General features: G+C 63.5%; 50 protein-coding genes and 1 riboswitch (1 of these 51 running past the window's edge). Of the genes, 31 read left to right on the forward strand and 19 right to left on the reverse strand.

The window, feature by feature from the left end:
- The 3 genes from Q0K62_RS01315 to Q0K62_RS01325 all read right to left on the reverse strand — a co-directional run.
- Nucleotides 1–249: hypothetical protein (locus Q0K62_RS01315; RefSeq protein WP_297316182.1), on the reverse strand; the 249-nt coding region annotated here is incomplete at its 3' end.
- On the reverse strand, nt 239–757 hold the full coding sequence (locus tag Q0K62_RS01320) for a DNA-deoxyinosine glycosylase (RefSeq protein ID WP_297316183.1): 519 nt from the start codon (nt 755–757) through the stop codon (nt 239–241). The genes Q0K62_RS01320 and Q0K62_RS01315, both read right to left, overlap by 11 nt.
- 141 nt (nt 758–898) lie before the next feature.
- Entirely contained in the window at nt 899–1879 is a 981-nt protein-coding gene (locus tag Q0K62_RS01325; protein WP_297316184.1) for a YwiC-like family protein, read from the reverse strand.
- A 169-nt stretch (nt 1880–2048) separates the two neighbouring features.
- On the opposite strand from Q0K62_RS01325, the gene Q0K62_RS01330 reads away from it, so the two are divergent.
- The 10 genes from Q0K62_RS01330 (at nt 2049) to gmk (ending at nt 14380) form a co-directional block, all read left to right on the forward strand.
- The gene (locus Q0K62_RS01330; protein ID WP_297316185.1) at nt 2049–2402 is read left to right on the forward strand and encodes a DUF488 family protein; all 354 of its coding nucleotides are present in this window, start codon (nt 2049–2051) and stop codon (nt 2400–2402) included.
- A 325-nt stretch (nt 2403–2727) separates the two neighbouring features.
- Nucleotides 2728–3099 carry a 30S ribosomal protein S12 gene (rpsL, locus tag Q0K62_RS01335; protein ID WP_033490416.1) on the forward strand — a complete coding sequence of 124 codons (372 nt, stop codon included), beginning with the start codon at nt 2728–2730 and terminating at the stop codon, nt 3097–3099.
- 3 nt (nt 3100–3102) lie between these two features.
- Entirely contained in the window at nt 3103–3573 is a 471-nt protein-coding gene (gene rpsG / locus Q0K62_RS01340) for a 30S ribosomal protein S7 (RefSeq protein WP_297316186.1), read from the forward strand.
- Between the two features lie 26 nt (nt 3574–3599).
- Complete coding sequence (fusA, locus tag Q0K62_RS01345) at nt 3600–5726, forward strand: elongation factor G (protein WP_297316187.1); 2127 nt, start codon at nt 3600–3602, stop codon at nt 5724–5726.
- Between the two features lie 194 nt (nt 5727–5920).
- Nucleotides 5921–7120, forward strand: coding sequence for an elongation factor Tu (gene tuf, locus Q0K62_RS01350; protein ID WP_297316188.1), 1200 nt, complete (start codon nt 5921–5923; stop codon nt 7118–7120).
- A 281-nt stretch (nt 7121–7401) separates the two neighbouring features.
- Entirely contained in the window at nt 7402–7965 is a 564-nt protein-coding gene (gene efp / locus Q0K62_RS01355) for an elongation factor P (RefSeq protein WP_297316189.1), read from the forward strand.
- A gap of 15 nt (nt 7966–7980) precedes the next feature.
- Complete coding sequence (nusB, locus tag Q0K62_RS01360; protein WP_297316190.1) at nt 7981–8670, forward strand: transcription antitermination factor NusB; 690 nt, start codon at nt 7981–7983, stop codon at nt 8668–8670.
- A gap of 274 nt (nt 8671–8944) precedes the next feature.
- Nucleotides 8945–10174, forward strand: a complete 1230-nt coding sequence (gene carA / locus Q0K62_RS01365; protein ID WP_297316191.1) for a glutamine-hydrolyzing carbamoyl-phosphate synthase small subunit — start codon at nt 8945–8947, stop codon at nt 10172–10174.
- Nucleotides 10167–13547 carry a carbamoyl-phosphate synthase large subunit gene (gene carB, locus Q0K62_RS01370; protein ID WP_297316192.1) on the forward strand — a complete coding sequence of 1127 codons (3381 nt, stop codon included), beginning with the start codon at nt 10167–10169 and terminating at the stop codon, nt 13545–13547. The genes carA and carB overlap by 8 nt, the downstream gene beginning before the upstream one ends.
- A gap of 191 nt (nt 13548–13738) precedes the next feature.
- On the forward strand, nt 13739–14380 hold the full coding sequence (gene gmk, locus Q0K62_RS01375) for a guanylate kinase (protein ID WP_297316193.1): 642 nt from the start codon (nt 13739–13741) through the stop codon (nt 14378–14380).
- A 220-nt stretch (nt 14381–14600) separates the two neighbouring features.
- Here gmk and ilvD read toward each other — a convergent pair whose 3' ends face one another.
- On the reverse strand, nt 14601–16460 hold the full coding sequence (ilvD, locus tag Q0K62_RS01380) for a dihydroxy-acid dehydratase (protein ID WP_297316194.1): 1860 nt from the start codon (nt 16458–16460) through the stop codon (nt 14601–14603).
- A 166-nt stretch (nt 16461–16626) separates the two neighbouring features.
- Between ilvD and rpoZ the strand changes: the two genes are divergently transcribed.
- From rpoZ to Q0K62_RS01430, 10 genes are all read left to right on the forward strand, one after another.
- Nucleotides 16627–16911 (forward strand): DNA-directed RNA polymerase subunit omega, encoded by a 285-nt coding sequence (gene rpoZ, locus Q0K62_RS01385; protein WP_297316195.1) that lies wholly within the window; start codon nt 16627–16629, stop codon nt 16909–16911.
- Nucleotides 16912–17010: 99 nt separating this feature from the next.
- Nucleotides 17011–18231, forward strand: coding sequence for a methionine adenosyltransferase (gene metK, locus Q0K62_RS01390; protein ID WP_297316196.1), 1221 nt, complete (start codon nt 17011–17013; stop codon nt 18229–18231).
- 269 nt (nt 18232–18500) lie between these two features.
- Nucleotides 18501–20804: a primosomal protein N' gene (locus Q0K62_RS01395; protein WP_297316197.1), complete on the forward strand. Its 2304-nt coding sequence runs from the start codon at nt 18501–18503 to the stop codon at nt 20802–20804.
- Between the two features lie 73 nt (nt 20805–20877).
- Nucleotides 20878–21582 (forward strand): HAD family phosphatase, encoded by a 705-nt coding sequence (locus Q0K62_RS01400; protein ID WP_297316198.1) that lies wholly within the window; start codon nt 20878–20880, stop codon nt 21580–21582.
- A 73-nt stretch (nt 21583–21655) separates the two neighbouring features.
- A complete protein-coding gene (gene fmt / locus Q0K62_RS01405; protein WP_297316243.1) occupies nt 21656–22627 on the forward strand; it encodes a methionyl-tRNA formyltransferase in 972 nt (323 codons plus the stop codon).
- Nucleotides 22628–22876: 249 nt separating this feature from the next.
- On the forward strand, nt 22877–24394 hold the full coding sequence (gene arc, locus Q0K62_RS01410) for a proteasome ATPase (protein ID WP_297316244.1): 1518 nt from the start codon (nt 22877–22879) through the stop codon (nt 24392–24394).
- Complete coding sequence (gene dop, locus Q0K62_RS01415) at nt 24391–25986, forward strand: depupylase/deamidase Dop (protein ID WP_297316199.1); 1596 nt, start codon at nt 24391–24393, stop codon at nt 25984–25986. Before arc ends, dop begins: the two co-directional genes overlap by 4 nt.
- A 76-nt stretch (nt 25987–26062) precedes the next feature.
- Nucleotides 26063–26899, forward strand: a complete 837-nt coding sequence (locus Q0K62_RS01420) for an inositol monophosphatase family protein (protein ID WP_297316200.1) — start codon at nt 26063–26065, stop codon at nt 26897–26899.
- Between the two features lie 80 nt (nt 26900–26979).
- Nucleotides 26980–27183 (forward strand): ubiquitin-like protein Pup, encoded by a 204-nt coding sequence (locus Q0K62_RS01425; protein ID WP_297316201.1) that lies wholly within the window; start codon nt 26980–26982, stop codon nt 27181–27183.
- A 3-nt stretch (nt 27184–27186) separates the two neighbouring features.
- Nucleotides 27187–28608, forward strand: a complete 1422-nt coding sequence (locus Q0K62_RS01430) for a proteasome accessory factor PafA2 family protein (RefSeq protein WP_297316202.1) — start codon at nt 27187–27189, stop codon at nt 28606–28608.
- 107 nt (nt 28609–28715) lie between these two features.
- On the opposite strand, the gene Q0K62_RS01435 is transcribed toward Q0K62_RS01430, so the two are convergent.
- From Q0K62_RS01435 to Q0K62_RS01490, 12 genes are all read right to left on the reverse strand, one after another.
- On the reverse strand, nt 28716–29003 hold the full coding sequence (locus Q0K62_RS01435) for an HU family DNA-binding protein (protein WP_297316203.1): 288 nt from the start codon (nt 29001–29003) through the stop codon (nt 28716–28718).
- A gap of 225 nt (nt 29004–29228) precedes the next feature.
- Nucleotides 29229–31697 (reverse strand): lysylphosphatidylglycerol synthase transmembrane domain-containing protein, encoded by a 2469-nt coding sequence (locus Q0K62_RS01440; protein ID WP_297316204.1) that lies wholly within the window; start codon nt 31695–31697, stop codon nt 29229–29231.
- Between the two features lie 2 nt (nt 31698–31699).
- A complete protein-coding gene (gene purB, locus Q0K62_RS01445) occupies nt 31700–33145 on the reverse strand; it encodes an adenylosuccinate lyase (RefSeq protein ID WP_297316205.1) in 1446 nt (481 codons plus the stop codon).
- A gap of 79 nt (nt 33146–33224) precedes the next feature.
- Nucleotides 33225–34646 carry a hypothetical protein gene (locus Q0K62_RS01450; protein ID WP_297316206.1) on the reverse strand — a complete coding sequence of 474 codons (1422 nt, stop codon included), beginning with the start codon at nt 34644–34646 and terminating at the stop codon, nt 33225–33227.
- The gene (locus Q0K62_RS01455) at nt 34643–34969 is read right to left on the reverse strand and encodes a hypothetical protein (protein ID WP_297316207.1); all 327 of its coding nucleotides are present in this window, start codon (nt 34967–34969) and stop codon (nt 34643–34645) included. The genes Q0K62_RS01450 and Q0K62_RS01455 overlap by 4 nt, the downstream gene beginning before the upstream one ends.
- A gap of 100 nt (nt 34970–35069) precedes the next feature.
- Nucleotides 35070–35654 carry a DUF6466 family protein gene (locus Q0K62_RS01460; protein ID WP_297316208.1) on the reverse strand — a complete coding sequence of 195 codons (585 nt, stop codon included), beginning with the start codon at nt 35652–35654 and terminating at the stop codon, nt 35070–35072.
- Nucleotides 35651–36691 (reverse strand): vWA domain-containing protein, encoded by a 1041-nt coding sequence (locus Q0K62_RS01465; RefSeq protein ID WP_297316245.1) that lies wholly within the window; start codon nt 36689–36691, stop codon nt 35651–35653. Before Q0K62_RS01465 ends, Q0K62_RS01460 begins: the two co-directional genes overlap by 4 nt.
- A gap of 5 nt (nt 36692–36696) precedes the next feature.
- On the reverse strand, nt 36697–37791 hold the full coding sequence (locus Q0K62_RS01470; RefSeq protein ID WP_297316209.1) for a VWA domain-containing protein: 1095 nt from the start codon (nt 37789–37791) through the stop codon (nt 36697–36699).
- Complete coding sequence (locus Q0K62_RS01475; RefSeq protein ID WP_297316210.1) at nt 37791–38321, reverse strand: hypothetical protein; 531 nt, start codon at nt 38319–38321, stop codon at nt 37791–37793. The genes Q0K62_RS01470 and Q0K62_RS01475 overlap by 1 nt, the downstream gene beginning before the upstream one ends.
- On the reverse strand, nt 38318–39295 hold the full coding sequence (locus tag Q0K62_RS01480; RefSeq protein ID WP_297316211.1) for a DUF58 domain-containing protein: 978 nt from the start codon (nt 39293–39295) through the stop codon (nt 38318–38320). Before Q0K62_RS01480 ends, Q0K62_RS01475 begins: the two co-directional genes overlap by 4 nt.
- The gene (locus Q0K62_RS01485) at nt 39292–40347 is read right to left on the reverse strand and encodes a MoxR family ATPase (protein WP_297316212.1); all 1056 of its coding nucleotides are present in this window, start codon (nt 40345–40347) and stop codon (nt 39292–39294) included. Before Q0K62_RS01485 ends, Q0K62_RS01480 begins: the two co-directional genes overlap by 4 nt.
- A gap of 79 nt (nt 40348–40426) precedes the next feature.
- Nucleotides 40427–41215 carry a uracil-DNA glycosylase gene (locus Q0K62_RS01490; protein WP_297316213.1) on the reverse strand — a complete coding sequence of 263 codons (789 nt, stop codon included), beginning with the start codon at nt 41213–41215 and terminating at the stop codon, nt 40427–40429.
- Between the two features lie 122 nt (nt 41216–41337).
- Here Q0K62_RS01490 and Q0K62_RS01495 point away from each other — a divergent pair, with 122 nt between their 5' ends.
- The 3 genes from Q0K62_RS01495 to groL all read left to right on the forward strand — a co-directional run bounded on the left by Q0K62_RS01495 (nt 41338) and on the right by groL (nt 44313).
- The gene (locus tag Q0K62_RS01495; protein ID WP_297316214.1) at nt 41338–41964 is read left to right on the forward strand and encodes a LytR C-terminal domain-containing protein; all 627 of its coding nucleotides are present in this window, start codon (nt 41338–41340) and stop codon (nt 41962–41964) included.
- 165 nt (nt 41965–42129) lie between these two features.
- A complete protein-coding gene (locus Q0K62_RS01500) occupies nt 42130–42333 on the forward strand; it encodes a cold-shock protein (protein ID WP_297316215.1) in 204 nt (67 codons plus the stop codon).
- A gap of 363 nt (nt 42334–42696) precedes the next feature.
- Nucleotides 42697–44313 (forward strand): chaperonin GroEL, encoded by a 1617-nt coding sequence (groL, locus tag Q0K62_RS01505; RefSeq protein WP_297316216.1) that lies wholly within the window; start codon nt 42697–42699, stop codon nt 44311–44313.
- A 205-nt stretch (nt 44314–44518) separates the two neighbouring features.
- On the opposite strand, the gene Q0K62_RS01510 is transcribed toward groL, so the two are convergent.
- On the reverse strand, nt 44519–44812 hold the full coding sequence (locus Q0K62_RS01510) for a WXG100 family type VII secretion target (protein ID WP_297316217.1): 294 nt from the start codon (nt 44810–44812) through the stop codon (nt 44519–44521).
- Nucleotides 44813–44883: 71 nt separating this feature from the next.
- Between Q0K62_RS01510 and Q0K62_RS01515 the strand changes: the two genes are divergently transcribed.
- From Q0K62_RS01515 to Q0K62_RS01540, 6 genes are all read left to right on the forward strand, one after another.
- Nucleotides 44884–45735 (forward strand): TPM domain-containing protein, encoded by an 852-nt coding sequence (locus Q0K62_RS01515; protein ID WP_297316218.1) that lies wholly within the window; start codon nt 44884–44886, stop codon nt 45733–45735.
- A gap of 162 nt (nt 45736–45897) precedes the next feature.
- On the forward strand, nt 45898–46653 hold the full coding sequence (locus Q0K62_RS01520; RefSeq protein WP_297316219.1) for a response regulator transcription factor: 756 nt from the start codon (nt 45898–45900) through the stop codon (nt 46651–46653).
- Nucleotides 46654–46672: 19 nt separating this feature from the next.
- Nucleotides 46673–48718 carry a HAMP domain-containing sensor histidine kinase gene (locus Q0K62_RS01525; RefSeq protein WP_297316220.1) on the forward strand — a complete coding sequence of 682 codons (2046 nt, stop codon included), beginning with the start codon at nt 46673–46675 and terminating at the stop codon, nt 48716–48718.
- A 97-nt stretch (nt 48719–48815) separates the two neighbouring features.
- Nucleotides 48816–49205 (forward strand): cold-shock protein, encoded by a 390-nt coding sequence (locus tag Q0K62_RS01530; protein ID WP_297316221.1) that lies wholly within the window; start codon nt 48816–48818, stop codon nt 49203–49205.
- Between the two features lie 71 nt (nt 49206–49276).
- Nucleotides 49277–50326, forward strand: a complete 1050-nt coding sequence (locus Q0K62_RS01535) for a DUF3027 domain-containing protein (protein ID WP_297316222.1) — start codon at nt 49277–49279, stop codon at nt 50324–50326.
- A 136-nt stretch (nt 50327–50462) separates the two neighbouring features.
- Nucleotides 50463–53111, forward strand: coding sequence for an ATP-dependent Clp protease ATP-binding subunit (locus Q0K62_RS01540; protein WP_297316223.1), 2649 nt, complete (start codon nt 50463–50465; stop codon nt 53109–53111).
- A 189-nt stretch (nt 53112–53300) separates the two neighbouring features.
- Here Q0K62_RS01540 and Q0K62_RS01545 read toward each other — a convergent pair whose 3' ends face one another.
- Together Q0K62_RS01545 and Q0K62_RS01550 are read right to left on the reverse strand one after the other, a co-directional pair.
- Nucleotides 53301–55754: an energy-coupling factor transporter ATPase gene (locus tag Q0K62_RS01545; protein WP_297316224.1), complete on the reverse strand. Its 2454-nt coding sequence runs from the start codon at nt 55752–55754 to the stop codon at nt 53301–53303.
- Nucleotides 55755–55817: 63 nt separating this feature from the next.
- Nucleotides 55818–56423 carry an ECF transporter S component gene (locus Q0K62_RS01550; protein WP_297316225.1) on the reverse strand — a complete coding sequence of 202 codons (606 nt, stop codon included), beginning with the start codon at nt 56421–56423 and terminating at the stop codon, nt 55818–55820.
- 10 nt (nt 56424–56433) lie between these two features.
- A riboswitch (FMN riboswitch) is annotated at nt 56434–56568 on the reverse strand.
- A gap of 294 nt (nt 56569–56862) precedes the next feature.
- Between Q0K62_RS01550 and Q0K62_RS01555 the strand changes: the two genes are divergently transcribed.
- Nucleotides 56863–57549 (forward strand): sigma-70 family RNA polymerase sigma factor, encoded by a 687-nt coding sequence (locus tag Q0K62_RS01555; protein WP_297316226.1) that lies wholly within the window; start codon nt 56863–56865, stop codon nt 57547–57549.
- A protein-coding gene (locus tag Q0K62_RS01560) for a hypothetical protein (protein ID WP_297316227.1) crosses the window boundary here: on the forward strand, nt 57536–57671 show its beginning. Its footprint extends 752 nt past the window's final position; 136 of the gene's 888 nt are visible here — the first part of the coding sequence; the start codon lies at nt 57536–57538; its stop codon lies off the right edge, out of view. The genes Q0K62_RS01555 and Q0K62_RS01560 overlap by 14 nt, the downstream gene beginning before the upstream one ends.

The following is a 57671-nucleotide window of genomic DNA, read 5'->3' on the forward strand; positions in this document are numbered from 1 at the left end:
GTGGCTAACGCGGCTCGAACGCGCGACCTCCTGAACCACAATCAGGTGCTCTACCGACTGAGCTATAGCCACCATGGAACGAATACGCCGAACGTATCCGTACAACAAACGACCACTATACACGACGTCTTGTTTTGGCACGCCGGGAGTTTGTTTTATGTTCCATAACTCGGCGAGTCGCTGGTCACGAGATGAAATGGTTGATCGGGAGCACTGACCATCCAGGCTGTTTCCTCCATCAGATGTCATCGCTTAACGCTGCCTTTATAGGTGCATAGGCAGCGATGAGATCGTCCAGGCTCTTGGCGGCATTGGCCGGGCTGGTCGAGGGGAGATTCACCATGGGCAGATGGAGTCCGGCTGCATCGAGAATGGGCTGACAATAGTGGGAGTAGAGCTGGCCGGCCTTTCGACCTGTGGTGAATACGGTGCGGATGGGTGCGTTGGTCAGGATGCTGCTGATGTCGGTGGGGACGACGTTGGTGATGCTGGCATCGCTGGCTCCATGGATGTCGCACTCCTGGATGACGTCCCAGAGGGCTATGCGGTGGTCGAGCGCAAATTGCCGGCGGATCATGGGATCCGGCTCTGGCACCGGAGTGTCGAAGAGGGCGGCCAAGACCGGCCAGAACCGGTTGCGGGGGAACATGTAGTAGAAGCCGGCCCGGCGTGATTCCGTGCTGGGCATGGACCCGAGGATCAGTACTCGTGACTGAAAATTCCAGACAGGTCCGAAACCATGAGCGACATGCTGCATCGTCCCTCCCTGGCGAGGAGCGAGGTGTGCCGGTGACCGTCCGCTTGTAGCGCGCCGTGAAGAAGCCATACGGTAGTTTTACCCCCGAAGAAGGAACACCGGTATACGGACCTCACTGGTCATCGAATGACCGGCCCGCACCTATGGAAGTGCGGCGATGGACGTTGCGGTTCCGATGGTCACCAGGAAGACCAGAAGGCTGGCCACGCTCTCCACCATGCCGACCTGGTTGATGGGGATGCGGCGCTTTCGGGCAATCACCGGCAGGGCGGCGGCACGAATCACCAGGACCAAGGCCACGAGCAGGGGCCAGAATCCGACCTTGGGCAGGATAAGGACGGCCCCGATCATCAGGATCAGATTCCAGGCGACGGAAGCAATCGCACACCACAGGTGCTGGCGCTCGCGGACCAGTGATTTCACATACAGGACCGATCCGAATTCCGTATAGGCGAAGATAAGCGCCGCCGCCAGTCCGGTCAGGGGAAGGGCCCGTGCGGGGAGGAAACCCTGGCTGAAACAGTTGACGGCCGGGTCCGGCCGGCACCCGAAGTACCCGGCAGGGGAGGAGGCCGCCTGGGATTGGGGGCCGGTACCGAGGGAATAGGCAATCAGGCACAGCATACTGGCAGCGACGATGGAGACCACGTTGTTCCACCAGGAACGTTCCACGCGTTTCCAGGCGGCCAGGAAGGTCAGGGCCGCCAGAACCACGTACAACGGCACCCAACGCAAGAGGCCGGGGGTGGTGAGTATCAGGGCGAGTCCGAAAACGGCGGTCAGGGCAGCGTAGGTGGCGACCGGCGGCAGGAAGCGCCTGGCCATGTGGGAGACCAGCCACCGGGCGGTGGTGAATTCGGTGCAATAGCAGAGTACCCAGGCAAGGATCAAGAGCAGGTTGCGCCATGAAAGGCCTCCGATGAAGGCACCGGCCAGGGGAGGCATGAGTGCCATGGCCCAGGCTCCCGGCTGGTTGGGCACCCACTGATGCATCATCCTTGAACGGGCGCTGACGGGCTTGGACCTGGACCTGGACCGGGAAGGCCTGACATCGGCAGCCTTCTCGGCAGGTTCCTGACGGTCACCGTCGGCAGCGACTTCGGTGTCTGGTCTCTGACTCATGGTTTCAACCCTATGCCTTTGCCGGCCAACGAACAAGGGAAAACCGGGCGAAATGCTTCCATGTGCGCACTCTTCTGCCTAGGCTGGAACCGTATGGAATCGGCAGGGACCAAATCAGCAGGATACAGCCCGGATGGCGTCGATCAGCCCGGCTCGGAGGGAGTGGATCATGGGAGTTGTCACCATCAAGCGGGCCTATGACGAGGCCGGCGAGGAAGATGGGGTCCGGATTCTGGTGGATCGCCTCTGGCCGCGAGGGGTCAGCAAGGCAGCCGCCTCCCTGGATGGTTGGCTCAAGGATGTGGCGCCGAGCCCTACCCTACGGAAGTGGTGGAATCATGATCCGGAGCGTTTCGGGGAATTCGCAGACCGGTACCGGACCGAGCTGGATGGGAACCCTGCCGTGGCCGATCTGTTGAGCATCGTCAGGGAGCACGACCTCACCACCCTGGTCTATGCGGCCAAAGACCCGCAGATCAACCATGCCCTGGTCCTGCGTGATTACCTTCGTGCCGCCTTGTAAGAAGCATCACTGAGAGTAACAACCAGGAAGTCTGAGACGTTCATGCCGCCCCTATAGCCCTTGGCATAGGCGTGGCGGCTGTCCGGCATGATGGTATACTGAAACTCGTGTGTGCCGGTAGCATGCCTTATGTCACAGGTGTGTGGACCGGGATATCCCCGAGTTCGACGAATGCGGGCAGTAATGCCCGGCAGGAGGGCAAGGGGCCATCGGGCCGGTGGACAATGGCTGATTTCTCTCGGTTGTTCGGGTGATTGCGGCTGCGGTGCGGCGGCCCCACGGAGTGAACGAACAAGAAGCAACCTACTGAATCGGAGAGAATCAGTTGCCAACAATTGAACAGCTCGTCCGCAAAGGACGGAAGGCCAAGCCTCGCAAGTCGAAGACCTTGGCGTTGAAGGGCAGCCCGCTGCGTCGTGGCGTCTGCACCCGTGTGTACACCACAACCCCCAAGAAGCCGAATTCGGCACTGCGTAAGGTGGCCCGTGTCCGCCTGAGCTCCGGCGTTGAGGTCAGCGCCTACATTCCTGGCGAGGGTCACAACCTCCAGGAGCACTCCATCGTGCTGGTGCGCGGCGGACGTGTCAAGGATCTGCCCGGCGTGCGCTACCACATCGTGCGCGGCGCGCTGGATACCCAGGGAGTCAAGGATCGCAAGCAGGGACGTTCCCTGTACGGAGCAAAGAAGGCCAAGTAAACCATGTCACGTAAAGGACCAGCCAAAAAGCATCAGCTCCTGCCCGATCCCATCTACGGTTCGACCGTGGTGGCCCAGCTGATCAACAAGATCCTGCTCGACGGCAAGAAGTCCATCGCCGAGGACATCGTCTACACGGCCCTGGAACAGGTCAAGGAAAAGACCGACCAGGAGCCTGTGGCCGTGCTCAAGCGCGCCCTGGACAACATCCGTCCCAGCCTGGAGGTCCGCAGCCGTCGTGTCGGCGGCGCCACCTACCAGGTCCCCGTCGAGGTCAAGCCCAACCGCGCGAACACGCTCTCCCTGCGCTGGCTGACCGACTACAGCCGTGCCCGCCGTGAGAAGACCATGGCCGAGCGTCTGGCCAATGAGATCCTCGACGCCTCCAACGGCCTGGGTGCAGCGGTCAAGCGTCGCGAGGATACCCACAAGATGGCCGAGGCCAACAAGGCCTTCGCCCACTATCGCTGGTAATCAGAAGAGAGCGAGAACAAGGAATTATGGCACAAGACGTGCTCACGGACCTGACCAAGGTCCGCAACATCGGCATCATGGCCCACATCGATGCCGGCAAGACCACGACGACCGAGCGTATCCTCTACTACACCGGTGTCAACTACAAGATCGGTGAGACCCACGACGGCGCCTCCACCATGGACTGGATGGACCAGGAGAAGGAACGTGGCATCACGATCACCTCCGCCGCCATCACGGCCTTCTGGAACCGTCAGTCCCATGATCCCGAGGACACCTACCAGATCAACATCATCGACACCCCCGGCCACGTGGACTTCACGGCCGAGGTGGAGCGTTCCCTGCGCGTGCTCGATGGCGCCGTCGCCGTCTTCGATGGCAAGGAGGGCGTCGAGCCCCAGTCCGAGACGGTCTGGCGTCAGGCCGACAAGTACGGCGTGCCCCGCATCTGCTTCATCAACAAGATGGACAAGCTGGGTGCCGACTTCTACTATTCGGTCGACACCATCAAGGACAAGCTGGGGGTCAAGCCCCTGGTCATGCAGCTCCCCATCGGAGCCGAGAACGACTTCCACGGCGTGGTCGACCTGGTTCGCATGGTCGCCTACTACTGGAAGGACGAGGCCGACCTGGGCGCCAAGTACGAAACCATTGACATCCCCGACGATCTCAAGGACCGGGCAGAGCAGTACCACACCGAGCTCATCGAGGCCGTGGCCGAGAGCGACGAGTCTCTGCTGGAGAAGTATCTGGGAGGGGAGGAGATCTCCCAGGAGGAGATTCGCAAGGCCGTTCGTAAGATGACGATCGATCAGACCGCCTTCCCGGTCTTCTGCGGTTCGGCCTTCAAGGACAAAGGCGTGCAGCCCATGCTGGATGCCGTGGTAGACTACTTGCCCAGCCCCGAGGACATCCCCGCAATCAAGGGGTACAAGGTCGGTGATGAGTCCGTCGAGATAGATCGCAAGCCCACAGTGGATGAACCCTTCTCGGCTCTGGCCTTCAAGGTCGCCACCCATCCCTTCTACGGCAAACTGATCTACGTCAGGGTATACTCCGGCAAGGTGGCCCAGGGTGACACCATCCTGGACTCCACCAAGGGCAAGAAGGAGCGCGTCGGCAAGCTCTTCCAGATGCACTCCAACAAGGAGAATCCGGTTGATGAGGCCATCGCCGGCAACATCTACGCCTTCGTCGGTCTCAAGAGCGTCACCACCGGTGACACCCTGTGCGACGAGAAGGAGCCGGTGGTGTTGGAATCCATGACCTTCCCCGATCCCGTGATCGAGGTTGCCGTTGAGCCCAAGACCAAGGCCGACCAGGAGAAGATGGGCATCGCCCTGCAGAAGCTTTCCGAGGAGGATCCCACCTTCCAGGTCAAGACCGACGAGGAGTCGGGCCAGACCCTGATCTCCGGCATGGGCGAGCTCCAGCTGGACATCCTGGTGGACCGCATGCGTCGTGAGTTCCATGTGGAGTGCAACGTGGGCAAGCCCCAGGTCGCCTACCGTGAGACCATCCGCAAGCCCGTCATGAACCAGGAATACACGCATAAGAAGCAGACCGGTGGTTCCGGTCAGTTCGCCAAGGTGCTCATGAACTTCGAGCCCCTGGACACGACCGAAGGCGAGACCTATCTCTTCGAAAACAAGGTCACAGGCGGCCACATCACGAAGGAGTTCATCCCCTCGGTCGATGCCGGTGTACAGGAGGCCATGGAGTCCGGCATCCTGGCGGGCTTCCCCGTCGTGGGTGTCAAGGCGACCCTGACCGATGGCCAGATCCACGAGGTCGACTCTTCGGAGATGGCCTTCAAGATCGCCGGCTCCATGTGCTTCAAGGAGGCCGCACCCAAGGCCAAGCCCGTCATCCTCGAGCCCATCATGGCCGTCGAGGTCCGTACTCCCGAGGAGTACATGGGCGATGTCATGGGCGACATCAACTCCCGTCGTGGCTCCATCCAGTCCATGACCGACGCCACCGGTGTCAAGGTCATCGACGCCAAGGTGCCCCTGTCGGAGATGTTCGGATACATCGGCGACCTGAGGTCCAGGACCCAGGGCCGCGCCATGTTCACCATGCAGATGGACTCCTACGCCGAGGTCCCCAAGGCCGTCAGCGACGAGATTATCAAGGCCCAGCGCGGCGAGTGAACACGCACCGGCCCGCCGACACGGCGGGCCGCCTCGCCGGCCGCTTTCTGTCACCAGTCGGCGCTACACTCTTGTAGCGCTGACTGGGCGGAGGGCATAACTGGCAAAGAACCCAATTACCCAGTAATATGTAGCGAGTGCTCTGTGCGTGGTTCGTGCAGGCAAACTACGAACGTCCAGGAGGACAAAACACAATGGCAAAGGAAAAGTACGAGCGGACCAAGCCGCACGTTAACATCGGCACCATCGGCCACGTCGATCACGGTAAGACCACACTGACCGCGGCCATCTCCAAGGTGCTGCACGAGGAGTACCCGGATGTGAACCCCGAGTACGATTTCGCTTCGATCGACGCTGCTCCTGAGGAGAAGGAGCGCGGCATCACCATCAACATCGCGCACATCGAGTATCAGACCGCGAAGCGTCACTATGCCCACGTCGACTGCCCCGGCCACGCCGACTTCGTCAAGAACATGATCACGGGTGCGGCCCAGATGGATGGAGCCATCCTGGTGGTAGCCGCCACCGACGGACCCATGGCCCAGACCCGTGAGCACGTTCTGCTGGCCCGCCAGGTCGGCGTGCCGAAGATCCTGGTCGCCCTGAACAAGTGCGACATGGTCGATGACGAGGAGCTCATCGAGCTGGTCGAGGAGGAGGTCCGTGACCTGCTCGACGAGAACGGGTTCGATCGTGATTGCCCAGTCATTCGCACCTCGGCCTATGGTGCTCTCCATGATGACGCACCCGATCACGACAAGTGGGTTCAGACCATCAAGGATCTGATGGATGCCGTTGATGACTACATCCCCACCCCTGTCCACGACCTGGACAAGCCTTTCCTGATGCCCATCGAGGATGTCTTCACCATCTCGGGCCGTGGCACCGTGGTGACCGGCCGTGTCGAGCGTGGCAAGCTGCCCGTGAACTCCAACGTGGAGATTGTCGGCATCCGCGACACCCAGACCACCACCGTCACCTCCATCGAGACCTTCCACAAGCAGATGGATGAGGCCGAGGCTGGCGACAACACCGGTCTGCTTCTGCGTGGCATCGGCCGTGAGGACGTCGAGCGTGGCCAGGTTGTGGCTGCCCCCGGCACCGTGACCCCCCACCACAAGTTTGAGGGAGAGGTCTACGTGCTGACCAAGGACGAGGGTGGCCGTCACTCGCCGTTCTTCTCCAACTACCGTCCGCAGTTCTACTTCCGCACCACCGACGTCACCGGTGTCATCACCCTGCCTGACGGTGTCGAGATGGTCCAGCCCGGCGATCACGCAACCTTCTCCGTCGAGCTGATCCAGCCCGTCGCCATGGAGGAGGGCCTGACCTTCGCTGTTCGTGAAGGCGGCCACACCGTCGGTTCAGGTCGTGTGACCAAGATCATCGAGTAGTAGCTGTACCTGGGCGGGATTGATTTCCCGCCCGATGGGAAAGGGTCCGGTGCGTTTAGGCGTTCCGGACCCTTCGCCTTGTAACGACAGAGGCGCATGGACCTCGGCCGGGAGGGGCGACTCCCCGGGCTCCCGTGTTCATGCACCGTGGCATAATGGGCGAGGATTCATTGCGAGCAGGTCATTCCCGTAGGGCAGGCCGGATGGGCCTTGGTAAACGGGTCGAGAGGTCGGCCTGTGTGGATCACGGCCCAATCATTCATGAGATAGGTGGTATCAAGGTGGCACAGACTTCAAACGACATCAAGAACGGATCGGTCATCAACCTGGACGGTAAACTCTGGACCGTCATCAAGTTCCAGCATGTCAAGCCCGGCAAGGGTCCGGCCTTCGTGCGTACGACCATCAAGGACGTTCTTTCGGGCAAGATCGTTGACCGTACCTTCAACGCCGGCATGAAGATGGAGTTCGAGACCGTCGACAACAGGACCATGCAGTACTCCTACCGTGACGGTGACTCCTTCGTCTTCATGGATATGAACACCTATGACCAGGTCAACATCCCGGCCAGCCTGATCGGCGACCAGGAGAACTACCTCCTGGAGGGCACCGACTGCATCATCAGCTTCCATGACGGGAACCCCCTGTCGGTGGAGCTGCCCGCCTCGGTGGTCCTGACCGTGACCGAGACCGAGCCCGGTGTCCAGGGCAACCGCTCCAATGCAGGTACCAAGCCCGCCACAGTCGAGACCGGGGCAGAGATTCAGGTACCCCTCTTCGTGGGTCAGGGCGAGAAGGTCAAGGTGGATACCCGCGATGGGTCCTACCTGGGCCGCGAGAACTGAGGCCGGCGCGATCAGATGGCACGTTCCACAGCCCGTAAGCGGGCGCTGAACACCCTGTATGAGGCGGATGAGAAGGGGCAGGACATCCTGTCCCTTCTGGATGAGCGCATAGCCCATCCCGGGGCCCAGACGCCCCTGCCCGACTATGCCATACAGATTGTTCGCGGCGTGGCCGGACACCAGAGGAGCATCGACGGCATCCTTGATGCCCATTCGACCAGGTGGCCCCTGAGCCGCATGCATGTCATCGACAGGAACCTCTTGCGCATTGCCGCCTGGGAGATGCTCTACAACCCTGATGTGCCCGACAAGGTGGCCATCGACGAGGCGCTCTCCCTGGCGAAGACCCTGTCGGATTCCGATGCACCCTCCTTCATCCACGGCCTGCTCAGTGCGGTCCGGAAGGAGAAGGACCAGGGATCCGAGCATGACGAGGCCGAGACCGCACGCCTGCAGGAGGCGTCCAGGATCGCCAGCCTGGCGCTGACCGAGGCTGACAGGGCTGAGGGGGAAACCTCCCCGGATGAAGACGGTGACCGTCCGGAGGTCGAGCACCTGGCTGACAGCAGCGAGGCAGGGAAGGCCGAAGAGGCGACCGGTGATGGTGCACAGACGGATGACACCGATACGGATGGGGTCTTTCTGGCCGATTTGACCCTTTCGGTACCCGACGAGCTTTCCAATAAGGATGATTCGCTCGAATAGGTCCAACATTAATCGTTGAGGTTCTTCGAACGAGTGTGCGGTGTCCCCGCAGATACTTCAGGGACGCCGCATTTTCGTTTCCTCTCATTGCATATTCGGGAAGCTCGCGATTGTGCTGGATTTCGACAATCGGTGTCTCCGCTTGGCGGCAGGGTCATTGGCGAGACACGCGCCCCTTCCCCTATCCGGTACGGACCACGAGGCTGCGGGTCTGAGGAAATCCACGGGTGTGACTAAGGTAATCACGAACAATCACGGCAATCAAGGGGGTTCGATGAACCTGAAGAACGCCAAGACCATTGATTCCGACAGCTATTTCTCCGACCGCGCCATGCTCGTCCTCGAGGATGGGGAAGTGTATACGGGGATGGCCTTCGGCGCGGCGGGCACCACCATAGGTGAGATTGTGTTTGCGACCGGGATGACCGGGTATCAGGAAACCCTGACAGATCCCAGTTATGACCGGCAGATCGTCGTACAGACCTTCCCGCACATCGGCAATACCGGTGTCAACGACCAGGACGGGGAGTCCGCCAGGATCTGGGTGGCCGGATATGTGGTCCGGGAACCAAGTCCCAATGTCAGCAGCTGGCGGGCCCGGGGCAGTCTCCAGGATCAGCTGGTCGATCAGGGCATCGTCGGGATCAGTCACATAGACACCCGCCGGCTCGTACGGCACCTGCGTTCGGCAGGTGTCATGCGGGCCGGTATTTTTTCCGGCCCCTCCGCGGCACTCGATGGGGAAGGCAGACCCAGGATCATGCAGGATTTCCTGGACCAGGTCCGCTCGGCACCTCGTATGAGTGGTTCCCACCTGACCGGAGAGGTCAGTACGGACGGGTCCTATACGGTCGAACCGGCCGGGGACTTCCTTGGTAAGGAACCCCTTTGCACCGTGGCGGCCCTTGACCTGGGCATCAAGTCCATGACCCCGCACCGGCTGGCCGAGCGTGGATGCCGGGTCCATGTGCTCCCGGTGGATACCACCATCGAGAAGATCCATGCCCTGAACCCGGATGGGGTCTTCTTCTCCAACGGTCCGGGCGACCCCTCGACCGCCGACGACGAGGTGGCCCTACTCAGGCAGGTCCTGGCCGCCGGACTGCCCTTCTTCGGCATCTGCCTGGGCAATCAGCTCCTGGGCCGGGCCCTGGGATTCGATACCTACAAGCTCAAGTTCGGTCACCGGGGCATCAACCAGCCGGTCATGGACCTGAACACAGGCAAGGTCGAAATCACGGCCCACAATCACGGGTTCGCCGTGGATGCCCCCAAGGGGAAGCCGGTGCAGGCGCCCTATGCGGGTGGTCGATACGGTCGCGTCCGCGTCTCGCATGTCGATCTGAACGATGAGGTGGTGGAGGGGCTGGAATGCCTGGACATCCCCGCCTTCTCGGTCCAGTACCATCCGGAGGCCGCAGCCGGTCCGCACGATGCCTCCTACCTGTTCGATCGGTTCATCGATTTGATGAGGAACGCCAAGGGAGGGAAGGCACATGCCTAAACGGCAGGACATCCATTCGGTCATGGTCATCGGCTCGGGACCCATCGTCATCGGGCAGGCGGCCGAGTTCGATTACTCCGGGACCCAGGCCTGCAGGGTCCTCAGGGAGGAGGGGATCAGGGTGATCCTGGTAAACTCCAATCCGGCCACGATCATGACGGACCCCGAGATGGCCGATGCCACCTACATCGAGCCCATCTCCGTCCCCTTCCTGGAACGCATCATCGCCAAGGAGCGCCCCGATGCCCTCCTCCCCACCCTGGGCGGACAGACGGCTTTGAATGCGGCCGTGGCCCTGGGCAAGGCCGGTGTGCTGGACAAGTACCAGGTGGAGTTGATCGGTGCCTCCCTGGAGGCCATCGACCGTGGCGAGGACCGGGAACTCTTCAAGAAGGTCGTGGCCCAGGCGGGCGCCGAATCGGCCCGTTCCCGCGTGGCCCACTCCCTGGATGAGGCCGATGCCGTGGCCCGGGAGCTGGGTTACCCCCTGGTGGTGCGTCCCTCCTTCACCATGGGCGGCCTGGGGTCGGGCATCGCCCACGACCAGGAGGAGCTCCACCGGATAGCCGGGGCCGGCATCCACTATTCACCCACCAACGAGGTCCTCCTGGAGGAGGGGATCGAGGGCTGGAAGGAGTATGAGCTGGAGCTCATGCGCGACCGCAGGGACAACGTGGTCGTGGTCTGCCCGATCGAGAATGTGGATCCGGTCGGGGTCCACACGGGCGACTCCATCACCGTGGCCCCGGTCTTCACCCTGACCGACCGGGAGTACCAGCAGATGCGTGACATCGGCATCGCCATCATCCGTGGGGTCGGTGTGGATACGGGCGGTTGCAACATCCAGTTCGCCATAAACCCGGACAATGGGAGGATCATCGTCATCGAGATGAACCCCCGTGTTTCGAGGTCCTCCGCCCTGGCCTCCAAGGCCACCGGGTTCCCCATCGCCAAGATCGCCACCGAGCTGGCCCTGGGCTACACTCTGGACGAGATCGAGAACGACATCACCAGGTCCACCCCTGCCTCCTTCGAGCCCACCATCGACTATGTGGTGACCAAGATTCCCCGGTTCGCCTTCGAGAAGTTCCCCGGGGCGGACACCACCCTGACCACCTCCATGAAGTCGGTGGGGGAGGCCATGGCCCTGGCGGGCAACTTCCAGGAGTCCCTGGGCAAGGCCATGCGGTCCATTGACAAACGGCACATGACCTTCGACTGGGATGGGCCCCGGCCCGACCAGGCCGAGGTGGACCACCTCCTGGAGCTCATGCACACCCCCACCGAGCACCGTTACCTCCAGATCCAGCGGGCCCTCTGGGGTGGTGCCAGCCTTGAGCGGATTTTCGAGGCCACCAGGATCGACCGCTGGTTCCTGGAGCAGCTCAGCCTGATCAATCAGCTGGCCATGGAGGTGAGAGAGAGCGAGGTACTGGATGACGATCTCCTGCGCCGTGCCAAGAAGGCCGGACTGAGCGACCTGCAGATCGCCCACCTGCGCGGCATGGGCGACCAGGGTGAGGCCGTCGTGCGGGAGCTGCGCTGGGCCTTCGGCATCCGCCCGGTCTACAAGACCGTTGACACCTGCGCGGCCGAGTTCGACGCGGCCACGCCCTACTACTATTCCTGCTATGCCGACGAGTCGGAGCTGAGGCCCAGGGAGCGCGAGGCGGTCATCATCCTGGGCTCCGGCCCCAACAGGATCGGGCAGGGGGTCGAGTTCGACTACACCTGCGTCCATGCGGTCCAGGAGCTGGGTAAGGACTATGACACCATCATGGTCAACTGCAACCCGGAGACCGTCTCCACCGACTATGACATGTCGGACAGGCTGTATTTCGAGCCTTTGACCTTCGAGGACGTCCTGGAGATCTACCAGGCCGAGAAGAGGATGGGACCGGTCAAGGGCGTCATCGTCCAGCTGGGCGGTCAGACCCCGCTCTCCTTGGCTGCCAGGCTCAAGGAAGCCGGGGTCCCCATCCTGGGCACCAGTCCGGAGTCGATCGACCTGGCGGAGAACCGGGAGCTCTTCGGGGAGGTCCTGAAGAAGGAGGGGCTGAACGCCCCCCGGTACGGTACGGCCCTCTCCCTGGAGGAGGCCCAGGAGGCAGCCCGCGGCATCGGTTACCCGGTCCTGGTCAGGCCCTCCTACGTCCTGGGTGGCCGCGGCATGGAGATCGTCTACGACGATGCCCAGCTGGAGAAGTACGTCGACCGTGCCCTGAACGAGGCCAAGGCCGACACGGTCGTCTCCGGGCGCCTGCCGTCGCCCCTCCTGATCGACAAGTTCCTCCAGGATGCCATCGAGATCGACGTCGATGCCCTCTACGACGGCAAGGACCTCTACATCGGCGGCATCATGGAGCATGTCGAGGAGGCCGGGGTCCATTCCGGTGATGCGGCCTGCACCCTGCCCCCATCCACCCTGTCGGATAATCAGATCGAGCGTCTGCGCAAGGCCACCCGGGCCATCGCCGAGGGGTGCGGGGTCCGCGGCCTGATCAACGTCCAATATGCCTTCATGGCCAACACCCTCTATGTGATTGAGGCCAACCCCCGTGCCTCCCGGACCGTTCCCTTCGCCTCCAAGGCCACAGGCACGGCCCTGGCCAAGGCCGCTGCCAGGATCATGGTGGGGGAGACCATCGCCCAGCAGCGGGCCAACGGTCTCCTTCTTCCCGTCCAGGACGGGGGAATCGTCAGGGTTGGACAGCCCGTGGCCGTCAAGGAATCGGTCCTGCCTTTCAAACGGTTCAGAACCCCGGTTGGCCGGACCGTCGATATCCTCCTGGGGCCGGAGATGCGCTCCACGGGCGAGGTCATGGGCTTCGACAAGGACTTCCCGCACGCCTTCGCCAAGAGTCAGCTGGCCGCCTACGAGGGTGGGCTGCCCACTTCGGGCGTGGTCTTCCTCTCGGTCAATGACACGGACAAGCGTCAGCTCCCCATGTTGGCCCTACGCCTTCAGGAGCAGGGCTTCAGGATCTGCGCCACCGAAGGTACGGCTTCCGTCCTGCGCCGGTACGGCATCGATGTGGCGGTGGTCGACAAGATAACCGGTGGAGTCTCCGATCAGGTGGCCGGACGGGATGTCGAAGACGGCATCAGGCGGATGGATCGGAATCCCGTCCAGCTGATCGAGGAGGGGAGAATCGATATGATCCTCAATACCCCCAGCTCCCGGGACTCCCGCTCCGATGGATACCTGATCCGTGTGGCTGCCATCGCGGCGGACATACCCCAGTTCACGACCATCACCGAGTTCTCGGCCGCCCTGATGGCCATTGACGCGGTCAAGACCGACGACTACGAGGTGCTGAGCATCCAGGAGCATGCCCAACGGCTGCTGGAGCTTGAAGGGCAAAACCGGTAGACCGGATCGGGCCCTTCCGCAGGGGCCTGGACCGGCAACTGGTCCCTGCTCAAGTTCCAGGAAGTGAACAAGAGGTTGTGTGGACCGGGAGGGCCGGGAAGGAGGAACGGGCATAGCCCGGCTCCGTTCCCGGCCCCCGCTATTCTGGCTGTGTAGGTGCCCGTTCGGGCCGAATGCGGAAAGGATGATCCATGTCAGCCAGTAGTGATGCCGTCACGGAGTCGGGAGAAGCGATTCGACACCAGGGGGAGGGGCGTAGGAGACTGATCGTCATGACCGGTCCCACGGCCGTCGGCAAGGGGACGGTGGAGGCCGCCCTGCGCAAGGCGCATCCCCAGATCTGGGTTTCCGTATCGGCCACGACGCGTGCTCCCCGCCCCGGCGAAAGCAACGGCATCACCTACTGGTTCATGGACGAGGAGGAGTTCGCCCGGAAGGATGCGGCTGGGGAGTTCCTCGAAAGTGCCCTGGTGCACGGAATGTCGCACTATGCCACCCCGCTCAAGCCGGTATTGGAGCATATGGAGGCCGGGGTGCCCACCATTCTTGAAATCGACCTCCAGGGGGCGCAGCGGGTTCGTCAGAGAGCCGGTGAACTGGGGTTGGATGTGGTGTACGTCTTCCTGGCTCCCCCCACCTTCGATGATTTGATCACCCGGCTGAACAAGCGGGGAACCGAGAACGAGGAGCAGCGCAGGAAGCGTCTGGAGACAGCCAAGGTGGAACTGGCCTCGGAGAGCCAGTTCGACGTGGTCATCGTCAATGACTCGGTTGAAAAGGCCGCGGATGCGCTTTGGCAGGTGATTCGCCGGGAGTATGACCTACCGGCCTGAGGGGAATCGATTCGTCGCCGAACTTCGGAGAACTGGTCTCCGCGAGACTTGAGTTCCGAAAACCAGACTTCCGGAACACGAATCTCGGGAAGCCGTGCAGGTCTATGGCCATTCAGGAAGAAGGATGCGAACGGGTTTCTGAAGAGGAATAGGAAGTGCCGCCTGGGTCTGGTCGAAGACCGAAGGCGGCACTCGTGGTATTGAGCCAGACCGGAAGGAATCAGTTCAGGCCGGAGAGCTTGTTGATCAGGTCGGGATCCCTGGTGGCGCCCTTGTCGGCTGAGCGGGCGAAGGCGGCGTATGCCTTGAGGGCCAGGGAGACCTTGCGATCGCGGTGGGCCACGTATCCGTCGCCGGCCTCCAGCTCGTCGCGACGCCGGGCCAGTTCCTCGTCGCTCAGTTCCACATCCACCCTCCGGTTGGGAATGTCGATGCGGATCATGTCGCCGGTGCGGATGAAGGCGATGGGCCCCTTGTTGGCCGCTTCAGGGGCGATGTGTCCGATGGAGAGACCGGAGGAACCGCCGGAATAGCGGCCGTCGGTCAGGAGGGCCACATCCTTGCCGATCCCCTTGCCCTTGACGAATGAGGTCGGGTAGAGCATCTCCTGCATGCCGGGGCCGCCCTTGGGACCCTCGTACCTGATGACCAGTGCCTGCCCTTTCTTCAGGGTCCCGTTCAGAATGACCTCGACGGCCTGCTCCTGGGACTCGACCACCAGGGCCGGCCCGCGGAAGTTCCAGATCTCCTTGGGAACCCCGGCCGTCTTGACCACGCACCCGTCGGGTGCGAGGTTGCCGCGGAGGATGGCCAGGCCGCCCTCGGTCACGGCCGGATGGTCCAGGTCGTGGATGGCCCCGTTGACCCTGTCCGTGTCCAGATCGTCCCATTCGCTGGACTGGTTGAAGGGTTCGGGGGAGGTGATGTGGCCGGGGGCCGCATGATAGAGCTCCTTGGCCTCATCCAGGCAGGTTGGGCGCATGATGTCCCAGTCGTTGAGCTTCGATTCCAGGTCGGGATAGTCGATGGAGTGAGTGTCCTTGTGGAGGACCCCGCCACGATCCAGTTCACCCAGGATGCCGCAGATGCCGCCGGCACGGTGGACGTCGGAGATTTCCCAGTCGCCGGAGGGGGAGGCCTTGCAGATGCAGGGAACCGTGTGGGAGATGTGCTCGATGTCGTCCAGGGTGAAGTCCACGTCGGCGGACTGGGCCGCAGCCAGGATGTGGAGGACCGTGTTGGTGGAACCACCCATGGCCACATCCATGGTCATGGCGTTTTCGAAGGCGTCCTTGGTGGCTATGGACCGGGGAAGGACCGACTCGTCGTCGTCCTGGTAGTAACGGTTGGCGATCTCGACCACCATCCTGCCCGCCTTTTCGAAGAGCATCCGGCGAGAGGTATGGGAGGCCAGGGTGGTGCCGTTGCCGGGGAGGGCCAGGCCCATGGCCTCGGTCAGGCAGTTCATGGAGTTGGCCGTGAACATCCCGGCACAGGAGCCGCAGGTGGGGCAGACGGTCTTCTCCAGGGCCAGGAGTCCGGCATCGTCGACGGAATCATCGGCAGAGGCGTACATGACGTCGATCAGGTCGGTGTTCTCCTCGACGGTTCCGTCAGGCATGACCGTACGACCTGACTCCATGGGGCCGCCCGAGACGAAGACGGTGGGGATGTTCAGCCTCAGGGCGGCCATGAGCATGCCCGGGGTGATCTTGTCGCAGTTGGAGATGCAGATCAGGGCATCGGCGCAGTGGGCGTTGACCGAGTACTCGACCGCGTCCGCGATGATGTCGCGGGAGGGCAGTGAGTAGAGCATGCCGGTGTGGCCCATGGCGATGCCGTCATCGACGGCGATGGTGTTGAACTCGCGCGGGATGCCGCCGGCCTCCTGGACGGCCTGGGAGACCAGACGGCCCACCTTGTTCAGATGGACGTGACCAGGTACGAACTCGGAGAATGAATTGGCGATGGCCACAATGGGTTTGCCGAAATCCTCACCCTTGACGCCTGCGGCACGATAGAGAGCACGGGCGCCCGCGAACTCACGTTCCTTCATTAGTTTGGCTGATCTCATCTGCATATTTTTATTCAAGTGACCGGGCCGGGCCCATGACGGGGCATGGTCGCATTGTGGAATACCGCATTCTTCGTCCCGGTGAGAACAGACGTTCCTAAAATCCATCCTGGGCGGTAGACTCGAGTCTGATTGAACGATTGTTCATCCACGTGAATTGGAGCATGAACCTATGGCATTTGGCACTGAGCCCCACCCGCAGGGATTTGCGGATCCTCCCATCGACGATCTGATGCAGCACGCCGATTCGAAGTATGCCCTGTCCATCTTTGCGGCCAAACGTGCTCGCCAGATCAATTCCTACTTCACCCAGCTCAACGAGGGCCTCCTGCAGAACGTCGGCCCCCTGGTCGAGTACCAGAACCAGGAGAAGCCCCTCTCCATCGCCTTCCGTGAGATCAACGAAGGCCTTCTGGAGGAGACCCTGGGCGAGGACGACCTGAGCGAAGGCAACTAATCCGTCTCGTATACGTCCGTATACACCAAGCAATGTCTGGGGAATCGACGCCTCCCACGGCTGAACCAGTCGGTCATGTAGAAACAAGAGGTGGTTGTAATGGCAGAACGACGGCTGATTTCGGCTGAGTCCGTGACGGAGGGGCATCCCGACAAGGTCTGTGACCAGATCTCGGATGCCATCCTCGACGATCTGATCGCCCAGGATCCGCACTCCCATGTGGCTGTGGAGACCTCGGCCGCCACCGGTCTCTTCCTGGTCTTTGGTGAGGTCTCCTCCCAGGGGTACACGGACATCCAGAGCCAGGTCCGTTCCGTCCTGCGCCGGATCGGGTACACATCTTCCGACATAGGTCTGGATGCCGATTCGTGCGGGGTCACGGTCTCCTTGAGCGAGCAGAGTCAGGAGATCAACCAGGGCGTGGATCGCCTGACCGAGACCCGGGAGAGCGCCGCCACCCGCGAGGAGCGGTACGAATCCCAGGGGGCCGGCGACCAGGGCGTCATGTTCGGGTACGCCTGCGACGAGACCGACACCCTGATGCCTCTGCCCATCCACCTGGCCCATAAGCTGGCCTACCGCCTGGCCCGGGTCCGTAAGGAGGGTATCGTCCCCCACCTGCGTCCTGACGGGAAGACCCAGGTCACCATCGAATATGACGAGGATGACCGGCCTGTCCGTGTGGATACGGTTCTGATCTCGACCCAGCACGATCCCGAGGCCGACCATGATTGGCTTCAGGAGCAGCTGGTGGAGCATGTCATCACCCCCGTCCTCGATGAGGTCTGCGGGGATTCGATCGAACATCAGGGCTACCGTGTCCTGGTCAACCCGACGGGTTCCTTCATCCTGGGCGGCCCTGCAGCCGATGCCGGCCTGACCGGACGCAAGATCATCGTCGACACCTATGGTGGGGCTGCCCATCACGGTGGTGGCGCCTTCTCCGGCAAGGATCCCAGCAAGGTGGACCGTTCCGCGGCCTACGCAGCCCGCTGGGTGGCCAAGAACATCGTCGCCGCCGGTCTGGCGCACCGGGTTGAGGTGCAGGTGGCCTACGCCATCGGTGTGGCCGATCCGGTCAGCGTCAACGTGGAGACCTACGGGACCGAGGAGGGTGTGACCCGCGACCAGATCCAGGAGGCCGTCCGCAAGGTCTTCGATCTGAGGCCCGCCGCCATCATCGACGAGCTGGACCTCCTGCGCCCCATCTACTCCAAGACCGCTGCTTACGGACACTTCGGCCGCAACGATCCCGACTTCACCTGGGAGGGCGTCGACAAGGTGGGCGAGCTCAAGGCCGCCGTCGGCATGGCCAAGTAAGGCAAAGGGGCCGCGCGGATAGGGCGGGCCATAGAGGTTTTCATGGGCCACGGCACACTCCTGGAAGGATTCGGGGGTGGTCGTGGTCCCTTCATGTCGGTACGGATGGGTGCGGTGGACCGGTCGGGGGTGGTTGTTCTGTTCGAGCAGGGTCAGTGCGGGAGCGACCGTGTCCAAGCTCTTGCGGATATGCTGGAGGAGATCTGCGCGCCGAATCATGAACCCGACATGGCAAGGGGTGCCCATCATCACGTCAGGAGGTTGAGCCGATGAATCCGGAGGAGGCTCAGCAGCTGGCCCTGGATGGTCTGGCCCCGAGGAAACCGCGCCGGACACGTGCCACCAAGCAGCATGTACCGGCCGATCGGGATCCGGTGGCCCAGGTGGTCCTGAACGTCCAGGCCACCCACCTGGGCGGTACTTTTGACTACCTGGTCGACCGGGATCAGGACCAGGGTGCCCAGCCCGGATCCCTGGTCAGGGTGCGCTTCGGCCGTCAACTGATCAACGGGGTGATCTGGGGAAGGCAAGGGACCAGCCAGGTCCCGGCCTCATCCCTCCGGTATCTGGAACGGGTCATCATTCCCCATGCCCTGGTCTCGGCCTCCCTGCGTGAGGACATCACCGGGATAGCCCGGGCTTACGGGGGGACCGAGGCCAACATCCTCCGTCTGGCCGTACCGCCCCGGGTTGCCCGGATCGACAAGGAGCAGCAACTGGTCCCCGGACAGCCCCGCCTGGCCTCCGACATGGACGGGGTGGCCCGGCTGGACCGCGTCACGGCCGGGGTCAGGGAGGACCTGAATCGGGATTACGACCGGCTGGGGGAATTCGCCCAGGCCCTGCAATCGCAGACCTTTGCCTCCTTCCTGGCGGATATCGGTCCCGGTCCGGGGCGTGCCGAACTCCTGGCGGCCTGGTCCCTGGTCGAGGCCCTTCTGGCCGGAAGGTCGGCCGTCATGGTCCTGCCTGATATGCGGGCGGTCGAGCACCTTTCCTCCACCCTTCAGGCCTTGGGGCTGGCGCCCTTTGGACCACGGACCGGTGGCATCGGCGATTCGGGCGGGCCGGGCTGGGCGGGCGATTACGCCATTCTGGATTCCTCGATGGCCCCGGCCGAGCGATACCGGTCCTACCTGGCCCTGGCCTCAGGGCAGGTGCGGTGCGTCATCGGACTCCGTGCGGCCATGTATGCCCCGGTCGAGGGCCCGGCCCTCTTCGCCCTGATGGATGATGCCGCCTACCAGAGTGCGGATGGGATGATGCCCTATGCCAACGCCCGGGGGGTTCTGAGGTTGCGGGCCAAGACCCATGGCGGTGTCTTCCTGGTCTTGGCCCGGTCCAGGAGCGTCCGATCCCAGTGGGAGAGCGGGCCCTTGGCCAAAGAGGTCGATTCCGGCGTCACCGGTCCGATTCGTCCCCTGCATTCCTCGGACACCCCGGGCAGGGCGCGCCTGCCCTGGGTCAGATGGCTGAACCGTGAGGAACTGACCCGTCTGGCCGACCCCACCATCGGCGCCAGGGTTCCCCATACGGCTGTTTCCGCTCTTCGCAAGGCCCTGGACGCAGGACCCGTCCTCCTCTCCATACCCCAGGATGGCTTCAGCCAGGCCTTGAGTTGCGCCCGTTGCCACCGCCAGGCACGGTGCCCCAGGTGTACCGGACCCCTCCAGTCCACCCGCGAAGCCGTGCCCCGCTGTGCCTGGTGCGGTGTTGCCGCCACCAACTGGACCTGCCCGGTCTGCGGCGGGGAGCGGCTGCGGGTGGTCAGGGTCGGGGCGGCAGGCACCGCCCAGGAGCTGAGGATGCTCTTCAGGAATGTCCCCATCCTTATTTCATCACCCAGCCAACCCCGGGGTCCGGTTTCCGAGGTGGACCAGAAGTCCCGTCTGGTCATCGCCACACCGGGAGCCGAGCCGATCGTGGTTCCGCGGCGCGGGGCCGACGACCAGGGTGCTGTCGACGGCGTGCATTCCGATTCCCTGGATCACAGGCCCGGATATGCGGCCATCGCCATCCTGGATGCCTGGACCAGCCTGTACGCCCAGGGGGTGGATGCCCGTATCGACACCCTCTCCGACTGGATGCGAACCGCCTCCCTCTGCCGACCTCGGGATCAGGGCGGCCAGGTATTCCTCCTGGGCGAGACGGATCCGCAGTTGGCCCAGGCCCTGATTACCTGGAGGAGTCCCCTCCTGGCCGGGGCCGAGCTGGACGATCGACGGGTGACCGGCATGCCGCCCGCCTACTCCCTGGCCACCATCTGGGGAGGGCGGAGGGCCGTGACATGGATTCTCGACAGGATCGGAGCCGCCACCGGTGACCTGGCCCTGCTCAAGACCGAGGAGGGGGAGGTCCCCGCCACCCTGGGTCCGGTGCCCATACCGCCCCCTAGGACCCTCGTGGCCCGTCAGTTGGAAGGAACCCAGGATCGGGTCAGGGCCCTGGTCAGGGTCACCACGGAGCAGCGTGACCTCCTGGCGGACCTGCTCAGGCGGGGCCTGTCCGAATACCTGGCCAAGCGGGGACGGGAGGAACTGAAGTTCCAGATGGACCCCAAGGACCTGACCTAGGCGGCCCTCGGGGGTCTATGAGGCATGCTTGCATGGAGGGGACGATGCAACGCGAGGAAAGGTGTCGAGAACGATGATTGGATGGCCCGGAGAGGTCGAGGTCCCCACTGATGTCATACTGGCCGATGACCAGGCCCGGTCGTCTCAGGGACGGCCCATCAGGCAGGTCATCTTCGACTTCGGCAACGTCCTGATCTACTGGAAACCGGAAATGGCCATGGTTTCCCGGTACGGTCCCGAATCCATCAGGGAGATGCTGGACAACGACAAGTCGGGGTTCTTCGATGCCAATAACATGATGGATGGTGGCGCTTCCTGCCGGGAGGCCCAGGCCTGGGTCCACGAGCGGCACGGTGCCCCCTGGGATCGCATGTTCACCTATTATTGCGAGAATTTCGTGGACTCCCTGACCGGTCCTGTGCCGGGGGCGCGGGTCCTGGTCAAGGACCTGAAGGCCCTGGGGGTCGGGGTCTGGGGCCTGTCGAACTGGGGCACCGAGCTCTTCCCCTACGCCTGGAAGCAGTACCCCATCCTGCATGACCTGGACGACCTGGTGGTCTCCGGCCCCGTCCATATGCGCAAGCCCCACCAGGACATCTACCAGTACGCCCTGCAGAAGTTCGGCATCAGGGCCGAGGATGCCCTCTTCATCGATGACAAGGGGATGAACGTGGTGGCTGCCAACCAGGCGGGCATCAGGAGCGTCTGCCTGAAGGATCCCTATAAACTCAGGACCCTCCTGATCGAATCTGGTTTGGACATACCCCAGGTCAAATGAAGGATGCCGATGATTGGCCTGGGCGGCTTGCCTTCCCGGCCGACGGCGGAATGCGGAGGAGTGAATCCATATGGTGATGAAGATCTTGTTTGCGGGTACACCGGATGTGGCCCTGCCCTCCCTGAGGCTCCTGGCAGGTGACCAGGAGCACTTCCATGTTGTGGCTGTCCTGACCAGGCCGGATGCCCCCAAGGGGAGGGGTCGAAGGCTGGAGCCCAGTCCGGTCAAGGCGGCGGCCCTGGACCTGGGTATTCCCGTCATCGAGGCCGACCCCAAGGGGGTTGACTTCGTCGACCGACTTAGGCGGACCGGGGCCGAATACGCCGCCGTCGTGGCCTATGGGCAGATTCTGAAGAAGCCCGTCCTGGACGCCATGCCGGGGGGCTGGTATAACCTCCACTTCTCCCTCCTGCCCCAGTGGAGGGGGGCTGCTCCTGTGCAACGGGCCATCTGGTCGGGGGAGACGATTACCGGGGCCACGGTCTTCCGCCTGACCCCAGGTATGGATGAGGGGCCCATCCTGGCCCAGTCCACCGTGGAGATCGGACCACATGAGACCTCAGGTCAGCTCCTGAACCGCCTGGCCGAGGATGGATCCCACCTCCTGGCGGCCTCCCTGGAGGCACTGGCGGAGGGGAGGGTCCTCCCTGTCGACCAGCCCCACGGTGCCTATGAGGTGGCCAGAAAGGTCACCAGCCAGGATGCCCACATCAGGTTCGACCTGCCCGTCTTCGCCCCTGACCGGCAGATCCGGGCCTGCACACCCAACCCAGGGGCCTGGTGCCAGGTGCATGAGGACGGGAAAGGCGGGAGCCGGGTCACTCAGGTCAAGGTCCTGGAGGCCGCGCCTGCCCGCCCCGACCAGTCCGGATTGCCGGAGGGGCTGAGACCGGGTTGTCTGTATATGACCAAGAAACACATCTGGGTGGGGACCTCTTCGGCCCCCCTGGAGCTCCTCCAGGTCAAGGCCGCCGGGAAGAAGGCCATGCGGGCCATCGACTGGGCCAGGGGTGCGCGGTTGGAAAACGGGGCCTACTGCGACTGATGGACCCAGGTCCTGCCGGGGAATCCCGGCCACCAGCATGCGGGCCCCCGACCACCGGCGGGGCCTGGACGCGGTTAGCATCGGGGAAGAGGAAGGTCGGTTCCTGTAGGTTCCGACCAGGTCGAGGAGGATATGGTGAGTGGACAAGATCACGGGGTTCCCGATGGGGGTCTGCACCCGGATGGCTCGCCCCTGACCGGACCCGCGGATGCCCAGGAAGAAGGCTTTCCCCAGGACCAGGCGGCCGCCATGGATGCCCTCAGGGAGCGTAACCATGCCCTGGTCCAGGCTCTGAACCGGGCCGGTAAGGAACTGACCAAGGCCAAGACCCAGTTGGCCCAGATGGCCTCACCACCCATGAACCTTGCCCTGGCCCTGGGGGTGGATTCGGTTTCCTTCGATGAGATGGGTGTCCAGCATGCCAACCTGGAGGTCCTCTATGGGTCCCGCAGGATGGTTCTGGCCCTGGCGCCCGGGGTGAGGGCCGACAGGGTCAGGCCGGGGCAGACCCTGCTGCTGGACGAGAACATGGTGGTCGTCCAGGTGCGCGACCAGGCAGGAAGCGGACCACTCCGCCAGGTCAGCCGGATCATGGATTCCGGTGCCCTGGTCGTCCAGGACACCTCGGGTGCCTCCAGCCTGGTCGAACGATCCGGTGCCCTGATGGACACGGACCTGAGCGTGGGCAACCAGGTCATGGTCGATCCCTCCGGGCAGATGGCCCTGGCCCTGGTTCCCGAGGAGGACCGGAACGACCTGGTCCTGGAGGAGGTGCCGGATGTCACCTTTGCCGACATCGGCGGCCTGGACCGGCAGATCGACCGGATTCGTGACGCCATCCAGCTTCCCTTCCTCCACAAGGACCTCTTCCGCCGTTTCGCCCTCAACCCACCCAAGGGCCTCCTCCTCTACGGTCCCCCCGGCAACGGGAAGACCATGATCGCCAAGGCCGTGGCCAACAGCCTGGCCAGGGGGTCGGGCACCCGGGGCGTCTTCCTTTCGGTCAAGGGGCCGGAGCTGCTCAACAAGTTCGTCGGGGAGTCGGAACGGCTCATGCGGCGGATCTTCGAGCGGGCACGCCAGCGCGCCGGCCAGGGTGGGCCGGTCATCGTCTTCATCGACGAGATGGACTCCCTCCTGCGCACCAGGGGGTCGGGCATCTCATCGGACGTGGAAACCACGATCGTCCCCCAGTTCCTGGCCGAACTGGATGGGGTCGAAGCCCTGGATAATGTCATGGTCATCGGAGCCTCCAACAGGATCGACATGATCGACCCCGCCGTGTTGCGGCCGGGCCGGTTGGATGTGAAAGTCCGTATCGACCGGCCTGGTCGGGAGGCGGCCGCCTCCATACTCTCCCGGTACGTGACCTCTGACCTTCCCCTGGCGGCCGGAACGAGCGGGGGTGACCTGGTCCAGGTCCTGGTCAGGGATGTCTACCGCCAGGACCCGGGCCGGAAGGTCTGCGATCTGCTTGACCAGGATGGCCGGTGGAACCCGCTGTACATGAGCCAGCTGATCTCGGGCGCCATGTTGCGCAACATCGTGGACAGGGCCAAGACCATGGCCGTCAAGGACTCCATCCGTCAGGACAGGGAGGTCGGTCTGGATGCCGACCGGTGCCTGAAGGCCGTCCAGGAGGAATACCTGGACATGCTCGACTCCGTGGGCGACCAGAATCCCGAGCAATGGGCCCGTACCGCCGGGCTGACCGCAGGGCGGGTGAGTGACATCCGTCTGGTCGACAGAGCCGGGGCCGAGTCATGAGGGTGGAGCGCGTGGTCGGCACCGAAACCGAGTACGCCATTGCGACCGGGGACGGGTCACGGGCCAACCCGGTGGCTCTCTCCCTGGAGCTGGTCCGGGCGGCTGCCGACCCAGCGCGCTCGCGCATCCACTGGGATTATGGCCGGGAGGACCCGGTCAACGATGCCCGCTCCGGACGTCTGCCCAGGGCCATGGCCAGACCGAGCATGCTGACGGATTCGCCCCAGGCCGCCCTGATCAACGTCCTGGCCCCCAACGGGGGCCGTATCTACGTCGATCACGCCCACCCAGAGTATTCCTCTCCCGAAACCACGGACCCCTTCCAGGCGCTGACCTATGACCGGGCCGGCGACCTCCTCATGGCCCAGGCGGCAGCACGTGCCGGTCAGGGGGGCGAGGGCCACGGCCTGCGACTCTACAAGAACAACGTGGACGGGAAGGGGGCCTGCTGGGGGACCCATGAGAACTACCTGATGGACCGTTCCGTGCCCTTTGCCCGGGTGGCGGCCCTGATGACCATCCACTTCGTGACCCGCCAGATCTTCACCGGTTCCGGCAGGGTGGGCCTGGGATCCGAGGGGAGGGGGTCCGGCTACCAGATAGGGCAGCGGGCCGACTACCTCCAATCCAGAATTGGTCTGCAGACCACCTTCGACCGGCCCATCATCAACACCAGGGACGAATCCCACAGCACCGCCTCCACCCGGCGGTTCCATGTCATCGCCGGGGATGCCAACCGGATGGACCTGCCCCAGGTCCTCAAGGTGGGGACGACCAGTATGCTCCTGGCCCTCCTGGAGGATGCCGAGACCGCCGGGTTCGACCTTGATGCCCTCCTGGGGCGTCTGGCCATGGACGATCCGGTGGCGGCCGTGCGGGTCGTCTCCCGGGATCTGAGCCTCAAGGAGCCTCTGGCCCTGGAATCGGGCAGGCGGGAATCCGCCCTGGAGATTCAGTATGACCTCCTCGAAGGGGTCTGCCAGGCGGGTGCGGCCCTCTATGGAAGGGACGGGGAGGGGCAACCCGCCTGGCCCGGTGAGGCCACCGGGAGGGTCATGGAACTCTGGAGAGGGGCCCTGGAGGATCTGGACCAGGTCCGCGGGGCCGATGCGGATGGGCGGATGGGCATGACCGCCCAGGCCGGTCGTTTGGAGTGGCTCTTGAAGTGGCAGCTCCTGGAGGGCCTGCGCCGTCGTCGTTCCATTCGGGATTGGGCCGACCCCCGCCTGGCTGCCCTGGACATCGAATGGGCCCGCCTTGACCCGGGGCATGACCTGCCTTCCCGCCTTGCAACCCGCATCCAGTCAGCGGTATCTCCGGAAGCGGTCGAGGCCGCCACCGACCAGGCGCCCGCCGGCACCAGGGCCTGGTTCAGATCCCGCCTCCTGCACGACTGCCCCGAAGTCATCCGGTCCATGTCCTGGAGCCGGGTGGTCCTGGCCGACCCGGATGGGGATGAAGGGCAGGCCCTGGACATGGACTTGACCGACCCGACAGGCCACACCGAAGCCGATTGCCGGGGACTATTGGAACATTCTGGGAATATTGGCCGGTGGCTCCTCAAGGGGGAGGGACGCGACCTATACTGCTGATATCGGATGAGCGGGGTCAAGCCAATGGATGGATTCGTCCTGGTACTTCTGCCGGGCCGATGTGAAAGAGAGAAATATGGAATTGCGTGAATTGGCCATGCAGGTCGCCACCATAGCGGTCGAGGCCGGTCGTCATGCCCTCCAGGACCAGATCAACCCCCACGATCCTCGAAGCACCTCGGCCATCGACCGGGGCACCCAGTTCTCCTCCGGTATCGACACCCGTCTGATTCGCTACTGCCGGACCAAGATCGCCAACCTGGAGCCCTTCGACGGGTTCTGGGAGGAGGAGGCCGGCAACCGCAGGCCAGGCGGTCGGTACTGGTGCTTGGGCCACATTGATGGGCCGGTCAACTATGTCAGGAACATGGCCGAGTGGACCGTCACCATCTCCCTCTTCGCGGTTGACGGGACCGGGCACGCGTCGCCGGTCATGGGCATTGTCCACGCCCCGGTCCTGGGGCTGACCTACCTCGCCGCCAAGGGCGAGGGGGCCATCCGCATCAGGCGGACCATCGTGGGCGACAAACGGGAGAAGATCATCCCCTCCACCATGGATACCCTCAAGGGGTCGGTCATCAGCTTCGGAATGTCATACTTCCCCAATGAATCCGAGCAGGTCCTTCAGATCGTCTCCCGTATGGCCGGTAAACCTGCCGATATCAAGCGTGTGGGGCCCGTTTCCCTGGACCTCTGCCGGGTGGCTGACGGCAGCTACGACGCCTACTTCGAGCCTGCCCTTCATTCCTGGGACATCCCCGCCGTCTCCGCGGCCGCAGTGGTGGTCCGCGAAGCCAAGGGGACCCTCTGGCGGTGGGACGGCGGCCACGTCCGCTGGGAGGGCAGCAACGACGTCGTGGCGACCAATGGCCTGATGGACAAGGAACTGGGTTCCTATCTGGTATCCGACTAGTCCCGGGCGGTCGAAAGCGGTATAAGGGATGGTGGGCGTACCCGGAAATAACCAGGTCGCCACGATAGGAGGTCAGGATCATGCCACAGGAGTTCAGCCGGCTTTCGTCTTCAGCCCGGTCGGGGCAGGAGCAGACGGAGGAGGATACAGGGACCGCCGGTGCTTCGGCCCGGGCCCGGACCCAGGACACTTCCCTGGATTCCGTCCTGGACGACATCGAATCCACCTTGGAGGACAACGCCGAAGAGTACGTCAAGGGGTTCGTGCAAAAGGGCGGTGAGTAACTGATGGACCGGGCTCCAGGCATCGATCACCGTCGTATCTTCGGCATCGAGACCGAATACGGGGTCAGCCTGACCGGTGGCGACGGGGACTGCAGCGCCGGGCAGGTGGCCATGGCCATGTTCCGGAGCCTGGTGGAACGGAACCGGTCCACCAATATCTACCTTTCCAACGGGGCCCGGCTGTATCTGGACGTCGGTTCCCATCCCGAATACGCCACGGCAGAGGCCCTGACTCCCATGGATGCCCTGATCCAGGACCTGGCGGGGGAGCGGATCATGGCGAATCTGGCCCGTCAGGCCGGATCCATCCTGGCGGACCGGTTGGGGCCGGGCGCCCGGGTGCACGTATTCAAGAACAACGTCGATGCCCGGGGGCACTCCTTCGGGTGCCACGAGAACTACCTCCTGCGCCGTCAGGTCCCCCTGGAGATGGTCCGCGGGCAGCTGGTGCCCTTCCTGGTGACCCGGCAGCTCTTCACCGGGGCCGGACGGTTGGGCGAGGATGGTTTCCAGCTCAGTCAGCGGGCGGATTTCCTGGATGAGGCCGTTTCCTCGGCCACGACCCGTGCCCGCCCCATGGTCAATACCCGCGACGAGCCCCATGCCGACCCCGACCGGTATCGGCGCCTGCACGTCATCCTCGGGGATTCCAACCGTTCCCAGACGGTCACCTGGCTCAAGCTGGCCACCACCCATCTGGTCCTGGGCCTGATCGAGGAGGAAGTCCTGGCCGGGAGGTCCATCCCCTTCGGTGACTGTGCCCTGGCCGATCCGGGTGCAGCCATGAGGTCGGTCAGCAGGGACAGGAACGGCAGGGTTCCCCTGGACCTGGAGGGTGGCGGGACCGTATCAGCCCTGGATCTGCAGAACCGGTACTGGGAGGCCTGCAGGGCCTATATCGATGATTCCGGCGATCAGACCGGGGTGGGCATTCCCATGGTCGGAAAGGTCCTGGTCCTGTGGCGTGCGGCCCTGGATGCCCTGGATGCCGGTCGCTGGGAGGATCTGGCCGACTGGGTCGATTGGGCCGCCAAACTCAGGCTCCTCAAGGGGGAGGAGGCGCGCGGGGCCGATCCCCTCAAGGCCAGGCGTCTGGACCTGGACTACCACGACATCGCCTCCGGCCGGTCCTATGGGGCCCTGGTCCGGCATGGGATGATGCGCACCCTGGTGGACGACCATCGCATAGGGGAGGCCCTGCGGACGCCCCCACAGACCACCAGGGCGCGGCTGCGGGGAAACTTCGTGGCCAGGGCGGAGACGACGCCCCTCCAGTGGTCCTGCGACTGGACCCGCCTGGTCCTCCAGGGCAACCACCGGCATGAGGTGAGGCTGATGGACCCCTTTGCCCATGAGTCTGACGAGGCTTATCTGGCCATGATGGGAGAGCTGGCCCAGGACCGGGCGGTGTTCGATCCCGTCTGAATGCCGCTGCCGGTCACTGGCCGCCCACTGGGAGGTCCGGGCGGGGATACGCAAACAGGCCCGGCCCATAAGGGCCGGGCCTGTTGAAAACCGGTGAGGTCGTCAGCTCACTTCTTGTTGGAAACAGCCTTCTTCAACAGGGAACCAGCGGAGATACGGACGCCGTAGCTCGCGGGAATCTTGATGGTCTCGCCCGTGCGGGGGTTGCGGCCGGTACGAGCGGCACGCTTGACGCGCTCGGCAGAGAAGAGACCGGTGAGTTTCAGGCCCTCTCCGGACTTCATGGCCTCAACGAAGACATCCTGGAAGGCGTTGACGGCCGCTTCGGCCTGGGCCTTGGTCAGATTCGACTTCTGAGCAATCTTCGAGACAAGATCAGATTTGTTGTATGCCATAGAGCATCCTTCTTTCGGGGGCTCCCCTGCTTCCTTTGTTGTGGAAAGCCCAACGGTCAATGACTGATATTAGCGCAGATGGGGGTCAAGCACCGCATTTTTCGGGGGTTTCCCGGTATTTCCGCTTCATTTTCTTTCCAAGTTTCACGTTTCGGACCATTTCAGACCTCCAAATGACCATTCGGGACTCGGATTCGGCCCAGGATAAGGCTAAAACCCCAATGCTCAGATCAGATTGCGTCGGCTGAGCCAGCGCATGGCCAGGGCACCAAGTGGGATGCGTAGCCAGTAGTTGGCCACACGGAAGACCAGGGTGGCCGATATGGCGACACCGGAGGGAACCCCGGCCAGTCGGAAGGCCGAGAAGAGCACCGCCTCTATGGCACCCAATCCGCCGGGGGTGGGCACGGCCGATCCCAGGGTGTTGGCCAGGAGGAAGACGAAGGTGGTCTCGAAGATGTTCGTCCTGCACCCGAAGGCCATCAGGGCGGCCCAGAAGCTCAGGCCCAGGGCGGCGGACTGGAGTACGGCCCCCGAGGCGGCCATCAGGAGCTGACGGGGTTGGGTCAGGATGTCGACCAAATGGCGCGCGTAGGAGGCCACGATGGGCATGAGGCGGTCCACGACCAGCCGCCTGGTGTAGGGGATGGCCATGGCCAGGGCGGCGACGATGGCCACCACCCCGATCACGATGACCAGGGTGTTGGTGGGAATCATCCCCGAGAGGGTGTTGCGGCCCGTGAAGAGGCCGATGACCACCAGGAGCACGAAAGTGGTGGCGAACTGGACCGCCACCACGGCGCTCATGATGGCTGTGGCCATGGTGTTGTCGTACCCGCTCCTGCGCAGGAACTGGAGATTGACAAAGGCCGGCCCCACGCCGGCTGGCATGGAGACCGAGGTGAAGGACGAGGCCACTTGGGAAAGGAAGATGCCGCGCAGGTTGCGTTTCCTCTTGTCGATGAAGACACCCAGGGTGACGGCGCATCCCACCCAGGAGAAGGACCCCAGTATGAAGGAAAGGCCGACCACCCAGGGGTTGGCGTTGCGGACGGCCTGGATGACCTGTTGGAGGTTGAACTGGGTGAGGATGACGATGGCCGCCACAACCAGGAGGGCAAGGGCCAGGAAGCTGCGCAGGCTGAACCTGGACAGGCTGACCTGGTCCATGGACCCGACGGACTCCGGTGGCGCCATGGCCCGTAGCCGTGCACGCAGGTCCGACATGACCTGCCTGTCCCATCCGGGCAGGGCCTGGGTCTGTGCGGGGATGGCCACCATCTGCACAAAGGGGGTCAGGGCGACCATGGTCGTCTCGCCCCAGGATTCCAAGCCGATCCGGACTGCCTCCTCGACGCTCAGGGCGGCGGTCATCAGGCTGAGGAGCTGGACCCGGTCCAGGGCCGTATTGGCCGAGGAGCTGGCGCTGTCGCCGTTTTCCCAGCCGGCGATGACCGCATGGCCCTCCCTGTCCATGGCCAAGGTGCTCGGAGTGATGCGCCGATGGGTGTAGCCGCGACCGTTGGCCTTGTCCAGGAAGTCCATGAGCTGACGGGCCTGGTCCGCATCCAGGTGGTCCAGGTCGATGGGGGTCAGGTGGATGTCGTCATGGAAGACCAGGATGGAGGACTCGGCGTTCTCGGCCAGGCCGTAGGGGTGGAGGGCGGGAAGCCCCAGGTCACGCAGCTCGAACAGGACGGCCATGTGATGCTGCATGGAGTCCCTGACGGACCTGTCCCGACGCATGGAGACACCGGAGAGCTTGATCCACTGCCAGATCTGCATCAGGTATCCGGCCGTGTGGAGCTGGCCGTCCATGACTGAAATCGTGTAGGCAGTGCCTGCCTTGTCCCTGGCCCTGTAGATTCTCGAGGCCTCGATCAGGTCGTCATCCAGGCAGGGGATGGGTTGTCCATCCGCGTCCATGGTGGCATCCACGCGGGTAAGCTCGGCCAGGTCGATGCCGATGGAGGCCACGGCCTGGACCACCCCATCCCCCCAGGCGCCCTTGCTCTGGGTGCCTGCGATGTAGCGGATGACCATGCCGGTCATCCGGCCCAGGAGGAGGGATACCAGGACCCCGCTGGCCGAATTGGACGAGATGATGACCATGATGACGGCCACCACATACAGGGCGTTCCACCCCCACTTGACCGTGCTGCGCAGGCGACGGGGTCCTGCCGCGCTCAGGAAGGCGGCCAGGCCGGCGTAGATGTCGGGCAGGAGGACGGGTGAGCCAAAGGCGTTCTGGGAGCTGAAGGAGGCGATCAGGGTGGGGTTGTGGGTGGAGATGATCAGATTGGAGATGACCAGGATCAGCCCGTACCCCATGAACATGGCCAGGGGGGCGGTGATGGATTGGACCCATTCACGGTTGATCAGAAGATTGATCAGAACCGCCAGAACCACGGTCACGGTAACGGCCTGCTGGAGGAAGTTGGTGGGCACATCCATGAGCCAATCCATGGCGTTGCCCGCCTGCCGCATATCCGACTCGACGCCGGCCGCCGTCCCTTTCAGGTAGACGGCCGCCAGGGCTATCAGCAGGGCCATGATCAGCGAAGCCAGGGCCCGAAGCAGATCCTCGGCATCATGGACCCGCTGGGGTGGGGTATCCACGATGGTGGGTTTGTCGGTCACCGGGGATTGGCCCTCCCCGGACTTCTCCTGCTTTTGGTTGGGAACCTCGGTCATGGTCAGTCGCGATCGAAGTCCACCAATGTATCGGCGGCCCCGGTGTAGGAGGACGGAGTCAGGGACTTGAGCCTCCGGGCCGTTTCCGGATCCAGGTCCAGGGTGTCGATGAAGCGCTCGACATCCCCCCTGCCGATCCGGTGGCCTCGCATCAGCTCTTTGACCCGCTCATAGGGGTCCTCCATCCCGGCCCGGCCGGCAAGGCCAGCGGCCCGCATGGCGGTCTGGATGGGTTCACCCAGGACCTCCCAGTTGTTGTCCAGCTCCTCCTGCATGACCTGGGTGTTGGGGTGGATGGCCGCCAGGCCCCCCTTGAGGTTATCCAGGGCCAAAAGGCTGTATCCCAAGGCGGAACCGATGTTGCGCTGGGTGGTGGAATCGGTCAGATCGCGCTGCCACCTGGTCTCGGTCAGGGTGGCTGCCAGGGTGTCCAGGAGGGCGCAGGAGATCTCCAGGTTGGCCTCGGCGTTCTCGAAACGGATCGGATTGACCTTGTGGGGCATGGTGCTGGAGCCGGTGGCCCCTTTGACCGGTTCCTGGGCGAAGACGCCCCGGGAGATGTACATCCAGACATCAACGGCAAGGTTGTGCAGAATCCGTCCGGTGTGGCTGATGGTCGAGTAGAGCTCGGCCTGCCAGTCATGGGATTCGATCTGGGTCGTCAGGGGATTCCAGACCAGTCCCATGCGTCCGGTGACGAATTCCCTGGAGAGACGGACCCAATCCACGTCAGGGGCGGCGGCCAGGTGGGCGCCGAAGGTTCCGGTGGCCCCGTTGATCTTGCCCAGGTACTCCTGATGGCGGACCCGGTCCAGCTGTCGGCTGAGCCGGTGGACATAGACGGCCATCTCCTTGCCCAGGGTGGTGGGGGTGGCCGGCTGTCCATGGGTCAGGGCCAGCATGGGTAGGCCACGATGGGTGGTGGCCATCTCGGCCAGACGGTCCACAATGGCCTGGGCCGCAGGGAGCCAGACCTGCTCGACCGCGCCACGGATGCACCGGGCGTAGGAGAGGTTGTTGATGTCTTCGCTGGTGCAGGCGAAATGGACCAGCGCCTTCAACCGGGGCAGTTGCGTACCGGCGCCCAGGCTTCCCTCGGCCTTCTCCAGTCGGCGGTCCAGGTAATATTCCACCGCCTTGACGTCGTGGTGGGTCCGTGCTTCGATTTCCGCCAGTTCCTCGATACCCTGGTCGTCGAAATCCTCGGGGATGGCGCGCAGGTAGGCCTGCTCATCGGCGGTCAGGGGTTCGATGCCCGGAAGGATGGGCTGGTTGCCCTGGTCGGGGTACCCATTGGCGAGGAGAATCATCCATTCGACCTCGACCCGCATGCGCTCGCGGTTCAGGGCCGGCTCGCTGAGGTGGTCCACCAAGGGTGAGGTCTGCATGCGGTAACGCCCATCCAGAGGATTGAGGGCAATGGCAGGTGTGACTCGGCTCAGGTTCATGCCCCCCAGTCTAGGCGAAACCGCCAACCGGACGACATTCGCTCCCGGGCCCGTGTTCTCCGGCCTGACCTGTCATCCGTCAATCCCGTAACCTGCCCTGATAGTAGGTGGTCTCCACCAGGTCGCCACGGGTTGACCGGGCGAAGTGCTCATCCTGCTCGATGATTTTTGGTGACCCTTTGGCCAGGGCATTCTGCCAGGCCGCCCTCTGATAGTTCATGCCGTGGGTCGACTCCACGGTCCCCTTGGTGAATGGGACCGGTTGCCTGGAGTAGGGGGCGTTCGCCTGGGCCGGTGTGGTGCCTGCATCCCGGCCCCGGACCGTCAGCCGATGGTCCCGCTCGGTGTTGTCCCTGGCATCCAGGCTGGAGACCAGCTCCTCCTGCATCTCGACACTGGTGGTCCAGGTCTGCGGGGCTATGGGGTGGTTGCCGATGGGGGAGCCGGCCGTCACCACATGTTCGAATCGGTACCGGTCCGCCATGTCGCTGGCCAGGGTGGCTGCCACGATTCCGCCCTGGGAGTGCCCGACCAGACTGACCCGGTCTACAGGTGCCACCCCGGCCATGCCCATCGCCTCGGTCACCAGGCGGGTGGAGGCGGCCTGCGTGCGGGTGCCTGGCCTGTCGCTCATGAGCTGGAGATTCTGCCCCCAGCCGATGGCCGAGTCGGGGTGGGAACTAGTTCCAGGTATGTAGACCACCCAACGGATATCTCCATCAGCATCCCTGTACTTCTGCACGGCGATGGTGTCATAGGAGAAGCCCTGGTCACGGGAGCCCAGGCGTTGCAGGTTGCCCAGGGCCTGGTCAATGCAGTGGGCGCTTTCCAACCCGTCACCGCCCGGCCTGACCGGGGTCACTTCCAACCTGCGTTGAGAAGTGGGCATGGCCCGGCTCAGCCACTCCGAGAAATGACCTATGGGGGATCTGGAAAAGGGGACGAGTCGCTCAGACAGGGCCAGGATCGTGTCCTGATGGAGGGGTGAGGTCGTTTCCAGGAATTCCGCCAGACTGACCATGTGGCCTTTGACCAGGGAGTCCCCCAGATACGTGCAGAGGGTCATGACCGCCAGGGTCCTTATGTTTTCCAGGGGGTTGAATCTGACCGGACCGACAAGAACGGTCGCCAGTATGCCGGACATGCGCGATTCCGCCTCGGAATATAGGGAATAGGCCCCGGTCAGGGCTTCCGCCTGATCCGATAGGAGGGTGGTCAGGTCCTGGCAGTCATCGCATTGGGAATCGCAGGTTCTGATGGCGAAGTCGAAGGGGAAGACCGCGTGCCCGCCATCCTGGACCCGGCTTCCGTTCAGGGAGGGACAGGTCAGGGTCAGGCTCCTGCTCCTCGCCAATCCTAAATTGGTCAGGCTCCATCCCTCCTGGAGGGATGCGATGCTGATGGCGAACTGGTTGAGCTGGTCGGCCATCCGGGTCAGCTGTTCGAGTTGAACCCGGGTGTATCCATTGGATCCGACCTGCGAGGACACCTGCCGCATCATGGCCGGGTCTCTTCATCCAGGAGCTGTCTGGCCTGCATCAGTGAAGATGCCTGGTCATCGGCCAGGTCGGAGGCCCGGATCAGATTCTCCCTGAAGGCCCGGGCGGACTGGCCCTCCCAGTCGATGGCCCCGGCCTGGTCGATCAGGGCATGGGCATCATTGAGAACCTGTTCGGTCTGGTCGATCAGTGCGGTCATCATCCGGGAGCAACGGGCCACGCTCCGATGACAGTCGCAGGTGGATGCCTGGTCAAGGTCCGCCCCGGTCGTCCCTCCCGCGGGCTGACCGAAGAGGGTGGGTGGGATGAAGGGGGAATTGATCATATGCCCATCTCACCAGGGCCGAAAGGAGAGGAGCACCATCCGGGGTGGATGTGGTCAAATGTGCGTCGGAGGTCAGGCCTGCCTTGACGGTCTGCTTTACCTACCAGGGTTTGTCCGTCTTCTGGTCTTCCTTTGCATGGTCGGTCTGGGTGCCCCCCGATGGATCGTGGGTCTGCTGGCTCTGCTTCAGGATTTCATCCACCTTCTCCTGTTGGTCCTTGGTCAGCCCCTGCTGTCCCTGCTTGCCTGTGCCGGATTGCCCCGGGGAGCCTGCGAACCGCCCCGCGCCCCCCTTGGAGGCCTCCTGGCTGCGGAGCTGTCTGGTCGCCCGCCGGGTCAGCCTGTCGCTGACGGCCCGGCTCTGCTGTATGGTCTGCCTGGTCCCCGGCAGGAGAATCGGGCCCATGGATTCCGCCTGGTGAAAGAGCTGGTCGGTCTGCTCCTGGATGGCCTTGATCTTGGCCGGGTCGGCATCGGACCGGTTGGCCTCGGCGATGCTGGTGTTCAGGGAGTGGGTGGCTTGGTTGTAGGTGCTGATGGCGTTGATGTTGGTCAGGCCCCAGGCCGCGATCAGGGCCATGATCAGCCCCAGGAAGGCCAGGATTATTCTCGCTCCCAGCATCCTCTTCCCGCTCACGGTCTCCGTTCCGGTCGTCTCTGACGAATTGTGCGCTGCCGAGTTCATAGGAGCCTCCTTGAGGTCCTGATCCAGTCGGCCAGCTCCCAGATCAGGAGAATCACCTCCACCAGGGCCAGGGGCCAGATCAGCGGGGTGACGTGTCGGCGGATCTTGGTCACCGTGGTCACCCGATATTGCTTCGAGGCCTTGGCCGTGGTTCCCGAATCAAGGGTGCGGCCCTTGTCAAGATGTTCGAACGAACCGCTCATCTCGTCGGCCAGGGCCTTCAGGTTCTTCTGATCCATGGTGGAGATGCCGGGCTGACCGGTCTGGGGGTCCTTGACCCATTGATCATCACCCTCGGGGTGGGTGCCCTCAGTGCCCTCCAGGGTGTCCTGGCTGACGGGGATCCGGCCGCCCGTCGCGGATCCGGTTCCCAGCACGAAGGCGTCATCCAGGTAGGCGCGCAGGGTCGAGAAGGACCGCCGCGGATGGCTGCTCGTCTGTTCGCCATCGGTGATCAGGTAGAGGAGGATCCGGTCGTCGGGATGCTGCTGCCTGGTCTCCTTCATGGAGATGACCAGCTGATCCAGGGGGGCGTCCAGGTTGGACCCGGCCGACTGGGAGGTGGGTTCGGTCCGCAGACCCCGGCTCCAGTTTCCGATGGCCCGGTCATCCGGTGTCAGGGGGAGGTCCAGGGTGCCCGACATTCCGAAACGGAGGGCCGCAAAGGAGGCATCGGGGTAGGCCTTGGTCAGGTCGTCCACGGCCAGACGGGCGGCCTCCAGGCGCGAGATGTCGCTGTGGTCCCCGTAGGCGGCGTCCTTGACGGCCATGGAGCCGGTTACGTCGACGGCGATATAGACATCGGTGGCGTTGATGGCCCGGTTGGTGGTCTGGCTGACCACGCTGGGGGTCAGGACCATGAGGGCCAGCACCAGGACCATGACCGTCCGTCGAACCGTGGCCAGGGTCCCCGCATCCGTGTGCCCCTTGGCGCGGTGGTGCGTAATGGGGATGGCCGCGGCCAGGAGCAGGAGGAGGGCAGTCAGTATTCCCCCGCCCGTCCATCCCAGGGAGGGGTCCAGGGTCAGACCGTTCAGTATGTTCACCGCTTCAGCCTCCAGACCAGAATCAGGTATCCACCCAGGGCCAGGCTCATGGCCAGGACCCACCAGCCGGGGGAGTCCACCAGGCTGGACTGTCTGACGGTACCCGGGTCGCCCCCGTGTCGTCGCTCGATCTGCCGGACCAGGGAGGCGATGGAGTCACCGTTCTGCTGGACCAGGAAGATGCCCTGATGCGATTCGATCAGGCGACGCATCTCCTGGGTGCTCTCGTCCGAGAGGCTCTCCTTGGGGCCCGAGTAGAGACCATCCACGGCAATCCCGGTCCTGGCGGTCAGTTTGAGCGCCTCCTCCAGGGTGTAGGTGGGTTTGCCCGAGGTTACGTTGTCGGTGGCCAGAACCACCGAGGCGGCGCGGTCCTCGGCCTCCTCGCCCCTTCCCGACTCCTTGGTGGTGAAGCCGGGCAGGAGGGCGGCACAGCCGACCAGACCATCACCGATCAGGGAGGTGACATCCTTCCGGTTCTGGGTGCCCTCCAGCCAATCGCTGATGTCCTGGTACTGTTTATCGCTCATCTTGTCGATCTGGTCCTGGGACTGGACCCCCTTGAGGATCCGGTTGGCCCTGCGCAGTTCCTTGGTGACCATGTCGTAGTCGTCGGTCAGGGGGAAGACGGTCCGTGATGTGGAGTTGAAGATGCTCAGGGCGATTCGTTCCCCCTTGAACCTTCCGACCAGGTCCAGGTAGGAGACCAGGACCTCCCGGTCGTAGGGGAGGGTGGATCCGGAGACGTCCAGGCAGAGGACGATATCCCGGCTGTGCCCGGTTTCCTCGGTCGTATCTACGGTTGAGGGGCGCCCCGCCAGACAGATGCCGGCCAGGAGGGTCAGGACCAGAAGGAGACAGGCCAACCGGCCCAGGTTGCGCCACTGGTGGAAGAGACGGATGCCGGCCTCGGTGTTGAGGTCCTCATCCAGGCTCCAGACCTCGATGCGGGATCGCTCGTCTTGACCGGACTGCCTGGCCCGGTTCCGTCTGGCCTCCATCCAGAGGACCGCCAGGACCACCCCTATCGCAAGAACCAGGCCCAGGGCCATGATCCAGGGCCAACGCCAGGTCACCCGACCGATGTTCATCAGCGCCACCTTTCGATCAGGGACCGCACCCAGTTGGCGGCCTCATCCACGCCGACGGTGTCGCTGGCGGTAAGGCTCGCCGGAGAGGCGAATTCAGGGGGGTAGAGGGCATCGATGGTCTGACGGAGGAGGTCCAGGCCCTGTGAGGTGCTGTTGGTCCTGGGCTGGGTCTTGATTTCGGTCAGGGTCTTCGTGCTCATGTCCTGGTTCCAGGACTGGGAGGCGAATCGTCGGGCTATTCCCGCCAGGTCCTTCATGGCCTGGTCCCGGGTCAGTCTGCCGTCCCCATGGTCGGCCACCACCTGGTCGATTTGTCGCAGCCAGTCTTTTTTGGGGCTGACCGATGTATGGTTCCCCCTCTGGTCCTGGCCCCTTCTGTGGAACCTGGGTAGGAAGATGGCCAGGGCGATGGTCAGGACGGTCAGGAAAATGCAGGTCAGGGTAAGGCTGAGAAGCCACCTGGGTTCCTCCATGAAGGGAAGCGGCTGCATCTGCTGGGCGAGTATCGGTTGGTTCTGCATGCTTGTCACCGACCCGACCTCCCGGATATGGGAGCGGTGGTCGGACCCGCCGCGGAACGCCTGGCCGAATATCCGGCGGAAACCGTGGGGAGGGTGATCGACAGGAGGTGGATGAACTGTTCGAACATGGCCTGACTGGATTCGGCACGGACCAGGGTGGAACCGCTCCGCGCCAGTTCATGCCGCAGGGCCGCCGCCACATACCCACGGTGGACCGCCACTTCCTGGCCGGTCCGTTCGGTCCGGAGGAAGGCCGGAACCTTGCGTCCCGACTGTGCCTCAAGGATGGGGCCCAGGTCTTCCTCCGGACGGAGAGGGTTGAGTAGGCGAACCGAGGCCAGGCTCAGTGGGTGGGTCTGGGTCAGTCGACGAATCGTGGCCAGATGGTCCTCGTGCAGGGCGGTCTCGTCCGTGGCCAGGACCAGGAGGGCGTGTCGATCCCGGATCTTGAGGGCAAAATCCAGGAGGGCCCCGATGTTTCTGGAATCACTCCGGCGGTTCATGACGGCACGATCCAAGGTCTGTTCGAACCGGGCGAATCCTCCGCGGCAGGGTATGCGGGTGATGGTGGAACTGTCGGCCAAAACCAGACAGACCTCGTCGGAACGTCTCAGGGAGAGGGCTGCGAACATGCAGAGGGCATTGGCCGCCACCTGGATGGCCTCTTCCCCGCTGGGGCAGTTTCCGGTCATCTCGCGTCCCACGTCGAGGAGGAGCCAGACCTTGCTGGTCAGCTGTCGATCCTTGTCGACCACCATGGGCCTACCGGTCTTGGCGCTGGATTTCCAGTCGATCAGCCGGGTCTCGTCGCCGGGTTCGTAGGTTCGGATTCCGGCGATGTCGTAGCCGTTTCCCCGCATTACCGAGGGGTGTTCTCCCTCGAGGATACCCATGGCCTTGCGCACGGTCGGCAGGCTCATGCTGGACCCCAGCGCTTCGATTCGCCTCCGGACCGGGTCCCGGTGCCCAAGGTCATGGATCATGGTACGGGTACCGTTTCCAGGATCGTATCGACGATGTCGTCGCTGCTGACCCCGTCGGCCATGGCCTCGAAGGTGAGCAGGATGCGGTGGCGGAGGACCTGGTGGGCGAATCCTTTCAGGTCTTCGGGAACCACGAAGTCACGGCCGCTGATCAGGGCGTGGGCCTGACCGATGCGAATCAGGGCGATCGAGGCCCTGGGGCTGGCACCGAGACGGACCTGTGAGGAAAGACCCTGAATGGGTTTGGGGCCGTCGCCGCGGCTGGTGGCCGCCAGATCGACCGCATACCGCATGATCGGCTCGGCCACGTGGACCCGACGTGCGTTGCGACGGAGGAACTCCACGTCGGCGATGGTCAGCCTGCCCTGGTCGTCGGCCAGGGGCATGTCGGTGCCCCGGCTGGCCAGGAGCTGGAGCATCCGGGTTTCCTGGTCCGTGTCCGGGTAGGTCATGACGGCCTTGAGCATGAACCTGTCCATCTGGGCCTCGGGCAGGTTGTAGGTGCCCTCCTCCTCGATGGGGTTCTGGGTGGCGATGACCATGAAGGGCTGGGGAAGGTCGATCCGCTGCCCGCCGATGGTGGTGGCCCCCTCCGCCATGGCCTCCAACATGGCCGACTGGGTCTTGGCGTTGGAGCGGTTGATCTCGTCAAGGAGGACGAAGTTGGCGTGGATGGGTCCCAGCTTGGTGGAGAAACGTTGGTTGGAGAAGTCATAGACCTGGGTGCCCACCAGGTCGGAGGGCATCAGGTCTGGGGTGCACTGGACCCGCTTGAAGCTGCCTGAGACCGATGTGGCCAGGGTCTGGGCGGCAGTGGTCTTGGCCAGGCCCGGCACGGACTCGATCAGGATGTGTCCCGAGGCCACCAGGGTCACGATCAGCGCCTCGCGCAGTCCCTCCTGGCCAACCAGGTTTTTGGCGAACCGGGTTCGAATCCGGTCGACCAGCTGTCGGGAACGTTGCAGGTCGTCGCTGCTGACCAGGGTCGTGGCCTGGCCCCGATGGGGCTGGACCGGTTGCTGTGCACTTGGTCTTGGTGGGAATAAAGCCATAGGTGCCATGGTAATGGTCTTTCCTGACGAGGAGGGCGAAGGCCACCTTGGATGGCCCCCTGCCGGGGAGGGGCCGGACTCAGGTCAGGGACCAGTCGATTGGCTCTGCCCCCATGCTTTCCAGGGCCTGGTTGGCCTTGGAGAAAGGCTTGGACCCGAAGAAACCATACCTGGCCGACATGGGGCTGGGATGGGGGGACTTGATGATGGCGGCCCTGGTCAGCAGGGGCTCCAGACTCTGTGCCTGTCGTCCCCAGAGGATGGCCACCAGGGGGAGGGGTCGGCCTTGTGCATCCTGCCGGTCGTTCAGGGCCCGGATGGCCTCGTCGGTGATCTCCTCCCACCCCCTGCCGCGGTGGCTGGCGGGTTTGCCCACGCGCACGGTCAGGCACCTGTTGAGGAGCATGACACCACGTCGGGTCCAGGGTGTCAGGTCACCATTGGAGGGGGTGGGCAGGCCCAGGTCATCGTTCAGTTCCGTGTAGATGTTGCGCAGGGAACCCGGGATGGGGCTGACTGCCGGATCCACGCAGAAGCTGAGACCGACCGGGTTGCCGGGGGTGGGGTAGGGGTCCTGGCCGACGATCAGGACCTTGATGGAATCGAAGGGGATGGTGAAGGCCCGGAGGATGTTCTTGCTGGCGGGCAGGTAGGGGTGCCCTTGGGCCAGCTCCTGGCGCAGGAAATCACCCATGCGGTGGATGTTCGGTTCCACCGGGGCCAGTGCCGTGGCCCAGCCTGGATCGACCAGTTCGGCCAGGGGTTTGCGGGTGGTGTGCCCCTGTTCCCGGGGGATGGTCTGATGGGTGGTCTCCGAACCTGACCGTGACTCGCCCGAGGGGAAGTGGAATGGCTGGTCTGTGTTCATGTGGCCACTATAACGCGTCGGGGAATCGTGAGGACCGGTCGGGTTCCATCCGGTCATGACCTGACTGCCCGCTAGGCTTTACATATAATAGTGCCGGGTTCAGGCGAGCAGAGGAGTGTTTTATGGCTAGCAATCAGGTCGATCAGGCCGACAAGTCGCCCCAGGGCCAGGATGAATTCGACAATCCTCCCAGAGGGCCGGTCGGTGTGCATCGTGGTCCCAAGTCCTTGGGTGTCCGGGCCCTGCCGTACCTGATTGTGGTTCTTCTCGCGGTAGTGTGTGGTATCGGTGTTTGGGCCGGTGTCAGCGGGATCCTTCCCTGGCAGCAGCAGAAGCCGACATCCACCACCCAGGTCATCAGGAAGCCTTCCGCCAGCAAGGACTCCACATCCACGCCGAGCGAGAGGAACGAGGCCACCACGGCCCCGTCCACGCCGCCCGCCCAGACGCCAAGTCAAACGCCTCCCACGCCGGCTCCGGTGGTCAACAGGAACACCCAGGTCCTGGTCGTCAACGGCACCCGAACCAGTGGATATGCGGCCAGCAAACGCCAGGTCCTGGTCAATGCCGGCTATGGGGCTGTCACTGCCAGCAATCCGACCGGGAACCTGCCTGCCGCCAATGTGGTCCGGTATCAGAATGAGGCCGACAAGGCCACCGCTCAGGATGTGGCCAACCAGCTCGGCATCGCCCAGGTGGAGCAGTCCGCCGCTGCCGGAAGCCCCATTGAGGTCGTCCTTGTCCAGTAGTGGCCCTGTCTCGAATACCCATAGATGGGCGGTACGGGTCTCACAGTCTGATATTTTGAATTGGCGTTTCTTCCATTGGTTGTCATATACTGGGCGTGCCGACCAGACAGATACGGTCAGTCTCGTATCTGCTGTGACGCGGCACCTATGTTAAGGAAGTTAGTTATGGCACAAGGCACTGTGAAATTCTTCAGCGCTGGCAAGGGTTACGGATTCATCAACCCCGACGATGGCGGGGAGGATGTCTTCGTTCACTATTCGGCTATTCAGTCGGATGGGTTCAAGACCCTTGATGAGGGAGATAAGGTCGAATATCAGGTTGAGCAGGGCCCCAAGGGTCTTCAGGCAACCGAGGTCACCAAGATCTGATTGTCGTTCTGAATTCGTCTTTCCTAAGGCCCTGGTCTGACCGGGGTCTTTTTTATGCCATGGTCCGTCCTTTCCATCCGCTCGTATCCGTGGGCCGCAGACGGCAATCTGCGCGTCTGCTTGATATTGCCGCGCCAGGCCGCGGAATTGCCCGATTCCTGCCGCCCCATTCCAATATTCCCTTTGCTGAAGTTTCTAGCCAGAAGCATATTTACCCATCCATGTTGGCACTCTGGGGGTTCGAGTGCTAATCTGCTGAATTAGCACTCGAGGTGTTGGAGTGATAACGAGGCAGCTGACGGCTTCGCCCATTCCGCATCGACGGTGGGTCATATACCTCAAGCCATTACGGAGGAAGCAACGATGGCAAAAATCATTGAGTATGACGAGGAAGCTCGTCAGGGAATGCTGGCCGGCCTGGACAAGCTGGCCGACACGGTCAAGGTCACTCTGGGGCCCAAGGGCCGCAACGTGGTCCTGGACAAGTCCTACGGGGCACCGACCATCACCAACGATGGTGTCTCCATCGCCAAGGAGATCGACCTGGAGGATCCTTACGAGCGCATCGGCGCCGAGCTGGTCAAGGAAGTCGCCAAGAAGACCGATGACGTTGCAGGCGACGGCACCACGACCGCAACGGTCCTGGCCCAGTCCCTGGTCCACGAGGGTCTGAAGAACGTGGCCGCCGGCTCCAACCCCATCGCCCTGCGTCGCGGCATCGAGAAGGCCGCTGACGCCATCGTCAAGGAACTGATCGCCCAGTCCAAGGACGTTGAGACCAAGGACCAGATTGCTGCCACAGCCACCATATCCGCCGGAGATCCCGAGATCGGCGCCGAAATCGCCGAGGCCCTGGACAAGGTCGGCCAGGATGGCGTGGTCACCGTCGAGGACAACAACCGCTTCGGCCTGGACCTGGAGTTCACCGAGGGCATGCGCTTCGACAAGGGCTACATCGCCCCTTACTTCGTCACCAACAACGATGAGCAGTCCGCCGTTCTGGATGACCCGTACATTCTGCTGACCTCGGGCAAGGTTTCCAGCCAGCAGGACGTGGTCCATATCGCCGAGCTGGTCATGAAGACCGGCAAGCCCCTGCTGATCGTGGCTGAGGACGTCGACGGTGAGGCACTGCCCACCCTGATCCTCAACAAGATCCGCGGCACCTTCAACTCCTGCGCCGTCAAGGCCCCTGGCTTCGGCGATCGCCGCAAGGCCATGCTGCAGGATATGGCCATCCTGACCGGTGCACAGGTCGTTTCCGATGAGCTGGGCCTGAAGCTGGACTCCATCGATATGAGCGTCCTGGGTACAGCCAAGAAGGTCATCGTCTCCAAGGATGAGACCACCATCGTCTCCGGTGGCGGTTCCAAGGACGAGGTCTCCGCCCGCGTGGCCCAGATCCGCGCCGAGATCGAGAACACCGATTCCGACTATGACCGCGAGAAGCTCCAGGAGCGTCTTGCCAAGCTGGCCGGTGGCGTGGCCGTCATCAAGGTCGGCGCGGCCACCGAGGTCGAGGCCAAGGAGCGCAAGCACCGCATCGAGGATGCCGTCCGCAACGCCAAGGCCGCAATAGAGGAGGGCCTGCTGCCCGGCGGTGGTGTCGCCCTGGTCCAGGCCGCTGCCAAGGCCGAGGAGTCCGTCAAGCTCGAGGATGACGAGGCCACTGGTGCCTCCATCGTCTTCCGCGCCATCGAAGCCCCCATCAAGCAGATCGCTGAGAACAGCGGTGTCTCCGGTGACGTTGTCATCAACAAGGTCCGTTCCCTGCCTGCTGGCCAGGGCTTCAACGCGGCCAACAACGAGTACCAGGACCTCCTGGAGGCCGGTGTGGCCGACCCCGTCAAGGTGACCCGTTCCGCCCTGCAGAACGCCGCCTCGATCGCCGGGCTCTTCCTGACCACCGAGGCTGTTGTCGCCAACAAGCCTGAGCCCCCGGCACCCGCTGCCCAGCCTCAGGCCGACATGGGCTACTGATAGCCCTGTGATGTGCCGGACCTGACCTGTGTCGGGACCCGGTTCTCATCCCGGTTGTATGCACAGACCGCCATTTCCCCGTTCGGGGGAGTGGCGGTCTGTTGTACATTGTGTCCCAGCAGAGGATCTGATTGCTTTGCGCCCCTGGGGGATGTGACGGGGTCTGCCGGGGAGGATCCCGGGCTATGTTCAGGCCTGCGCCCGGTCAGGAGCCGGAGAAGAGTCTGGTGGCTTGGTCCTCGGTATCCGAGTAAAGGGTGGACGCTTGGGTAAGGGCCGACTGGATACCCTCCAGGGCCTCCTCCATCTGCTGCTGGGAGGTTCTCCACTGCTCGGCGACCGTTCCGAATTGCGTGGCGGCGCCACCCGTCCAGACCCCCTGCAGGTTGTCGAGATTGGTGTACATACCCGACACGGCGTCGCGGATGGAGGCAACAGATGAGCGGACTGCCCCGGCGGCCGATTGAATCTCCTCCGAGTCGACTTGAAACTGTGGCATGATGGTCCTTTCTGTAGGTAAGTGGTGATGCCTGCGCGACACGGCAGGGAAGAACCACTACTCTGGACCATATGGCAGTTCAGCATGACGGTTTTCTTTCACGGAGCCATGTGGTCGAACGTGGCACTATCACCATGACGGGTTTCCCGGGTGGTCGCAGGGAGGGGTTGGTCCGTCTGGTCACCTCCCTCCTTACCCTGGTGGCGCTTGTCTTCCCTCTGGCCGGCGGTGTTGAAGCCGTCGCGGCGGAAGGCCGGCAGGCCTCCGAGGAGGGAACCATCTCGGACCAGATCACCGATACCCAGAATCTCCTGGGGTCCGACGCCGGGTCGGTCGCCGATGCCGTCGAGTCCACCAAGGAGGAGACCGGTGTTTCGGTCCGTCTTCTGTATCTGCCCAGCTTCTATCAGAAAATGAAGCCCGAGGCCTGGGCCAAGCAGGTTTTGAGGTCCATGAAGCCAGCCCCCAATACGGTTCTCCTGGCAGTCGCCTCCCAGGATGGCAAGATGGTTGTGGCCGTCTCCAGCAACTCCGACGACTGGCTGAAGGATCAGAAGACCGTCGACCAGCTCTCCCAGGATGCCCTCGGGCCGATCAGCAAGGCCGGCAATCCGGACTGGGTCGGTTCCGCCAAGGCCTTGATGGACGGTATCTCACGGATCGACAGGGAGCGCAAACAGCATCGCCGAATCATCCTGATTGTCCTGATTGCTGTGGTGGTTGTGGTTCTGGCCCTTACCATGGCCGGGCTCGTCTGGTGGCTGAGGCGGAAGAACAGGAAGGCCGAGAGCGCAGCCGACGATTCAGGTGACCCGGATACCGGCAAGAGGTCTGGGAGCAGTACCGGCAGGGATTCTGAAACCAGGTCGGGTCCGGTGGCCGGGGATGACCCCGGCGATAAGCCGGGCGCTGAGACTGCATGAATCGAGGATCCATGTCGATGGCACTCCTGCCTTGGGGCTGCGGTCGACGTCGGGACTGGACCCGGCGCCGGATCGCCGGGTGGCTGCTTGGTTCCCACACATCTCCATGAGGTCCCAGTAGACTCTCAGATAATATTCAGGAAAGGGCGGCAGTCTTAGGACATGAGCAAAACACCCGAAGCACAACTGGTCGTGGTCGATGACGAGCCCTCCATCAGGGATCTTCTGGTGGCCTCACTTCATTTCGCCGGGTTCGAGGTCGCTACCGCAGCCTCGGGTTCCCAGGCCATTCAGGTCATCGAGAAGACCAGGCCGGATCTTATCGTCCTGGACGTGATGCTGCCTGATATCGACGGCTTTACGGTCACCTCCCGCATCCGTCAGGACGGGATCGATGCGCCGGTCCTCTTTTTGACCGCCCGGGACGATACCCAGGACAAGGTCATGGGGCTGACCGTGGGCGGGGACGACTACGTCACCAAGCCTTTCAGCCTGGAGGAAGTGGTCGCCAGGATCAAGGCCATCCTCCGCCGTACCCGGGAGCATGAGGAGGATGACCCCGTGATTCGGGTAGGTGACCTCGAAATCAACGAGGACTCCCACGATGTGACCCGGGCGGGTCAGTCCATCGACCTGAGTCCGACCGAGTACAAGCTCCTGCGTTACCTGATGGACAACGAGGGCAGGGTCCTGAGCAAGGCGCAGATCCTGGACCACGTCTGGCAGTATGACTGGGGAGGGGATGCGGCCATCGTCGAGTCGTACATCTCCTACCTGCGCAAGAAGGTGGACGGCATCAGGTTCAAGGACCAGGATGGCCACAGCCGCAAGGTAACCCCCCTGATCGAGACCAAGCGCGGCATCGGGTACATGATTCGCGGCCCCAGAAACGCCGCATCATCCCAGGCCGGAGACTGAGCCCGAACGGCGGCAGGACATGACGGCATCGGCATATGACGGGTCATCCACCAAAACCGGGGACACAAAGCGGGGTGGCGGACAAGCGCATCCCAATTCGCCCCTGGCCGGCATCCCCCTGAGCACCAAGCTGGTGGCCTCCATGCTGATTCTCCTCATCGTGGGTACGGTAGGCATCTCGGTGGCCATCTGCCAGATGGCCGATGACTACCTTATGAAAAAGACCGATACCCAGCTGATCCGTCAGGCCAAACTGGGCATCAGGAATGCAACCCTCCTCAAGCAGGAGGACCTGAGCAAGAGTGGGCTTGGGCCGACGGATTACTTCCTGCAGATCCGCGATGACCAGTTGCGGATCATCTCGGACGATCTGAACCCCATGCAGTTCAATGGGGCCATCTCCAGACCCAAACTGCCCGATGACGGTACCATGGGGTCCATTCCCCTGGGGCAGCCGACCACGGTTCCCGCCTATGTACGGGTGGATGGGAAATCCTCACCCGACCGGGATTCGCTTAAGCGGGCCCGGGCCTCCTGGCGGGTCGTGGCCATGCAGTGGAGCCTCCACAGCGACATAGACGACTCCGACATCAGCGGGGTCCTCTACATCGGCCTGTCCATGAGCGACCAGGATGAGGCCGTCCATGCCCTGACCACCTTCTGCCTGGTCATTTCCGTGATCGTGGTCCTCCTGGGCGGGGTCATATCGGCCCTCCTGATCCAATCCACACTGGTTCCCCTGAAGCGGATAGAAAAGACGGCTGCCATGGTTGCCGCCGGCAACCTCCACCAGCGGATCCCCAGTTTCCCGGAGAACACCGAGGTCGGCTCCCTGGCCGCCTCCCTGAACGTCATGCTGGCACGCATCGAGCAGTCCTTCGACGAACAGAAGCAGACCACGGAGAAGATGAAACGGTTCGTCTCCGATGCCAGCCACGAACTGAGGACCCCCCTGGCCGCCATCCACGGGTACGCCGAACTGTACCGGATGCAGCGCGCCTATCCGGGGGCCCTGGAACGGGCCGACGAGTCGATCAAGCACATCGAGGATTCCAGCAGCCGCATGGCCGACCTGGTCTCCGATCTCCTTTCCCTGGCCAGGCTGGACGAGGGGAGGGGGATCAACACCACCCTGCTGGTCGACGTGACCGGGCTGGTCAGGGATTCCATGGATGACCTCCACGCCCTGGACCCGGAACGTCGGGTCACCTGCGGTTCCATCATGGTGGGCACCGAGGTGTCCGCGGATTCGTCCCAACCGCTGCAGGATACCCAGGGAAAGGCCGCAGGCAGGGGACACGCCTGGTCCAGGCCCGTCAACCATGTCGGGTCGGTCACCGTTCTCTCCCTTCAGGAAGGTCCCCTGCCCGCAATCGAGATTCAAGGGGACCCCAACCGCCTGCGTCAGGTGGTGACCAACATTGTGGGGAACATCCACCGGTATACCCCGGCCGATTCCCCGGTCCAGGTCTCCATGGGGCTGCTCCACGCGGTCATCACCCCGGAGGCCATGACCAGGTTGGGATCCGACCAGAAGGCCATGTCCCACTTCCTGGATGCCGTCCAAGTGGCGCAGAACAGCCATTTGGGTACACCCTATCTTGTTCTGCGCTTTGTCGACCACGGCCCTGGGGTACCGAAGGAGGCTCGGGCCAGGCTGTTTGAACGTTTCTACACAGCCGATCCCTCCCGGGCACGTGAAAAGGGAGGAACGGGACTGGGGCTGGCCATCGTCCAGTCCATCGTCAAGGCCCATCACGGCATGATCTGCGCGGAGGAGACACCCGGTGGCGGATTGACCTTCACCATGGCCATCCCGCAGGGGCAGGTCCGGGTCGGTCGGCAGACCACAGAGTCTCCGGGGAAGACCCTTGTCGGGCAGGAGCATTCCGCACCGAATGGGTCGGCCCATCCCACCCAGATGCGGCCATTCCGGCCTGAGGCTACGACTCGGCCTGAGTCTCCTGCTCAGTCTGAATCCCCGGCCCGGTCTGAGTCCTCCGCTCAGTCTGAGTCCCAGGTCCGGTCCGGCGTTCCGGCCCGGGACGATACGCCTTTGACGTGATGGCCCCACTTGCGCGGGCCATTGGGATAGACTGGATGGGTATGCAGCAAGGCCGGTAACACGGTCCGGAGTCATCCAGTGAGGAAGTGCCAGACTTATGCCCAGTGGGAGAGTGCGTTGGTTTGATGCCAATCGAGGGTTCGGTTTCATTACGGACGATCAGGGTCAGGACGTCTTCCTGCCCGCTTCCGCACTGCCCGCCGGTGTCTCCACGATCCGCAAGGGTGCCCAGGTTGACTTTTCCGTTGCAGAAGGACGCAAGGGTCCCCAGGCTCTAGACCTGAAACTGGTGGGTTCCGCCCCCTCGATCGTCAAGGCCACCCGGCCCACCCCGGATGACATGGCAGCCATTGTCGAGGATCTCATCAAGCTGCTGGATTCCGCGGGCAACGGTCTGCGGCGACATCATTATCCCGCCCCGGCGGAGTCGAAGAAGCTGGCCACCCTCCTGAGGGCCGTGGCGGACGACTTCGACGTGCCCGCCTGAACCGTGGCAGGGCGACAAGGGACCTGGGGCCGGCTCGATGCCGGACCCACCAGATTATGAAGGTGTGATACATGGCAGAAGCGGACCTCAATCCCGAGGAATTGGCTAGGAATGTGGCCTTGAGTGTGGCCTCCAGGAGTTCTGAGGTGGGCGATTTCATCGTCAGCCTCAAGCTTGAGGATGAGGTGTACGACTACCGGTTTGACTCCCATATCAAGGGGTACGAGGGCTGGCAGTGGTCCGTAACCCTCTACCATGACCAGGATGCCGGGACCTGGACCGTCGACGAGTCCTCCCTGGTCCCGTCGGCTGAGGCCCTCCAGCCACCCAGGTGGATTCCATGGAAGGACCGCCTTCTCCCCTCGGACCTGAGCGTGACCGATGCCATGGGGACCGACCCCGATGATCCGCGCCTGGTCAAGGGGTATGTGGCGCCGAAGGTCGACCAGCCGGCCGAGCAAAAGCCGTCGGATGGTGAGGCCGCACCGGATTCGCAGGAGATTGCGGGTCAGGATACGGAGTCGGAAGCTGGTTGGGAGTCCGATGCCGGGGACGAACGCGATGGCGACCAGGAATCCGGTGCCATCTTCCGGATTGCAGACGAGTCCGATGCCGCCCGGTCGGATCAGGATACGGCATCGGAGCAGGAAGCGGACGAGAATTCCCGGACCTCGGAGGAGGACCTGGATGAGGTCGTTGACGAGTTGGCCCTGAGCCGCCGCCACGTCATGACCGCCGAGGCCCGTGCGGCGACCGCCAAGCGCTGGTACGAGGGGCAGCACGGTCCCAAGTCCCTGTCCACCCGCACGGCCAAGGGCAACGCCTGTGGGACCTGCGGGTTCATGGTTCCCCTCAAGGGGGAACTGGGCACCATGTTCGCGGTCTGCGCCAACCGATGGAGCCCCGATGACGGCCGGGTGGTCTCCCTTGACCATGGATGTGGTGAGCACTCGGAGATCCAGCCCCAGGAGGAGACCCATCTCTGGGTCCAGTCCCAGCCGGCCTTCGATGACCTTCATATCGACGTGGTCCGTCAGAAGCCCCGGGAGGAACGCCCCGAGGTGGAGCTGATGGAGGAGCTGACCTCCGATGAGGATGAGGCGGACCTCGATCAGGACTGACGAGGCTCCGTGTGGTAGACCCTGCCAAGGCTTGATATTGCAACGTTTTGCGTTCAGAGCGCAATCAAGGGCGGGCCGTGAATAAACGTCACCGCAAATCTGTAGAGTGAGGTACAGATCAAAGGGAAGGACAAGTATGTTCGAACGGTTTACCGACCGTGCGCGGCGGGTGATTGTGCTGGCACAGGAAGAGGCCCGCACCCTTCAGCACAATTACATCGGCACAGAGCACCTCCTGCTGGGCCTGATTCGGGAGGGCGACGGCGTTGCCGCCAAGGCCCTGGCATCCAAGGGTGTTGAACTGGATGCAACCCGCAAGCAGGTCGAGGAGATGATCGGCAAGGGCAATGCCGCCCCCAATGGGCATATACCCTTCACGCCGCACGCCAAGCAGGTGCTGGAGCTCTCGCTGAGGGAGGCCCTGCAGCTGGGGCACTCCTACATCGGCACCGAGCACATCCTCCTGGGGCTTATCCGTGAGGGCGAGGGTGTCGGCACCCAGGTCCTGATCAAGATGGGTGTGGATCTGGGCGACCTGCGTACCGCCACCATCGATATGATCCGCGGCAACCATGAGGGTGGAGAGGCCGGCAAGGGCGACCTGGCCAACGCCGGCGGCGTCCAGAACAAGGGTGGCCAGACGGGTTCCGCCATCCTGGACCAGTTCGGTCGCAACCTGACCCAGGAGGCGGCCGAGGGCAAGCTCGACCCTGTCATCGGACGCTCCAATGAGATCGAACGGGTCATGGTGGTCCTGTCCAGGCGCACCAAGAACAACCCGGTCCTGATCGGCGAGCCCGGCGTGGGCAAGACGGCCGTGGTCGAGGGCCTGGCCCAGAAGATCCATGAGGGTGATGTCCCCGAGACGCTCAAGGGCAAGCAGGTCTATTCGCTGGACCTGGGGTCCATGGTGGCCGGTTCGCGTTACCGTGGCGACTTCGAGGAGCGCCTGAAGAAGGTCCTCAAGGAGATCAAGACCCGCGGCGACATCATTCTGTTCATCGATGAGATCCACACCATCGTCGGGGCCGGTTCGGCAGACGGCGCCCTGGGTGCCTCCGACATGCTCAAGCCCCTCCTGGCCCGTGGTGAACTCCAGACCATCGGTGCCACCACCACCGACGAGTACCGCAAGTACATCGAGAAGGACGCGGCCCTGGAGCGGCGCTTCCAGCCCATCCAGGTCTCCGAGCCCACGATTGCCCAGACCATCGAGATCCTCAAAGGGCTGCGTGGACGCTATGAGCACCATCATCACGTCACCATCACGGACAAGGCCCTCCAGTCGGCCGCGGAGCTTTCCGCCCGTTACATCCAGGACAGGAACCTGCCCGACAAGGCCATCGACCTGATCGATGAAGCGGGCGCCCGCCTGCGCATCAAGCGTCTGACCGCACCGCCCGAACTCAAGGAGCTGGACGTCAAGGTCGACAAGGTGTCGGCCCAGAAGGACCAGGCCATCAAGGACCAGGACTTCGAGAAGGCGGCCGAACTGCGCGACAGGCAGGAGAAGCTGGAGTCCGAGCGCAAGGAGAAGGAAGAGGCCTGGCGTCAGGGGGAGTCCGACGTCAAGATGGTCGTGGATGAGGACGTGATCGCCGAGGTGGTCTCCTCGACCACCGGTATCCCGGTCTTCAAGCTTACCCAGGCGGAGTCCAAGAAGCTTCTCGGCATGGAGAAGGAACTGCATAAGCGGATCATCGGTCAGGATGAGGCCGTTTCCGCCCTCTCACGTTCCATTCGTCGTACCCGTGTGGGATTGAAGGATCCCAAGCGTCCTGCCGGTTCCTTCATCTTCGCAGGTCCCACCGGTGTGGGCAAGACCGAGCTGGCCAAGGCGCTGGCACAGTTCCTCTTTGATGATGAGGATGCCTTGATTCGCGTCGACATGTCGGAGTTCTCCGAGAAGTACGCGGCCTCCAGACTCTTCGGGGCCCCTCCGGGGTATGTCGGATATGAGGAGGGTGGCGAACTGACGGAGAAGGTCCGCCGCAAGCCTTTCTCCGTGGTTCTTTTCGATGAGATCGAGAAGGCCCACCCGGACATCTTCAACACCCTCCTGCAGGTCCTTGATGATGGACATCTGACCGATGGACAGGGACGGACGGTGGACTTCAAGAACACCATCATCATCCTGACCACCAACCTGGGTACTCGGGACATCGCCAAGTCCGCAAACACGGGCTTCAATGCATCGGGTGATACGGAGACCTCCTACCAGCGGATGAAGGACCAGGTGACGAGCGAGCTCAAGCAGCAGTTCCGACCGGAGTTCCTGAACCGTCTGGATGACATCATCGTCTTCCAGCAGCTGACCGAGCCCCAGGTCCGGCAGATCGTGGATCTCGATGTCAGCCAGCTCAATGACCGCCTGTTCGAGCGTCACATGTCCCTGGAGCTGAGCGACAAGGCCAAGGATCTTCTGGCTGAGAAGGGCTTCGATCCCCTCCTGGGAGCCAGGCCCCTGCGTCGTGTCATCCAGCGTGACATCGAGGATGCCATCTCGGAGAAGATTCTCATGGGCGAACTCAAGGACAACGAGTCCGTTCGAGTCGATGCCGAAGGCGAGGGTATCCTGGGCGAGTTCACTTTCCAGGGTGTGCCCTTCGAGGACAAGGACGAGGACGGCTCCGAGCGGAACGAGCCTGAACTGGTCGGAGCCCCCTTGGCTTCCTCGGCCCCTGACACCCCTGACAAGGCCGGTGCCCGGAGGACCGAGCAGCCCGACGTGGACTCCCCGGATGATTCGGGTGATGATGCTGTTGGGAGCCCGACCCGGGAGTGATGGTAGCCATCTGCTGACCACCATGGTTTCCCTGCATTCGTAAGGAAGGGCAGGAGTCGGCAAAGAGGGCGGAACCGAAAGGTTCCGCCCTCTTTTTGCATAGGAGACCCTGGTTTTCTCCTTGGCACCGGAAGCCGGTCGGCTTCTTTCGCTACGTCTGCGGACAAGAGGGAGCACCGGCCCCTGTGGTCAGATGACGATCAGGACCACAAGGAGGACGAAGTAGATCACGACCAGACCCATGAACCCATAGTCGATGCCCTGCAGGTGCGATTCCCGATAGTGTGTGCGGCCCTGGCCCCCCCGGTAGGCCCGGGCGTCCAATGCCTGTCCAAGGTTGTCGGCATGGCGGAGGGCGGCGGCGAAGACCGGGACCACGATGGACACCATGGCGCGGGTCCGGCTGGACAGGTTGCCGCTTTCGACGCTGCCGCCCCTGGCCGCCTGGGCCTCCCGGATGGCCTGCATTTCACCGACCAGGGTGGGGATGAACCGCAGGGCCAGGGAGAGGACCAGCGATATCTCGCTGGTGTGGATACCCAGACGGCTTAGGGGGGAGAGGAGGGATTCGAAGGCATCGGTCATCCGGGTCGGGGTGGTGGTCATCAGGAGGAGGGCCCCCAGGAGGAGGACCAGACCGAACCGGCAGGAGTAGACCAAGGCGGTCCTGAGTCCCTGGTCGGTGACGATCAGGGGGCCCCATCGGGCCAGGATGGTACCCTCCCTGGTCACCAGGAGGTTGAGGAGGGCGACCACCGCCATGAGGGCCAGGAGACCACTGACCGATTTGAGCAGTTTCAGGGGGGAGATCCGGGCGGCGAGGATGATGGCCACGGTGGTCAGGGCGCCCAGAATCAGCTGAGGTCCGGTGCCGATGCAGAAGGAGGTAACCATGAGCATGAGGAAGCAGACCATCTTGGCCCGCGGGTCCAGTCGCTCAACCAGGGAGGGCCGTCCCACCTGGTTTTCGCCCCCGGTGGCCGAAAGCGCCGAATCAGCCGGAACGGTCGTCTCTTCGCTTTCCATGGGAGCGCCCTGGGTCTGAAGTCCACGGTAATCCCGGAGCACCTCATCCACCCCGCCACGGGAAACCAGATGGCCCCGGTCCATGAGTATGGCCTGGTCGGCGAGCCGGCATACCTCCTCCTCGTCGTGGGTGATGAGGATGACGGTCACGCCCTGCTGGTGCAGGCCTTCCAGCATGGTTACGATGGTCTGTGCGGCCCGGGCATCCAGGCTTGCCGTGACCTCGTCCAGAACCAGGATCCGTGGAGAGGAGGCCAGGACCCCTGCTATGGCGACCAGGCGCTGCTGGCCTCCGGAAAGGTCGAAGGGGGACCTGTCCGACAGGTCCCCCAGTCCCAGCATGGAGAGGGCACGGTTGACGCGGCGCGTCACATCCTCTTTGTCGAAGCCGAGATTCCTGGGACCGTAGGCCACGTCCTGGGCGACGGTTTCGGCAAAGAGCTGGTGTTCGGGTTTCTGCATCACATACCCCACCCGGTGCCGCAGCATCCGCAGCCGTTCCTTGGCCACCCGGCGACTGGTGGCCGCTCCCTCGCCGGCCAGGGTGATTCCGGCCACGGAGAGGTCACCCTCCTTGGGGGAGACCAGGGCGCAGATCAGCCGGGCCAGGGTGGACTTGCCAGAGCCATTGGGACCGAGAACCGCCAGGGTCTTTCCCTCTTCCAGGCTGAGGTCGAGGTGGTCAACCACGTTACGGTGCTTCTTATCGAAGCTGAAAGACAGGTTCTTGGCTGTTACGGCCGCTTCCTCCCCGCCTGGGGAACCGGTCCGACCACTGTCGGATGCATCCGTCCAGGTGTCGGGGGTACCGGACCTGGGGGCATCGCCATGTGATACAGGCATGTCGGCATCGAACATATCCCCGTGCAGTTCCTCCTGCAAGCGGGACAGCGACTCCTCCGGCGACCCGACGGTGACGATTCTGCCCCGGTCGAGCACAATCACCCTATCGGCGGCCCTGGCTTCGTCCAGGAGGTGGGTGATATTGACCACCGCCTTACCATGGGCGGCCATGTCGGCCATGATCGTGGCAATTTTCCGGCGCCCTGCAGAATCCAGCATGGCACCGGGCTCGTCCATGACCATCATGTCCGGGTGCATGGCCAGGGCCCCGGCGATGGCAACCCGTTGCTGCTGGCCTCCCGACATCCTGGTCGGGTCGGATCTGCGACGACCGGCCAGATTCACATACCGCAGGGCCTGGCTGACGGCCGCCTGCATGCAGGGCCGGGACATACCCCGATTCTCCGGTCCAAAGGCCACATCATCCTCGGTGACGGTGGTTACTATCTGGTCCTCCGGACTTTGGAAGACCATGCCAATGTGTTCCCTGGCCTGGCGGTAGGCTTCGGTATCAACCCGTTGACCGGGCGGCCGTGCCGAGTCGAAGACCACCCGCCCCATCAGTTCGATGCGCCCACGATCCGGAGCCAGGCTCCCGCTCAGGAGCCGGGCCAGGGTGGACTTGCCCGACCCGTTGGCACCGATGATGCAGGTCTGCTGACCGCGCCGGATCGTCAGGCTGACCTCGTCAAGGGCCCACGTCCTGCCCTGGTCATAGCTGAAGGAGACCCTGTCCAGGACGGCCAGGGGTTCTCTGCCGTCAGCGGCTTTCATCGCACCTTCGCTCACAACTTGTCCATTTCCAAAGGGAATAATCCTGCCCTGGTCCTTTGGGTTTCAGTCCTTGACCAGGTTCGAGATGGGCTTGTATATCAGGAAGGTGATTATGCCGTGGATGGTGAACTTGAGCAGGTTGAAGGGCAGAAGGACGGGGATGATCATGCCCAGGACCTGGTGGAAGCCCATGTGCGCGTAAATCGGGGTGATGACCAGGTTGCAGAGGAGTGCGGCCACCAGTCCCGTCACGGCCCCGACCAGGATGCCGATGACGGCGCCCTTGCGGGAGTGGATCCGCTTGTAGATGAGGGAGGCCGGAAGGCCCAGGGCCAGGGCCACGATGATGGCGATCAGGGCGCCGAAGGGATTGCCGAATATATGGGGGAGGAATCCCAGGACCCCGACGATGGCGGCCGCCATGGGGCCGAAAGCGAACCCGGCGATCAGGACCACGATTCCCGAAGGGTCGTACTTCAGGAAGGGGGCGGCCGGGAAGATGGGGATGGACACATAACTCAGGACGATGGTCAGGGCCACGAACAGGGCGTACATGGCGATGCGACGGGTCGACCATCGACCTGAGACACCGCCCGCCGTGGAGTGGGCGTCAAAGGGTTCCGTCCCGGAGGTTTCCTGGTTCTGGTGATTGTCGGTATGCGAAAGCATGCCCATATGGGCCTCGTTTCTTCCATCCGGACTGTAACCGTTGGCTTCGGACTCTCACCGATATCAACCGCCTGGGCGGGTCGCGGGCTCCCGGCACGCAACCGGATACCGCCAGTAAGGACTTTCACCTTCCCTGAAACTGACGATTACAATCTAGCAGCGGTCCATGGGCAGGTCAAACCCCTGTCATGAAGGCGCATCCGATCCATGCCGCCTGCCGAATGCGGGAGGTGCAACAAACGGCAGGGCATCGAACCTTAGACTCCTGCCTGCAGTGCACCATGCCGGGTGGGCCGTGGAGGGAGGAACCGTACACGGGTGTCCCGCCTTGCGGGTGACACGCCGGCGGAGAGGTCGACCGGACCTGTGCAACCATTGCAGTCTCCCTGACGAATATGTAGATGGTAAAAGATGCTGGATGCCGCAAGGAGGCCGGACCATGGAGACGAGGGAAGAGCACCCGCTGCCTGCAGCCGATGCCGCCCCGGGGTCGCCCGGGGAATCGCTCGACATCCCCACACCGTCCATTTCCTTCTCAAATGCGGACGGGGATGATCCCGACCTTGGCGATTCCCGACAGGAGGATGAGGAGTGGATCGGCAGGATTCTGGCGACGCGTTCCTCGCGGGCGGCCGACGACCTGGTCCGGAAGTACTACGATGACATCCTCGCTTACATCCGGGTCCAGGTGGGCGAGCGTGAGGAGACCATGAACCTGACCCAGGAGACCTTCATCGCCGCCTTGCGGTCGTTGGGGAATTACGACCCGGGCAGGTCCGGCTTCAGGACCTGGCTCCATCGCATCGCCACCTACAAGGTGATCGACTACTGGCGAGCCCGTCGTCGACGGTTCCGCCGGAATACCTGGGAAGCACGGGGTCCGCTCGCTGCGGAGACGACCGATCCGTCGGACAGGGCCCTGGATGAGGATCTGGTTCGGCGGATCGAGAACCGTGTCTCCGTCGCCCCGATCCAGACCCAGGAGGTCTTCCGTCTGCACCTCTACGGAGGGTATGGGTTCGCCCGGATAGCCCGGATGAATGGAGAACCCGAAGGAACGGTCAAAGCGCGTTATTACCGCCTCGTAGAGGGGCTGAGAAAGGAATTTGGCCATGAACGACTTTGAACCGGATGTACGTCCCATCCTGATGGCCATGAGGGGGGCCGATGCCGAACCGGATACGGGCGCGGTGGCCGCAGGGGAGCGAATGCCCGTGTGGGACGAAGCGGAATACGGGCAACGGGAAC

It is taken from the genome of uncultured Bifidobacterium sp., from assembly GCF_945269915.1.
Classification (GTDB): domain Bacteria; phylum Actinomycetota; class Actinomycetes; order Actinomycetales; family Bifidobacteriaceae; genus Bombiscardovia; species Bombiscardovia indica.

Coding starts and splice junctions, on each gene's coding strand:
- Q0K62_RS01320 (WP_297316183.1), bottom strand. CDS start 757: ATGCAGCATGTCGCTCATGGTTTCGGACCTGTCTGGAATTTTCAGTCA.
- Q0K62_RS01325 (WP_297316184.1), bottom strand. CDS start 1,879: ATGAGTCAGAGACCAGACACCGAAGTCGCTGCCGACGGTGACCGTCAG.
- Q0K62_RS01330 (WP_297316185.1), top strand. CDS start 2,049: ATGGGAGTTGTCACCATCAAGCGGGCCTATGACGAGGCCGGCGAGGAA.
- rpsG (WP_297316186.1), top strand. CDS start 3,103: ATGTCACGTAAAGGACCAGCCAAAAAGCATCAGCTCCTGCCCGATCCC.
- fusA (WP_297316187.1), top strand. CDS start 3,600: ATGGCACAAGACGTGCTCACGGACCTGACCAAGGTCCGCAACATCGGC.
- tuf (WP_297316188.1), top strand. CDS start 5,921: ATGGCAAAGGAAAAGTACGAGCGGACCAAGCCGCACGTTAACATCGGC.
- nusB (WP_297316190.1), top strand. CDS start 7,981: ATGGCACGTTCCACAGCCCGTAAGCGGGCGCTGAACACCCTGTATGAG.
- carA (WP_297316191.1), top strand. CDS start 8,945: ATGAACCTGAAGAACGCCAAGACCATTGATTCCGACAGCTATTTCTCC.
- carB (WP_297316192.1), top strand. CDS start 10,167: ATGCCTAAACGGCAGGACATCCATTCGGTCATGGTCATCGGCTCGGGA.
- gmk (WP_297316193.1), top strand. CDS start 13,739: ATGTCAGCCAGTAGTGATGCCGTCACGGAGTCGGGAGAAGCGATTCGA.
- ilvD (WP_297316194.1), bottom strand. CDS start 16,460: ATGCAGATGAGATCAGCCAAACTAATGAAGGAACGTGAGTTCGCGGGC.
- rpoZ (WP_297316195.1), top strand. CDS start 16,627: ATGGCATTTGGCACTGAGCCCCACCCGCAGGGATTTGCGGATCCTCCC.
- metK (WP_297316196.1), top strand. CDS start 17,011: ATGGCAGAACGACGGCTGATTTCGGCTGAGTCCGTGACGGAGGGGCAT.
- Q0K62_RS01395 (WP_297316197.1), top strand. CDS start 18,501: ATGAATCCGGAGGAGGCTCAGCAGCTGGCCCTGGATGGTCTGGCCCCG.
- Q0K62_RS01400 (WP_297316198.1), top strand. CDS start 20,878: ATGATTGGATGGCCCGGAGAGGTCGAGGTCCCCACTGATGTCATACTG.
- arc (WP_297316244.1), top strand. CDS start 22,877: ATGGATGCCCTCAGGGAGCGTAACCATGCCCTGGTCCAGGCTCTGAAC.
- dop (WP_297316199.1), top strand. CDS start 24,391: ATGAGGGTGGAGCGCGTGGTCGGCACCGAAACCGAGTACGCCATTGCG.
- Q0K62_RS01420 (WP_297316200.1), top strand. CDS start 26,063: ATGGAATTGCGTGAATTGGCCATGCAGGTCGCCACCATAGCGGTCGAG.
- Q0K62_RS01425 (WP_297316201.1), top strand. CDS start 26,980: ATGCCACAGGAGTTCAGCCGGCTTTCGTCTTCAGCCCGGTCGGGGCAG.
- Q0K62_RS01430 (WP_297316202.1), top strand. CDS start 27,187: ATGGACCGGGCTCCAGGCATCGATCACCGTCGTATCTTCGGCATCGAG.
- Q0K62_RS01435 (WP_297316203.1), bottom strand. CDS start 29,003: ATGGCATACAACAAATCTGATCTTGTCTCGAAGATTGCTCAGAAGTCG.
- Q0K62_RS01440 (WP_297316204.1), bottom strand. CDS start 31,697: ATGACCGAGGTTCCCAACCAAAAGCAGGAGAAGTCCGGGGAGGGCCAA.
- purB (WP_297316205.1), bottom strand. CDS start 33,145: ATGAACCTGAGCCGAGTCACACCTGCCATTGCCCTCAATCCTCTGGAT.
- Q0K62_RS01450 (WP_297316206.1), bottom strand. CDS start 34,646: ATGATGCGGCAGGTGTCCTCGCAGGTCGGATCCAATGGATACACCCGG.
- Q0K62_RS01455 (WP_297316207.1), bottom strand. CDS start 34,969: ATGATCAATTCCCCCTTCATCCCACCCACCCTCTTCGGTCAGCCCGCG.
- Q0K62_RS01460 (WP_297316208.1), bottom strand. CDS start 35,654: ATGAACTCGGCAGCGCACAATTCGTCAGAGACGACCGGAACGGAGACC.
- Q0K62_RS01470 (WP_297316209.1), bottom strand. CDS start 37,791: ATGAACATCGGTCGGGTGACCTGGCGTTGGCCCTGGATCATGGCCCTG.
- Q0K62_RS01480 (WP_297316211.1), bottom strand. CDS start 39,295: ATGATCCATGACCTTGGGCACCGGGACCCGGTCCGGAGGCGAATCGAA.
- Q0K62_RS01485 (WP_297316212.1), bottom strand. CDS start 40,347: ATGGCTTTATTCCCACCAAGACCAAGTGCACAGCAACCGGTCCAGCCC.
- Q0K62_RS01490 (WP_297316213.1), bottom strand. CDS start 41,215: ATGAACACAGACCAGCCATTCCACTTCCCCTCGGGCGAGTCACGGTCA.
- Q0K62_RS01495 (WP_297316214.1), top strand. CDS start 41,338: ATGGCTAGCAATCAGGTCGATCAGGCCGACAAGTCGCCCCAGGGCCAG.
- Q0K62_RS01500 (WP_297316215.1), top strand. CDS start 42,130: ATGGCACAAGGCACTGTGAAATTCTTCAGCGCTGGCAAGGGTTACGGA.
- groL (WP_297316216.1), top strand. CDS start 42,697: ATGGCAAAAATCATTGAGTATGACGAGGAAGCTCGTCAGGGAATGCTG.
- Q0K62_RS01510 (WP_297316217.1), bottom strand. CDS start 44,812: ATGCCACAGTTTCAAGTCGACTCGGAGGAGATTCAATCGGCCGCCGGG.
- Q0K62_RS01515 (WP_297316218.1), top strand. CDS start 44,884: ATGGCAGTTCAGCATGACGGTTTTCTTTCACGGAGCCATGTGGTCGAA.
- Q0K62_RS01520 (WP_297316219.1), top strand. CDS start 45,898: ATGAGCAAAACACCCGAAGCACAACTGGTCGTGGTCGATGACGAGCCC.
- Q0K62_RS01525 (WP_297316220.1), top strand. CDS start 46,673: ATGACGGCATCGGCATATGACGGGTCATCCACCAAAACCGGGGACACA.
- Q0K62_RS01530 (WP_297316221.1), top strand. CDS start 48,816: ATGCCCAGTGGGAGAGTGCGTTGGTTTGATGCCAATCGAGGGTTCGGT.
- Q0K62_RS01535 (WP_297316222.1), top strand. CDS start 49,277: ATGGCAGAAGCGGACCTCAATCCCGAGGAATTGGCTAGGAATGTGGCC.
- Q0K62_RS01540 (WP_297316223.1), top strand. CDS start 50,463: ATGTTCGAACGGTTTACCGACCGTGCGCGGCGGGTGATTGTGCTGGCA.
- Q0K62_RS01545 (WP_297316224.1), bottom strand. CDS start 55,754: ATGAAAGCCGCTGACGGCAGAGAACCCCTGGCCGTCCTGGACAGGGTC.
- Q0K62_RS01550 (WP_297316225.1), bottom strand. CDS start 56,423: ATGCTTTCGCATACCGACAATCACCAGAACCAGGAAACCTCCGGGACG.
- Q0K62_RS01555 (WP_297316226.1), top strand. CDS start 56,863: ATGGAGACGAGGGAAGAGCACCCGCTGCCTGCAGCCGATGCCGCCCCG.